The sequence below is a fragment of the Streptomyces sp. SYSU D01066-1 genome (genome assembly GCF_054956795.1).
In genome coordinates, this window is sequence record NZ_JBUDHV010000021.1 from 56,879 (window position 1) to 112,341 (window position 55,463).

Below are 55,463 nucleotides of genomic sequence, written 5' to 3' on the forward strand. Positions count from 1 at the left end.
CGCGCCGGGGTGCCGCGCCGGGTGGGTTTCAGGCAGGGGCGACACGCGGGGGATTCGGCACAACATATCCGATATGTGATGACTTGATCTACTGATGCCCTGACGACCGGCTACCGCTCAGCCGCCTGAAGGGCCACCGCTCCATGCCGTTTCGCCCCCGCACCCGTACCGGACGCCCGCCGGCCGTTCTCGCCTCCCTGCTCGCGCTGTCCTTCGCCCTGCCCTCCACGGCGCACGCGAAGGCCCCCGAATTCACCCAGCAGGTGCTCTTCCGCGCCGGTCAGGAGACCGGGTACGCCTGCTTCCGCATCCCGGCGCTCGTACGGACCACGGACAACACGCTGCTCGCCTTCGCGGAGGGCCGGGTCCGCAACTGCGGGGACGCGGCCGACATCGACATCGTGCTCAAGCGCTCCACGGACGGCGGCCGCACCTGGGGCCCGCTGCGGGTCGTCAACGACGGCGGCGGCGACACCCACGGCAACCCGGCGCCGGTCGTGGACCGCGCCACCGGCCGCGTCCTGCTGGCCGAGACGTACAACACCGGCCGGGCGGACGACGCCGGCTGCGCGATCCCCTGCGACCGCGCGCCCCACCTCCAGTACAGCGACGACGACGGGCTCACCTGGTCCGAGCCGCGCGACCTGAGCGCCGAGATCCGCCCGGCCGGCTGGAACTCCTGGTACGCGACCGGCCCCGTGCACGGCGTGCAGCTGACCGCCGGCGCCCACGCCGGGCGGCTGGTCCTCGGGGTCAACGCCGAGAGCTGGGACGGCGGCCGGGTGACGGCCAACCACGCGGCGCTGGTGGTCAGCGACGACGGCGGCGGCCACTGGCGGACCGGCGCCACCGACACCTGGCCGGTGGCCGACGACGGCACCTTCCGGCAGAAGCCGTCCGAGGTGACCCTGGCCGAACTCGCCGACGGCACACTGCTGGTCAGCGGACGCGAGGAGGACGGCACCGACCTCGGCCACCGCACCCAGACCCTCAGCCGGGACGGCGGCGACAGCTTCACCGCCCCCTTCGCGGCCGTCCCGGACCTGTACACCCCGCAGGTGCAGGGCGCGCTGCTGCGCCTGGGCGACCGGGTGCTGCTGTCCGCCCCGGCCGACCCCGACCGCCGCCGGACCATGGCGATCCGTTCCTCCTGGGACGCCGGCGCCACCTGGGACAGCGTGGACCGGGCCACGGTCGTCACCCGCGACTGGTCCGGCTACTCCGACATGGCGGCCCTCGACGGCACGACGGTGGGGCTGCTGTACGAGGGGGGTGCCGCCGACGCCCGCGACGAGATCCGCTTCGCCCGGTTCGGCACCGACTGGCTCCGGGCCCGGCGCGGCGCCGACCCCACCACCCCCGACCTCGCGCCGGGCGCCCGGCCCGCCGCCGTACTGGGCGGGGCCGGTACGGCGGCGGACGGCGCGGTCGGCGGCGCGGTCGCCTTCGACGGCGCCGACGACGAGGTGCGGCTGCCGTACCGGGAGGGGCTGCGGCTCGGGGACGGCGACTTCACCGTGTCGCTCTGGTTCCGGTACACGGCGAAGACCGGTGAGCAGCCGCTGCTGTGGATGGGCGGGACCGGCACCGAGCGGCCCCAGGTGTGGCTGCGCGCCGAGCCCGCGCAGGACAGGGTGAGCGGGCTGATGACCGCGCGGGAGGGCGCGGCGGCGCCCCGGTCGGCGTACGTACGCGCCACCGGCGCGCACAACGACGGCCGCTGGCACCGGCTGGTGCTGCGCCGGGGCGGCGGGCACCTGACCCTGTTCCTCGACGGGAAGAAGACCGAGGCGCCCCACGTGCCGGGCTCGGTCAGCCGCGACTCGGCCTTCGGCGTGCACGTGGGCGCCCGGATGGACGGGCGGGCGCGGCTCACCGGTGCGCTGGACGACGTACGGGTGTGGCGGCGGGCGCTGAGCGACGGCGAGGCCGGCGCTGTCCAGCCACCCACCGGGGACAGCGTGTTGCGGCTGCCGCTGGATTGGGTGGACGCCCCCTAACGGATGCCGGCGCCGGTGGGTATCGGCGGGTCAGCGGTGTCGTCCTCGGGCAGCGGGTCGTGCGAGCGGCGCTTGGCGATGACCGCGCAGACCATCAGCTGCATCTGGTGGAAGAGCATCAGCGGCAGCACGGCCAGCGAGGCGTGCGCGCCGAAGAGCACGCTGGCCATCGGCAGCCCGGAGGCCAGGGACTTCTTCGAACCGGCGAACTGGATCGCGATCCGGTCCCCCCGCCCGAACCGCAGCGCCTTGGCGCCGTACCAGGTCAGCGCCAGCATCACGGCGAGCAGCACCGCCTCCACCGCCAGCAGCCCGGCCAGCCGGACGGGGCTGACCTGGTGCCAGACGCCCCGCACCATGCCCTCGCTGAACGCCGTGTAGACGACGAGCAGGATCGAACCGCGGTCGACGAACCCGAGCGCCTTCCTGTGCCGGGTGACGAAACCTCCGATCCAGCGCCGCAGCAGCTGCCCCGCGACGAACGGCACCAGCAGCTGGAGCACGATCTTCACCACCGAGCCGGCGGAGAACCCGCCGCCCGTACTGCCCAGCAGACCGGCGGCGAGCAGCGGCGTGGCGACGATGCCGACGAGGGAGGAGAAGGAGCCCGCACAGATCGCGGCGGGCACGTTGCCGCGGGCGATGGAGGTGAAGGCGATCGACGACTGGATGGTGGAGGGGACCAGGGTGCAAAAGAGCAGGCCCTGGTACAGCGGCTCGGTCAGGAAGACGGGGACGAGTCCGCGGGCCGCCAGCCCGAGCAGGGGGAAGACGGCGAAGGTGCAGGCCAGGACGGTGACGTGGAGCCGCCAGTGCTTGAGTCCGTCCATCGCCTCACGGGTGGAGAGCCGGGCGCCGTAGAGGAAGAAGAGGAACGCGATCGCGGCCGTGGCGGCGCCGTCGGCGACGTCGGCCGACGTCCCGCGGGCCGGCAGCAGCGCCGCGAGGCCCACCGTGCCCAGCAGCAGGAGGACGTACGGGTCGATCGGCATCCAGCGCGGCCGACGCAGGCGTTTCACGGTGCTCCACTTGCTCATGTCGCTTCTTCGGTCCCCGGGCACGGGGACACGGGTCCCCGCTCCATCCTGCTCCCTCACCCGGCGATCGGGAATCCGGTACACCGCACTGACTGTCATCGCGTTCCGCAATAACGTGGGGGCCATGTACGACCCTTCCCAGCTGCGGACCTTCCTCTCGGTCGCCCAGACGCTCAGCTTCACGCAGGCCGCGCGGCGGCTCGGGCTGCGCCAGTCGACGGTGAGCCAGCACGTGCGGCGCCTGGAGGACGCGACCGGGCGGCCGCTGTTCACCCGGGACACGCACTCGGTGGAGCTGACCGAGGACGGCGAGGCGATGCTCGGCTTCGCGCGCCGCATCCTGGAGGTGCACGAGCAGGCGACGGCGTTCTTCACCGGCACCCGGCTGCGCGGGCGGCTGCGGTTCGGCGCGTCGGAGGACTTCGTGCTCACCCGGCTCCCGGAGATCCTGGAGGGCTTCCGGCACGACCACCCCGAGGTCGACCTGGAGCTGACGGTGGAGCTGTCCGGCACGCTGCACGCACAGCTGGCCGCCGGGAGGCTGGACCTGGTGCTGGCCAAGCGGCGGCCCGAGGACCGGCGGGGCGAGCTGGTCTGGCACGACCGGCTGGTGTGGATCGGCGCCGAGCGGCTGCGCCTGGACCCCGGCCGCCCGGTGCCGCTGATCGTCTACCCGCCGCCCGGCATCACCCGCGCCCTCGCGATGGAGGCGCTCCAGCGCCAGGGCCGCGCATGGCGGGTGGCGTGCACCAGCGGCAGCCTCAACGGCCTGATCGCGGCGGCCCGCGCGGGCCTCGGCGTGATGGCGCACTCCCGGGGTCTGATCCCGCCCGGCCTGGTACGGGTGCCGGACCGGGCGGGACTGCCGGAGCTGGGCCGTGTCGACTTCGTCCTGGTTGCCGGAGAGCGACGCACCTCCGCCCAGGACGCGGCGGACGCGCTGGCCGCGGCGATCCTGGCGAGCGGCGACCGGCTGCACACCGTCAGGACGCGGGGCGCGGGTGGATGAGCTGCTTGACCCGGCGCGGGAACGGTGACGCCTCCACGTGCCGCACCCCCTCCAGGTGGCCGAGCGGGCCGCTCGGGTAGGCGTAGAGGCCGGCGGTGCCACGGGTGACGGCGGTGGCGACCCGGACCAGGCGCTGCGCGCCGCCTTCGCCTCCGGCCTGAACGCCGCGGCGGCGATGCCCGGGGCGGTGGCCGCGGTCGCCGGGGTCCTGGTCCTGGCCCTCGCCGGGAACCGCCGTTCCGCGTCCGGGGGCGGCGCCCCCGCGCCCCTGCGGACGCGGGCCGGCGCGGGGCGGTGAGGTCCGGGGCGGGCGGTGTGCGGGCGGCCGCGGGCACGTCGTGGTCGCCCGCGCCCCTCGGGGGCGCGGGGAAGCGCGCGACCAGCCACCGTCCCCGCCCGCAGCCGCCCGCCCGCCGCTCCGTACAGATTCGGTGGAGATTACGGCCGCCACGCTTACTCAACCGTCAGGAACGCGCCCGGCCCTTCCCCCTCTGCGGGGGATTCTCCCCGCCGCACCCCGCCGCATCCCCCTCCCAGGCCCTCCCAGGTCCTCCCGGCCCCTCCCGGGGTGGGGTAGCTTTCACCGCGCTGCGCGGGGCGTCACGAGGAACGGGAGCGGGGTTTGCGCGAGTTCACGAGCCCTCCGGCGGCACTGCCGCCGCCGGTGGGCGGGCTGGCCGACGCGGTCTTCCGCAATGCCCGGGAGGACCCGGGGCACATCGCGCTGGGCCGCAAGGACGCGGCGGGCCGGTGGCGGGACGTGACCTCCGCCGAGTTCCGCGACGAGGTGCTGGCGCTCGCCAAGGGGCTGCTCGCCCGGGGCGTCCGGTTCGGCGACCGGGTCGCCGTCATGTCCCGCACCCGCTACGAGTGGACGCTGTTCGACTTCGCCCTGTGGACGATCGGCGCGCAGGTCGTGCCGGTCTACCCCACCTCCTCGGCCGAGCAGTGCCTCTGGATGCTCCGCGACGCCGAGGTCAGCGCCGCCGTCGTGGAGCACGAGGACCACGCGATGACCCTCGCCACCGTCATCGACCGGCTGCCTGACCTGCGCCGGCTGTGGCAGCTCGACGCCGGCGTGGTGCGGGAGCTGTACGAGGCCGGCGCCCACCTCGACGACGAGGTGGTGCACCGGCACCGCCAGGCGGTCACCCCGGAGACGGTGGCCACCGTCATCTACACCTCCGGCACCACCGGCCGCCCCAAGGGCTGCGTGCTCAGCCACGGCAACTTCATGTACGAGGCGGACACCGTCATCGGCCGCTGGGAGCCGGTGTTCCGCTCCCGCGAGGGCGACGAGGCCGCCACCCTGCTCTTCCTGCCCCTCGCCCACGTCTTCGGCCGGATGGTGGAGGTCGCCGCGGTCCGCGGCCGGGTCCGCTTCGGCCACCAGCCGCAGCTCAACGCGGCGGCCCTGCTGCCGGACCTGGCCGCCTTCCGGCCGACGTTCGTCCTGGCCGTGCCGTACATCTTCGAGAAGGTGTTCGACGCCGCCCGGCGCAAGGCCGAGCGGGAGGGCCGGGCGGGCGCGTTCGAGAAGGCCGTCGACGTGGCGGTGAGGTACGCGGAGGCCCTGGAGGCGAAGGCGTGGGGCCAGGGCCCCGGACCGTCGGCGGCGCTGCGCGTGCGCCACCAGCTCTTCGACAGGCTCGTCTACGCCCAGGTGCGGGCCGCGCTGGGCGGGCGCCTGCGCAACGCCGTGTCCGGCGGCAGCGCGATGGACCGGCGGCTCGGCCTGTTCTTCGCGGGCGCCGGAGTGCGCATCCACGAGGGGTACGGCCTGACCGAGTCGACGGCGGCGGCCACCGCCAACCCGCCCGAGCGCACCCGCTACGGCACGGTCGGCCAGCCGGTCCCCGGCGTCACCGTGCGCGTCGCGGACGACGGCGAGATCTGGCTGCGCGGCGACAACGTCTTCCAGGGCTACCTCAACGACCCCGAGGCCACCGACGAGGCACTGCGCGACGGCTGGCTGGCCACCGGCGACCTGGGCCTGCTCGACGAGGACGGCTGCCTCACCATCACCGGCCGCAAGAAGGAGATCCTGGTGACCTCCAGCGGCAAGAGCGTGTCCCCCGGGGTGCTGGAGGAGCGGGTCCGCGACCATCCGCTGGTCTGCCAGTGCGTCGTGGTCGGCAACGACCGTCCCTACGTCGCCGCCCTGGTCACCCTCGACCAGGAGGCCGTCGAACACTGGCTGGCGATGCGCGACAAGCCCCGGACGGCCCTGGCCGACCTGGTGCGCGACCCCGACCTGGAGGCCGAGGTGCGACGCGCGGTGGTCGCCGCCAACACGCTCGTCTCCCAGGCCGAGTCCGTGCGCGCCTTCCGCATCCTGGCCCGGCCGTTCACCGAGGAGCAGGGTCTGCTCACCCCGTCGCTCAAGCTGAAGCGCAAGGCCATCGAACAGGCGTACCAGGCCGAGGTGGACGCCCTGTACCGGGTGTGAAGCAAGGTCCCGCCCGTTTTTCCCGCATCAGGAATGCGCGCGGCCTCGTGATCGTTGACCATGGGAGCACCACGTCACCACAAACGAAGGATCAACAGCCCGTGAGCAGCCAGGTCCCCCCGATCACCCTGAACAACGGCGTCGAGATGCCCCAGCTGGGCTTCGGTGTCTGGCAGGTACCGGACGACGAGGCCGAGACCGCCGTGGCGACGGCCCTGCAGGCCGGGTACCGCAGCATCGACACGGCGGCGATCTACGGCAACGAGAGGGGCACCGGCAAGGCCATCGCGGCCTCCGGCCTCCCGCGTGAGGACCTCTTCGTCACCACCAAGCTCTGGAACAGCGAGCAGGGGTACGACTCCACCCTGCGCGCCTTCGACACCTCCCTGTCCAAGCTCGGCCTGGAGTACGTCGACCTGTACCTGATCCACTGGCCCATGCCGGAGCGGGGCACCTACGTCGACACCTACAAGGCGTTCGAGAAGATCCTGGCCGACGGCCGGGCGCGGGCCATCGGCGTCTCCAACTTCCAGCCGGAGCACCTGGAGCGGCTGATCGGCGAGACGTCGGTCATCCCGGCGGTCAACCAGATCGAGCTGCACCCGCACCTCCAGCAGCACGCCCTGCGCGAGTACCACGCGGAGCAGGGCATCGCCACGGAGGCGTGGTCGCCGCTCGGCTCCGGCAAGGGCCTCCTGGAGGTCCCGGCCATCGTCGCCATCGGCCAGAAGCACGGCCGCAGCCCGGCCCAGATCGTCCTGCGCTGGCACCTGCAGACCGGCAACATCGTGATCCCGAAGTCCGTGACGCCGTCCCGGATCAAGGAGAACATCGAGGTCTTCGACTTCAGCCTGGACGACGAGGACCTCGCGGCGATCAGCGCCCTCAACGAGGACCGGCGGGTGGGCCCCGACCCGGCGACGGTCAACGACTGACGCGCCGGCCGCTCTCCTCGCCGTTCTCGCGAGAAGGCCGCGGGGGGGGCGGCCGCCCGCGGGGCCGGCCCGCCCCCCCCGGGGCGGGGGGGGGGCCGGGGCGACGGCCCCCGCGGGGGGCCCGGGCCGGGCGGGGGGGGGGGGGGGGGGGGGGGGGGGGGGCGGCCGGGCCGCCCCCCCCCCCCCCCCCCCCCGGGGAGGGGGGAGGGAAGGGGATCAGGACAGCGGCGGGTACGCGTTCTGCATCAGCTGCTGGAACTGCGCGGAGAACCAGTGCCCGGAGAGCGGGGCGTTCGGCAGGGCGCCGGACATGTTGTTGTTGTTCCGCGGGTTGCCGGTGTACGTCGGGTCGCACATCCGGTCGAAGCCCTTGCCCTCGTCGTTCTCGATCTCCTCGCTGGCGCCGTCGGACTCGCCCGGGGGCTTCATCCAGACGTAGGCGTCGATCCCGGCGGCGGGGTTGGCCTGCGGACGCTCGCCGAGGCCGGCCCCGGACTGGTTGCACCAGTTGCCGAGGTGGATGCGGCGGTCGTAGCGGCCGCCGTCGACGTAGGTGTTGACGTCGGTCGTGGCACCGGGGCCGGTGGGCCGGGCCGAGCCGCCCCAGCCGTTGCGGGAGGTGTCGATCAGCATGCCGAGGTTGGAGTCGAAGCCGATCGAGACCAGCTTCTGCCGCATCGCCTGGGCGTAGGACAGCTCGTCGGTGTACCGGTTCCAGTCGATCCACTTGGACTGGCGCACGGAGGTGCCGTTCACGGTGTCGTCGATCGTGAAGTTCTCCTCCTTCAGCGCGCTGTAGTTGGCGGTGTTGACGATGAAGCCGTGCACGTCGTTCACGGTCGCGCCCTCGGTGGTCGCGGCGACCTTGAACAGGTCGGCGGAGGCGCCGAAGTTGTCGTCCCAGCCGAGCCAGCCGTGGTGTCCGGCGTCGATGTAGTTGTAGACGTTGGGGACGTCGCCCAGCTTGTTCAGGGCGTAGCCGACGCCCTTCTGGTAGTTGCCGTTGGCCTTCATCACGTCGCAGTTGGGCGTGGCGGTGGCCCGCGGCGTGGTGTTGGTGACCAGGTTGGGCAGCGAGTCGATCTCGACGGTGGTGACGATCCGCAGGGACGCGTACTTGGAGTCGGCGAGGATCGCGGCGATCGGGTCGATGTACTCGGTCTTGTACCGGTCGATCTCGGTCGGACCCAGCTCTCCGTTGGAGGCGAGGGCGGCGCAGTCGCGGCCGGGCAGGTTGTAGACGACGAGCTGGACGACCAGCTCGCCCGAGCCCTTCTGCGCCAGCGCCGCGTCCAGGTGGTCGCGCAGGCCCATCCCGCCGTTCACGCCCTCGATGGCGGCGATGCGGTCCAGCCACACGCCGGTCGGCTGGTTCGCGATGCGGCTGCCGCCCGGTTCGGCGGCGGCCTTGGCGGACCACTCCGGGTTCACGTACACCTTGGCGCCGTCGTACGGGTTGTTCACCCGGGCGGAGGGGCCCTCCGGGTCCGGGGGATCGGTCGGGGTCGTGCTGCCGTCGTCCACGTTGCAGGTCACCCCGTCCAGGGTGAAGGCGGCCGGGACGGCGTTGCTGCCGCTGTAGGAGGCCTGGAAGCCGAAGCTCACCGAACCGCCGGTGGACAGCGCGGCGTTGTAGGACTCGTTGGCCGCGGTGACGGCCGTACCGCTCTGGCTGATCTTCGCGTTCCAGCCGCTGGTCACCTTCTGGTTGCCGGCGTAGGACCACTTCAGGGACCAGCCGGACTTGGCGGCGCTGTTGTTGGTGACGGTGACCGCGGCGGTGAAGCCGGTGTCCCACTGGTTCTGCACCTTGTAGTCCACGGTGCACGGGACGGCCGCCGCGCCGACGTCCGGGGGTACGACGGCGTACGCCGCGCCGGAGGCCCCGGCGACGAGCGCGAGCGCGGCCAGTAACGCTGTTCTGCTACGGCTCATGGGTGCGGATGTCCTCTTCATCGAGTACCGACTGACGGAACCGCTCCCACTGGTGCCGAAGAAGTTAGCGCCAAGTGCCGGTAAAGAACAGAGGAGTCACCGACATTCCCTCAACTCGGCCCGTCGAACATTTTCGACTCTCCCCACACCTTGACCGCACTCACCCCTCTCCTCAACATGGGAGCGCTCCCACTGGTTCACAGCTTGTCGCTCCTCCCCCCTCGCCCCGAGCCGCAAGGAGGAACCAGCACCATGCACCGAGGACGAAGACGCCGCACCGCGCGGCGGTTGTGGACGGCCGCGCTGGCGGCCCTCTCCCTGCCGCTCGCCCTGGTGGGCACCGGCACGACCACCGCGCACGCCGCGGCGGTCCAGTGCAGCGTGGACTACAAGACGAACGACTGGGGGTCCGGTTTCACCGCCGAACTGACCCTCACCAACCGGGGCACCGAGGCCCTGGACGGCTGGACCCTGACGTACGGCTACACCGGCAACCAGAAGCTGACCAACGGCTGGAACGGCACCTGGTCGCAGTCCGGGTCGACGGTGACGGTGACCAACGCCGCGTACAACGCTCGCATAGGCGCCGGCGCCGCCGTCACCACCGGCGCCCAGTTCACCTACAGCGGCACCAACACCGCGCCCACCTCGTTCTCGGTCAACGGCACCCCGTGCGCCGGCGCCCACCAGCCGCCGATCACCGTGCTGACCAGCCCGGCGCCGGGTGCCGTGTACAGCCAGGGCACGGCGGTGCCGCTGGCGGCCACCGCCGCCGCGGCCGACGACGCCACCGTCACCAAGGTGGAGTTCTACGACGACACCACCCTGCTGGGCACCGACACCACCGCGCCCTACACCCACTCCGCCACCGGTTTGACCGTGGGCAGTCATTCGCTGGTGGCGAAGGCGTACGACAGCCTGGGCGCGTCGGGCGCCTCCACCCCGGTCGGCATCACCGTCGCGGCCGGCCCCACCGTCGTCGCCACCCCCGCCCAACTAGGAGTCCAGCAGGGCGAGTCGGGAACGTACGACGTGAAGCTGTCCACGCAGCCGGCGGCGAACGTGACGGTGACGACCACCCGGGCCAGTGGCAACACGGGCCTGTCGGTGACCGGCGGGGCGACCCTCACCTTCACCCCGTCGAACTGGAACACCGCGCAGCGGGTGACCATCGGCGCGGACGCCTCCGGCACCGGCTCGGCGGTCTTCGAGTCGACGGCCCCCGGTCACGGCAAGGCGACGGTCACCGTCACCCAGCTCGCGGCCGCCACGGAGTACGACGCGCGCTTCCTGGAGCTGTACGGGAAGATCACCGACCCGGCGAACGGCTACTTCTCCCCCGAGGGGATCCCGTACCACTCGGTGGAGACGCTGATCGTCGAGGCGCCCGACCACGGCCACGAGACCACCTCGGAGGCGTACAGCTACCTGCTGTGGCTCCAGGCCATGTACGGCAAGGTGACCGGTGACTGGACCCGGTTCAACGGCGCCTGGGAGATCATGGAGAAGTACATGATCCCCACCCACGCCGACCAGCCGACCAACTCCTCGTACAACGCGTCCAAGCCGGCCACCTACGCGCCCGAGCTGGACACGCCGCAGGAGTACCCGGCGAAGCTGGACTCCGGTGTCTCCGTCGGCCCGGACCCGATCGCCGGTGAGCTGAAATCGGCGTACGGCACGGACGACGTGTACGGCATGCACTGGCTCCAGGACGTCGACAACACCTACGGCTACGGCAACTCGCCCGGCACCTGCGAGGCGGGCCCGTCGGACACCGGGCCGTCGTACATCAACACCTTCCAGCGCGGCGCGCAGGAGTCGGTGTGGGAGACGGTGCCGCAGCCCACCTGCGACGCCTTCAAGTACGGCGGGAAGAACGGGTACCTGGACCTGTTCACCGGTGACGCCTCCTACGCCAAGCAGTGGAAGTTCACCAACGCCCCGGACGCCGACGCGCGCGCCGTGCAGGCCGCGTACTGGGCGAACGTCTGGGCCGGGCAGCAGGGCAAGAAGTCGGAGATCTCCGGGACCGTCTCGAAGGCCGCCAAGATGGGCGACTACCTGCGGTACGCGATGTTCGACAAGTACTTCAAGAAGGTCGGCAACTGCGTGGGACCGACCAGCTGCCCGGCGGGCACCGGCAAGGACTCCTCGCACTACCTGCTGTCCTGGTACTACGCCTGGGGCGGCGCGGTGGACACCTCGGCGGGCTGGGCCTGGCGCATCGGCTCCAGCCACACCCACGGCGGCTACCAGAACCCCCTGGCCGCCTACGCCCTCAGCTCCTACGCCGACCTGAAGCCGAAGTCGGCGACGGGTGCGGCGGACTGGGCCAAGTCCCTCGACCGGCAGCTGGAGTTCTACCGCTGGCTGCAGTCGGACGAGGGTGCCATCGCGGGCGGCGCGACCAACAGCTGGCAGGGCCGGTACGCGACCCCGCCGGCCGGGACGCCGACGTTCTACGGCATGTACTACGACGAACAGCCGGTGTACCACGACCCGCCGTCCAACCAGTGGTTCGGCTTCCAGGCGTGGTCCATGGAGCGGGTCGCCGAGTACTACCAGCAGAGCGGTGACGCCGAGGCCAAGGCGGTCCTGGACAAGTGGGTCGACTGGGCGCTGTCGGAGACCACGGTCAACCCGGACGGCAGCTTCCGCATCCCCTCCACGCTCCAGTGGTCGGGTGCGCCCGACACCTGGAACGCCTCCTCCCCCGGTGCCAACAGCGGCCTGCACGTCACGGTCGCCGACTACACCGACGACGTCGGGGTGGCCGCCGCGTACGCCAAGACCCTGACGTACTACGCCGACCGCTCCGGTGACGCGGAGGCCGCCTCGACGGCGAAGGCGCTGCTGGACGGCATGTGGGAGAACGACCAGGACGCGCTCGGCATCGCCGTCCCGGAGACCCGCGCCGACTACAACCGCTTCGACGACGCCGTGTACGTCCCGAGCGGCTGGACCGGCACCATGCCCAACGGCGACACGATCGACTCGTCGTCCACCTTCGAGTCGATCCGCTCCTTCTACGAGGACGACCCGAACTGGTCGAAGGTCGAGAGCTACCTGGCGGGCGGTGCCGCGCCCACGTTCACGTACCACCGGTTCTGGGCCCAGGCGGACATCGCCCTCGCCATGGGCTCGTACGCGGAGCTCCTCGAATAAGTCCCCGCTGAAAGTTCCGCGTACCGCGCCGGGCGGCTCCCCTCCGCATCGGGGGCCGCCCGGTCGTCGTCTCCCCCTGATGAAAGGGACGGTCCCCCACCGTGCGCAGAACCCGCATCCTCACCGCCGCGCTGGCGCTCGCGGCCGGGCTGCTGACCGGCGGTCCGCCCGCCGCGCTGGCCGCCCAGACGCCGCGGGCGGCCGTCGCCGCCGACACCTACACCTGGAAGAACGCCCGGATCGACGGCGGCGGCTTCGTCCCCGGCATCGTCTTCAACCGCACCGAGCAGGACCTCGCCTACGCCCGCACCGACATCGGCGGCGCCTACCGCTGGCAGGAGGCGACCCGTACCTGGACGCCGCTGCTCGACCACGTCGGCTGGGACGACTGGGGACACACCGGTGTCGTCAGCATCGCCTCCGACTCCGTCGACCCCGACCGGGTGTACGCGGCGGTCGGCACGTACACCAACAGCTGGGACCCGGGCAACGGCGCGGTCCTGCGCTCCGCCGACCGGGGCGCGAGCTGGCACAGGACGGACCTGCCGTTCAAGCTGGGCGGCAACATGCCGGGCCGGGGCATGGGCGAACGCCTGGCCGTCGACCCGCACGACAACGACGTGCTGTACCTGGGCGCGCCCAGCGGCAAGGGCCTGTGGCGGTCGACCGACGCCGGCGTCACCTGGTCCCAGGTGACCGCGTTCCCCAACCCCGGGAACTACGCCCAGGACCCGAGCGACACCAGCGGCTACGCCTCCGACAACCAGGGCATCACCTGGGTCACCTTCGACGAGTCGACGGGCACGGCCGGTTCGCCGACGAAGACGGTCTACGTCGGCGTCGCCGACAAGGAGAACGCCGTCTACCGTTCGACGGACGCGGGCGCGACCTGGCAGCGGATCGCCGGCCAGCCGACCGGGTACCTCGCCCACAAGGGCGTCCTGGACGCCGAGAACGGCTACCTCTACCTGGCCTACAGCGACACGGGCGGCCCCTACGACGGCGGCAAGGGCCGGCTGTACCGGTACGCGACGGCGACCGGCGCCTGGAGCGACATCAGCCCGGTCGCGGAGGCCGACACCTACTACGGGTTCAGCGGCCTGACCGTCGACCGTCAGCACCCCGGCACGGTGATGGCGACGGCGTACAGCTCCTGGTGGCCGGACACCCAGATCTTCCGCTCGACGGACAGCGGCGGCACGTGGACGCAGGCGTGGAGCTACACCTCGTACCCGAACCGCGAGAACCGCTACACGATGGACGTCTCGTCCTCGCCGTGGCTGACCTGGGGAGCGAATCCGACGCCGCCCGAACAGTCGCCGAAGCTGGGGTGGATGACGGAGTCGCTGGAGATCGACCCGTTCGACAGCGACCGGATGATGTACGGGACGGGCGCGACGGTCTACGGCACGGAGAACCTCACCGACTGGGACTCCGGGGGCGAGTTCACCATCACGCCGATGGTGCGGGGGCTGGAGGAGACGGCCGTCAACGACCTCGCCGCTCCCCCGTCGGGCGCCCCGCTGCTCAGCGCCCTCGGTGACATCGGCGGCTTCCGGCACACCAGTCTGACCGAGGTCCCGTCGATGATGTTCACCTCGCCCACCTTCACCTCCTCCACCAGCCTGGACTACGCGGAGTCCAACCCGGGCACCGTGGTGCGCGTCGGCAACCTGGACTCCGGTCCGCACATCGCCTTCTCCACGGACAACGGCGCCAACTGGTTCGGCGGCACCGACCCGTCGGGGGTGAGCGGCGGCGGCACGGTCGCGGCGGCGGCCGACGGGAGCCGGTTCGTGTGGAGCCCGGCCGGCACCGGTGTGCACCACACGACGGGCTTCGGCACGTCCTGGCAGGCGTCGAGCGGCATCCCGGCCGGCGCGGTCGTCGAGTCCGACCGGGTGGACCCGGACACCTTCTACGGTTTCAAGTCCGGGAAGTTCTACGTCAGCACGGACGGCGGCGCCACCTTCTCGGCGTCGGCGGCGACCGGCCTGCCGGGCGGGGACAGCGTGCGGTTCAAGGCGCTGCCCGGTGTGCGGGGGGACGTGTGGCTGGCGGGCGGCGCCGCGGACGGGGCGTACGGCCTGTGGCACTCCACCGACGGCGGCGCGAGCTTCACCAAGCTGTCGAACGTGGAGCAGGCCGACACCGTCGGCTTCGGCAAGGCGGCGCCGGGCGCCTCGTACCAGACGCTGTACACCAGCGCGAGGATCGGCGGGGTGCGCGGCGTCTTCCGCTCCACCGACCAGGGCGCCTCCTGGACCCGGATCAACGACGACGCCCACCAGTGGGGCTGGACGGGGGCGGCCATCACCGGCGACCCCCGGGTGTACGGGCGGGTGTACGTGGCGACCAACGGGCGGGGGATCGTCTACGGCGACACGTCCGCCACGGACCCCGGAACGGAGCCGGAGCCGGCGGGTGCCTGCGCGGTGACGTACACGGTCACCAACCAGTGGCCGGGCGGCTTCCAGGCGGACGTGAAGCTCACCAACACGGGGACGGCGGCCTGGAACGGCTGGGCGCTGAGCTGGTCCTTCCCGGGCGGGCAGAAGGTGAGCCGGATGTGGAACGCCGAGCACTCCGTGTCGGGGACCACGGTCACGGCGAGCAACGTCGGCTGGAACGGTGCCGTGGCGGCCGGTTCGTCGGTGGGGTTCGGCTTCACGGGTGAGGGGTCGGGCACCGACGCCGAACCGGCGTCCTTCTCCCTGGGCGGCGAGAGCTGCGCGGTCGGCTGAGCCGCGCGGGTGACGGGCGGGGCGTGCCCTCCGGCGGGAGCACGCCCCGCTCCCGGTCGCTCACCGCACGACGACCTCCTCGGCGAGCCACCGGGCGACGCCCTCGGGGTAGGGCGCCGGCAGCATCAGGACGAGGTGCCGGAAGCCGGCCTCCCTCGCCCGGCCGATCGTCTCCCGGGTGGGCGCGGGGTCGTCGTAGGAGACCGGCAGGGCGAGGGAGCGCGTGATCGTCGCCGGATCGCGGCCCAGGTCGGCGCAGTGGCGGTCCAGGATCGCGCCGCGCGCCACGGCGTCCTCGACGTCGTCGCCGGGGTAGTTCCAGATGTCGGCGTGCTCGGCGGCCACCCGCAGGGTGGCCGAGGCGCGTCCGCCGACGAGGACCGGCGGGTGCGGGCGCTGCACGGGCTTGGGGTTGCCGTACGCGCCGCTGAGCTTGACGTGGGCGCCGTCGAAGTCGAACGGCTCCGGCTCGGTCCACAGCCGCCGGATCACCGTGCACGCCTCGGCGAGGGCGCGCACGGCGTGCGCCCCGTCGTGATAGGGCAGGCCGTGCGCCTCGTACTCGCGCCGGGCCATCGGGATGTCGGGCCGGGAGCCGGCGCCGATGCCGAAGTCCAGGCGGCCCTGCGAGACGACGTCGACGGTCGCGGCGATCTTGGCCAGCACGGCGGGCGGACGGAACCGGTTGCTGGTCACCATCACCCCCAGCCGCAGCCGCCGGGTCTGCGCGGCGAGCGCCGCGAGCAGGGTCCAGCCCTCGTACGTCACTCCCTTCGGGTCGCCGTGGATCGGCAGCAGGTGGTCGAAGAGCCAGGCGTGTTCGATCTCGGGGACGGTGTCGGCCTCGCGCCAGACCCGCAGGATGTCCGCGTAGTCGACCTGCGAGGGGGCGGTCATGATGCCGAAGCGGGTGTCGTCGGTCGGTGCCGCCATGGCTACTTGCTCTCCAGGCGGCCCAGCGGCCGCGGGTCGGCCGCCAGTCCGGCGCGGGCCGCGTGCCAGGCGGTGTCGTCGAGGTCGAGGGCACCGCGCAGGTAGGCCAGGGTGAGGTGCTGGAGCAGGGCGACCCGCTCGGGGCTCTCGTCGGTGGTCTCGGTGTGCTCGTGCCCGACTATGCCGCCCAGCGAGTGCTCGGCGCCGAACAGGGTCAGCAGGGTCTTGTCTTTCGGGCTCAGCGCGTAGGCGTCGGTGAACCAGTCCGGGCCCCGCACGGAGAGCGCGGAGTCGTCGTGGTCGCCGGCGACCAGGAGGGCCGGGGTGGTCATCTCGTCGAAGGAGGGGTTCATGAAGGCGAAGTGCTCGGCCGCGAACGGGGTCAGGTCGGCGCCGCCGCGCCCGGGCAGGGCGAACAGGACGCCCGCCGTGACCCGCGGGTCGGACAGGTCCTCCCCGGGGACGCCGTCGGCGTCGAGGACCCTGGCCCCCAGCAGCATGCTCGCCGACTGGGCGCCCCAGGAGTGCCCGGCCACGGCGATCCGGCCGCGGTCGACCCGCCCGGCCAGGCCCGGGACGGCGGCCTCCAGGTCGGGGAGGTGGTCGATGACCCGCGTGAGGTCCTCGACGCGGGTGCGCCAGATCAGCGGGGTGCGGGGGTCGTCGGCGGGCAGCGCGAGGCGGCGGGAGTCGAGGTGGGTGGGGCGCAGGACGACGAAGCCGTGGGCGGCCCAGTGGTCGGCCAGCGGGGCGTAGCCGTCCAGCGAGCTGCCGTAGCCGTGCGAGAGGACCACGACCGGCAGGTCACGGCCGGTGACGGGGGCGGAGACCTGGACCTGGAGGTCGTCGCCGCGGCCGGGGGCGGGGAGTACGACGGGCTTCACGGAGACGACCGGGGAGGGGACGGTGGTCGGCTGGTACGCGGACATGGAGGTGCCTTTCGTGTACGTGAGGGGAGCGGACGCGGAGGCACGGCTTGGCGGCCGAGGCGTCCGTCCGGCATGATGGAACAAGCGGAACCTCGTTCCGTTAAAACGATACGGAACACTGTTCCGCTTTGCAAGGGGCGGTGGAGGGAGCGACGCGGTGAACGACGGCGAGCAGGGTGCGCAGCGCGCGACCCGGCCCAGGCGGGCGGACGCCCGGCGCAATCAGCGGACGCTGCTGGAGGCGGCCGCCGCGGTCTTCGTCAGGTCGGGCGTGGACGCGCCGGTCCGGGACATCGCGGCCGAGGCCGGCGTCGGCACGGGCACGGTCTACCGGCACTTCCCGACCCGCGCCGACCTCGTCGTCGCCGTCTACCGGCACCAGATCGAGGCGTGCGCCGAGGCCGGCCCGGCCCTGCTGGCAAGCTGCCCGACGCCGTACGAGGCCCTGGGGCGGTGGGTGGACCTCTTCGCCGACTTCCTGGTCACCAAGCACGGCCTCGCCGCCGTGCTGAACTCCGACGACCCCGCGTTCCAGGCGCTGCACGCCTCCTTCCTCGACCGGCTCGCCCCCGTGTGCGCCCGGCTGCTGTCGGCGGCCGAGGAGGCGGGCGAGATCGGCCCCGGCCTTGAGGCGTACACGCTGATGCGCGGCGTGGGGAACCTCTGCGTCGGCGCGGAGAGCGACGACCGCTACGACGCGCGCCGGATGGTCCGGCTGCTCGTCGCGGGGCTGCGGCAGCCCCACTGACCGCACCGGCCCCGCCCGTTTCGCCCTCGCGCAGCCCCCGGCCGCGCGGGCTCTCGCACACCTCCCCCGCGCTCTTGCAGCCGGTCTCACCCGCACTCGACCGTGGTGGTACAGGCAGGTTCGGGCCGACGAAGGGGCCTCATGCGGCGGCGGTGGGACGACGCGCTGGGCAGGCTGCTGGTGGCGCTGGCCGTACTGGCGGAGAGAGCGGCGGCGGGGCGGCGGGCGGGCCACCGCTGGAGACGGCTCCGGGACGACGCCGTGCGGGCGGCGCACGGCCGGGGCGTCGGCGTGGAGGCGCTCGCCGCCCGCCTCGGACCCGTCCGGAGCACGGTCGGCAAAGTGCTCAGGAAACCGCGGAACGGTCAGGACAGCGCGGAGGTCACCCCGTAGCGGCCGGACGGCAGCCGGTGGGAGGCGGCGCCGTCCGCGAAGCCCTGGTACTGGTACTCCACCCGGTCGACGCGGTCCGGCGGGGCGTGCCCGGCCCCGGCGCCCGCGGGACCGGGTCCGGGGCCGGGGCCGGCAGCCGCAGGGCCGCCGTGGTGGTCACCGACCGCCGGTCCCGTCGCGGACCGGCGGTCGGGCTCGGCTACGGCGTGTAGACCGTCGGCCGCGGCGCGGTCGCCATCCCGTCGCCGAGGAAGAAGCTCGGGTGCGGGGGCTGGTTGTAGGCGGTGTTCTGCCAGGCCAGACCGGTGCGGTACATCGTGTCGTGCAGCAGGGTCGTGATCTTCGTACTGGTCTCCACCGGCGTCGAGTAGATCCTCAGCGCCGTGTTGGAGCTGGTGCGCCAGACGACCTCCTCGCGCCAGTCGCCGAGGATGTCGCCGGAGAGCACCGGGGTCGCCTTGGTGCCGTTGTTGGAGGCGACGTCGGAGCCGGTGAGCAGGCGGGTGTCGGAGGAGGTGCCGTACTTGTCGATGTGGGTGCCGTCCAGGAGTTCGCGGACGGGGTCGCCGTCCCACCAGGACAGGAAGTTGACGGAGGACGGCTCGCGGCCCTTGGTGGCGCCGGCCTCGTCGCGGATGTAGGTGTCGGAGGCGGACCAGACCTCGGCGCCGTCGTTGCCGGCGTAGATGTCGCCGGCGACACCGCGGCCGTTGTCGCAGCAGGCGTCGAGCTTCCAGCGGACCGCGCCGCTCGCCGGGTCGAGGTAGACCTCGGCGGGCTGGGAGGTGGACTCGGAGACCTTGAAGTACTCCAGGCCCGAGGTGGAGGGGTCGAGGTCGCCCAGGTGCTGGGCGTCGCCGTGCCCGGTCTTCGCCGTCCACAGCCCGTTGCCGTTGTCGTCCACGGCCATCGAGCCGTACACGATCTCGTCCTTGCCGTCGTTGTCGACGTCCCCGACGGAGAGGCTGTGCGAGCCCTGGCCGTCGTAGCCCTTGCCGCTGTTGGTGGAGGAGCTGGTGTCGAAGGTCCAGCGGCGGGTGAAGGCGCCGCCCCGCCAGTCCCAGGCGGCGATCACGCTGCGGGTGTAGTAGCCGCGGGCCATGATGAGGGAGGGGCGGGCGCCGTCCAGGTAGGCCGTGCCGGCCAGGAAGCGGTCGACGCGGTTGCCGTAGGAGTCGCCCCAGGAGGAGACGGTGCCGCGGGCCGGGACGTAGTCGACGGTGCCCATCGCCTTGCCGGTCTGGCCGTTGAACATGGTCAGGTACTCGGGGCCGGACAGGACGTACCCGGAGGAGTTGCGGTAGTCGGCCGAGGAGCTGCCGATCACCGCGCCGGTGCCGTCGGTCGTGCCGTCGGCGGTCTTCATGGCGACCTCGGCCTTGCCGTCGCCGTCGTAGTCGTACACCTGGAACTGGGTGTAGTGGGCGCCGGAGCGGATGTTCTTGCCGAGGTCGATCCGCCACAGCCGGGTGCCGTCGAGCTTGATCCCGTCGACGACCGTGTTGCCGGTGTACCCGGACTGGGAGTTGTCCTTGGCGTTGGTGGGCTGCCACTTCAGGACGATGTCCAGGGCGCCGTCGCCGTCGAGGTCGCCGACGGAGGCGTCGTTGGCCTCGTAGGTGTAGGCGACGCCGTCGGGGGTGGTGCCGCCGGACGGCGGGGAGATCGGGACGTCCTTGTAGCCGGCGCGGAACTGGACCGCGTGCACCGAGTCGGCCTGTTCGACGCCGTTCACGACGGCGCGGACGGTGTAGTCGGCCTGCTCCGGGGCGCCGGAGTGGAAGTAGTTCGTCGAGCCGGTGACCGGGCTGGAGTTGACCTTCGTACCGGCCCGGTAGACGTTGAAGGACACGTCGTTCGGGTCGGTGCCGAGCCAGCGCCAGCTGACCAGGTTGCCGGCCGAGGTGTGGACGCTGACCACGCCCCGGTCCAGCGCCTCGACCTGCCGGGCGGTCGCGGCGTCGGCGGTGTCGGCGGTGAGCGTGGTCAGCCCGGCGCCGGCCAGGGCCAGGGCCGCGGCGAGGGCGGGGACGAGGACGCGGGCGCGGTGTCTGCCGCGCCGGTGCGGGTGCGGGTGCTTCATGGGGACTGCCTCCTGAGGGGGCCGGGAGGGGGTGCTCCCGGTGTTTGCCTCTCAGTCGCCGCCGGTGGTACGGAAGTTGCCGAGTCGTTTCCGGCGGCGACGGCGCGCCGTCGCCGACCGGGGCGGCGCCCCGCCGGTCAGGGCTTCCTGAACGCCAGCAGCGTGAACACCGGGTCGGGCCGGGGCCGGTCCTGGTCGGGCAGGGCGGCGAGGCGGTCGGCGAAACGGTCGGCGAGCGGACCGTCCGGCGGGAGCGTCATGAACCAGCCGCGCCGCAGGTCCGCGATGGTGCCGCGGGGGCTGCGGCCCTGGCCCAGGCCGGTGAAGCGGGCCCGCCCGGCCGGGAGCAGCCCGTGCTCGCGGGCGTACGCCCCGACCACCCCGGCGGCGTCCCGGACGGGGCTGGGCGGGCGGGCGGCGAGGACGGCGTCGATGTCACTGCCCACGTTGTGCGAGGGACCCTTGTCGACCGTGGTCACGTACACGCCGCCGGGCCGCAGCACCCGGGCGCACTCCCCGACGATGGTCCGCGCATCACCGTCGGTGCCGGCCAGGTGGAGCAGCCACACGCTGCTCACCGCGTCGAACGACCCGGCGGCGAACGGCAGCCGGCGGCCGTCGGCGCGCACCACCGCGCCCGGCAGCCGGGCCGCGGCCCGCCGGAGCATGGCGGGGGCGAGGTCCACGCCGGTCACCCGCAGGCCCGCGCGGGCCCGCGCCAGGCGCCGGGTGACGATCCCGGTGCCGCAGGCCGCGTCGAGCAGGCTGCGCGCACCGGCCGGGACCAGGCTCAGCAACGCCTCGGCAGCGGCGGCGGCCCTGGGCTCGCCGCCGCGCGCGGCGTCGTACCGCTCCGCTTCCTTGTCGTAGTCCAGCACGTACGTCAGTGTGCCCCGTGGGCCCCGGCCAGATCCTCCACCCGGCGGGCCAGCTCGAAGTCCTTCTCCGTCACCGCGCCGCCCGCGCTGTGCGTGTGCACGCTGAGCGACACCGTGTCGTAGCCCAGGGTCAGGTCGGAGTGGTGGTCGAGTTCCTCCTGGACCCGGGCGATGTGCACGACCATCGCGGTGGCCGCGGTGTGCGAGGCGAGCCGGTAGGAGCGGACGATGCGGTCGCCGTCGAGCGACCACCCCGGCAGTCCGGTCAGCCGGTCCTCGATGTCCTGGTGCGACAGCGGCTCGACGGACATGGGCCGCGCTCCTTCCTGGGGCCGGACGGGTCTCCCGCCCAGCCTGCCACAGCCCCCGCCGCCGGACCTCCCTTGTGGGACGGGCCGGGGGACGTGAAAGAATGGTGAAGTACTTCGGCGCGTTGGAGGGGCGTGGCGTGAGTGACCGTAGGCCCGCGCCCACCGTGGGTCAGGTGGTGCTGGGGAAGCGGCTCCAGGAGCTGCGGGAGAGGTCCGGGCTGAGCCGCGAGGCCGCCGCGAAGGTCCTGCGGGTGGCTCCGGCCACCGTACGGCGGATGGAGACGGCCGAGGTCGCGCTGAAGATCCCGTACGTCCAGATCCTGCTGAACGCGTACGGGGTGCCCGACGGCGAGGTGTCGTCCTTCGTCGACCTCGCGGAGGACGCGAACCGGCCCGGCTGGTGGCAGCGGTACCACGACGTGCTGCCCGAGTGGTTCAGCCTGTACGTGAGCCTGGAGGGCTCCGCCCGCATCATCCGGTCCTACGAGCCGCACTTCGTGCCGGGACTGCTGCAGACCGAGGCGTACGCGCGGGCCGTGCTGGAGAGCGGGACCGTCGGCAACAGCTCCGCCGAGGGGGCCGTCGAGCGGCACGTGGCGCTGCGCATGGAGCGGCAGGCGCTGCTGGAGCGAGAGCAGCCGCCGCACCTGTGGGTGGTCATGGACGAGACGGTGCTGCGCCGCCCGGTCAGCGTCGACGGCCACGTCATGCGCGAACAGCTCGACAAGCTGCTGGACTTCGCCGGCCGGGAGCGGGTGACCCTCCAGGTCGCCGAGTTCGCCACCGGCCCGCACCCGGGGACGTACGCGCCGTTCACGCTGTTCCGGTTCGCGGAGCCGGAGCTGCCCGACATGGTCTTCACCGAGTACCTGACCGGCGCCCTGTACCTGGACTCCCGGGACGAGGTCTCCACCCACCTGGAGGTGCTGGACCACATGACGGCGCTGGCCGCCTCGGCCCAGCGCACCCAGAAGATCCTGCGCGAGTACCGCGAGCGCTACTGACCGGACCGCCACGCCCGCGGGCCGGGCCCCGAGCCCCCACCCACCGTCGCTTCCCGAGGAGACCGCCGCGCATGACCCGACCCGACGCCGCGCCCGCCATCGACACCAGCCGGCCGCACCCCGCCCGCGTGTACGACTGGTGGCTGGGCGGCAAGGACAACTACCCGGTGGACGAGGAACTGGCCCGCAGGATCCTCGCCGCCGACGAGACGGCGGTGCGCGGCGCCCGCGCCAACCGCCGGTTCATGCACCGCGCGGTCCGCACGGCCGCCCGGGCCGGCATCCGGCAGTTCCTCGACATCGGCACCGGCATCCCGACCCAGCCGAACCTGCACCAGGTGGCGCAGGACGTCGCGCCCGAGTGCCGGGTGGTCTACGCGGACAACGACCCGATCGTGCTGCGGCACGCCGAGGCGCTGCTGCACGGCTGTGCCGAGGGCTCCACCGACTACGTCCACGCCGACGTCCGTGACCCGGAGACGGTCCTGGGGGCGGCGGGCGAGTCCCTGGACCTCGGCCGGCCCGTCGCCCTGTCGCTGGTGGCGCTGACCCACTACCTCGGTGACGCGGCCGACGGCGACGACGCGCACGGCCTGCTGAAGCGGTACGTCGACGCCCTCGCGCCGGGCAGCTTCCTGATCCTGTCGCAGGTCACCGCGGACCTGAACCCGGAGGCCGTCGGCAAGGCCGCCGCCCTGTTCGCCCGCAGCGGCACGCCCTTCTACCCGCGTCCGCTGACCGAGTTCGCGCGGTTCTTCGAGGGGCTGGAGCTGCTGGGTCCCGGCGTGATTCCGGTGACCGGCTGGCGCCCGGAGCCGGAGGACGTGGCGGCGCAGGAGGAGGGCATCGTGCCGGTGTACGCGGGGGTGGCCCGCAAGCCCTGACGCCGTCGGAGCCGCCCCGCCGGGGGCACCCGCACGGGCGCCGTGGACGGGCGCGCTCCCCCGCCCGGGTCCGTGTGCCGGGGCCGGGGCCGGGCGGGGATGCGCGTCGCCCGGTCCGGCGGTGCCGTACCAGGCGACGGCGCCCTGTCCGACGTACCCGGACGGCGGCCCGCGGGCCCGGCCGCCGCTGCCGCGGGAAGCCGCGCCGCGACCGCGGGGGTCCACCGGCCACGCGGCGGTGACGGCCGCACCGGCCCTCCGGGCCCGCTGCGCCCGGGTGTCCGGCCTCGGCACGCCGTACGCGTGCGTCCTGGCCGCGGTGTGCGCCACCCGGCCGTCCGCCACCGCCCGAGCCCGCCACCGCCCGAGCCCGCCACCGGCCTCCGCGCTCGGGGCCGCGCCGCACACTCCGGGCGACGGCGACGGCGACGGCGACAACGGGGACGGCAACGGCGGCGGGGACGACGGCGGCGGCGGAACGCGGGCGCCGTCGCCCGCTATCTGCCGACGGCGTACCCCTGCATCATGCGCGGGTTCGCCGCCGCCGACAGCACGCCCGTCTCCGGGTCGCGGGCGACCGCGCACAGCCGCCCCTCCGACCAGGGGCCACCGACCGTGACACGGTGCCCGCGGCGGCGCAGGCCGGCGATCACGCCGTCGTCGAAGCGGGACTCCACGGTGACCGAGCCCGGGTCCATGAGACGCGGGTAGAACGACGACGGGAAGCCCTCGGTGTGCCAGTTCGGGGCGTCTGTCGCGCCCTGCAGGTCGTAGCCGCCGCGGAACTTCTCGCGCAGGGCCACGGCGAGCAGGAAGTGCAGGCTCCACTGGTCCTGCTGGTCGCCGCCGGGGGTGCCGAAGGCGAGCACCGGCACCCCGTCGCGCAGGGCCAGGGAGGGGGTGAGGGTGGTGCGGGGGCGGCGGCCGGGGGTCAGGGAGTTCGGCAGTCCGGGCTCCAGCCAGGTCATCTGGAGCCGGGTGCCCAGCGGGAAGCCGAGGGCGGGGACGACGGGGTTGGACTGCAGCCAGCCGCCGCTGGGCGTCGCGGAGACCATGTTGCCGTGCCGGTCGACGATGTCGAGGTGGCAGGTGTCGCCGCGGGTGGCGCCGTCCCGGGCGACGGTCGGCTCCCCCGCGCCCGGCGCCACGGCCACGCTCGGGTCCGCGTCCGGCGAGGCGGCCGCCGGCAACCGGGGCGTACGCCCGTCGGGGCTGCCGGGCCGCAGCTCGTACGAGGCGTGCCGGGCGTCGACCAGCGCCCGCCGCCCCGCGCTGTACTCGGGCGACAGCAGCGTGCGCAGGGGTACGTCGGCGCCCTCGGCGTCGCCGTACCAGGCCTCCCGGTCGGCCATCGCCAGCTTGGTGCCCTCGACCAGGGTGTGCACGTACGCGGCGCTCCCGTACGCCGCCCCGCTGCCCGGTGTACCGAAGTCGTCGTCCAGCAGGGCGAGTTGCTGGAGCAGGACCGGCCCCTGGCTCCAGGGGCCGGCCTTGGCGACGGTCCAGCCGTTCCAGGTGTGGGTGACCGGTTCCTCGTAGTGCGCGGCGTATCCGGCGAGGTCGTCGCCGGTGAGAGTGCCCGCGTGCCGCCGGCCGGAGGTGTCCATGACGGGCCGGGCGGCGAAGCCGGCGAGCTCCTCGGCGACGAAGCCCTCCCGCCAGGTGCGGCGGGCCGCCTCGATCTCCGCTTCCCGGCGTTCGGGGCCGACGGCGCCCGCGGCGGTGGCCCGCGCCTCGGTGAGCAGCCGCCGCCAGGTCGCCGCCAGCGCGGGGTTCCTCAGCAGGGCGCCCGGCGCCGGGGGCCGGCCGCCGGGCAGGTAGACCTCGGCGGAGGTGGTCCACTCCGTCTCGAACAGCTCCCGCACCGTCTCGACCGTCGCGCCGACCCGCTCGACCGCCGGGTGCCCGTGCTCGGCGTACCCGATGGCGTACTTCAGCACGCCGGCGAGGGACTTGGTGCCGTGGTCGCGCAGGAGCAGCAGCCACGCGTCGAACGCGCCGGGGACGGCGGCGGCCAGCGGACCCGTGCCGGGGACCAGGTCCAGGCCGAGGGAGGTGTAGTGCGCGATGCTCGCTCCGGCCGGCGCGGGCCCCTGGCCGCACAGCACCCGGGGCGCGGACCCGGCGGGGGCGAGAACGACCGGCACCTCGCCCGCCGGGCCGTTCAGATGCGGCTCGACGACGTGCAGCGTGAACGCCGCGGCGACCGCCGCGTCGAAGGCGTTGCCGTCGTCCTCCAGTACGGCCATGGCGGCGGCGGAGGCCAGCCAGTGGGTGGAGGACACCATGCCGAAGGTGCCCTGGAGGGTGGGGCGGGTGGTGAACACGGGGTCTGTCACCTCGCTGCTTTCCGTCTGCCGGTCCGGGTGATGGGCGCTCAGCATGATCCCTGAGGAGGACGCGGGGCAACCGCCCCCGGAAGACCGCCGGCCGGGACAGGTACCCACCCGCACGCCGGCCGCCCCGTCGGCCGGGACGGGCGCCCGCCCGCACGCCGCCTCCCGGCTCCCCCGCCAACTCCCCAGCCGGCCAACGGAGATACATTCGCCCTTGCCGGTATCCACTTCTCGAAGCGACGAGGCCGTCATGACCGACGACACCCCTGGGCCAGGACTCAGCATCGACACGTCCAGGCCGCACCCGGCCCGGATGTACGACTACTACCTGGGCGGCAAGGACAACTACCCGGTCGACGCGGAGGCCGCCGAACGCGTCCTGCAAGGGCTGCCGCACGGCCGCGGTCCCGCCCTCGCCAACCGGGCGTTCATGCACCGCGCCGTCCGCTTCCTGGCCGCGGAGGCCGGTGTGCGACAGTTCCTCGACATCGGCACCGGCATCCCGACCAGCCCGAACCTGCACGAGGTCGCGCAGGGCACCGACCCCGCGGCCCGCGTGGTCTACGTCGACAACGACCCGATCGTCCTCGCCCACGCCCAGGCCCTGCTCCGCAGCGCCCCCGGGGGCTCCACCGACTACGTCCAGGCCGACGCCCGCGACCCCGGGACCATCATCGAGGCGGCGGCCCGCACCCTGGACCTGTCCCGGCCCGTGGGACTGTCCCTGATCGCCCTGCTGCACTTCCTGCCCGACGACCACGCCTACGAGACGGTCGACCGGCTCCTGGCGGCCCTCGCTCCCGGCAGCTACCTGGTGCTGTCCCACACCACCGCCGACTTCGACCCGGACAGCACCGCCCGCGCCCTCCAGGTCTACCGCGACCGCGGTGTCTTCCTCACCGTCCGCAGCCACGCCGAGATCAGCCGGTTCTTCACCGGGCTGGAGCTGGTCGACCCGGGGCTGGTCCCCGGCGTCCAGTGGCGGCCCGACCCTTCCCCGGTCCCTTCGAGCACGGGCCCCACGGACCTGTTCTACGCCGGCGTCGCCCGCAAGCCCTGAGGGCGGCGGGCGCGGCGGCTCGGGGCGCTTCAGCCCCGTCCGCCCTCGCCGCCGCCCTCGCCGCCGTCCCCGCCGCGGCTCTCGCCGCCGTCGGCGGTCTCCGCGTCCACCACCACGTCCGACCGGGCACGCTGGTCACGAGGGCCGGACCGGGTGGCACGGGTGCCGTGCGGGCCGGGTGGCACGGGTGCGGCGCCCGCTCAGGCGAGCTTCGCCGACAGGGTGATGGTCGTGCCGGTCAGGGCCTGGCTGACCGGGCAGTTCTTCTTGGCGTCCTCGGCGGCGGCGACGAAGGCGTCGTTGTCGAGGCCCTCGACGGTGCCCTCCACGGTGAGGTGGATGCCGGTGATGCCCTCACCGGGCTGGAAGGTGACGTCGGCCGAGGTGACCAGCTTGGTGGGCGGGGTGCCGGCGCCGGTCAGGCCGTTGGACAGCGCCATGGAGAAGCAGGACGAGTGGGCGGCGGCGATCAGCTCCTCGGGGCTGGTCTTCCCGTTCGCCTGCTCGGCGCGGGACGGCCAGGACACCGGCTGCTCGCCGATGCCGGACGAGTCGAAGGTGACAACGCCGTTGCCCTCGAACAGGTTGCCTTCCCAGACGGTGTGTGCGGAACGCGTGGTGGCCACGACAAGTCCTTTCGCGGTTCGGATGGGTCCGCCCCCTATCCGATCACATCCGGGTTCAGCTCACGTGGAAGAGGGGGCCCTTGGGCGCGAACGGCAGCCGTGCGCCCCGGGGGATCAGGTAGGCGTGCTCCCGGCGCACCCGCAGGGCGTCGCACCAGCCGTCGGTGATGATCAGCACCGGCGCGGTGGGCGGGAAGTCGTCGGCGCGGTGCAGCAGGTCGACACCGGGCTGGAGCACGGTGCCGCCCCGGCCGCGCACCCTCACCCGGCCGGCGATCTCGGTGACGGCCAGGTACCCGGCGTCGTGCGGCGCGGCGTCGCAGAACACGACCCGGGCGGCGGGGACGTCCCGGGCCTCGGCGTAGGAGGCGATGGCGCCGAGCGCCTTGCCGAGCAGGACGCGGTTCATGGAGCCGGAGGTGTCCAGGACGACGCCGAAGGTGCAGCGGGTGACCTCCTCGGGCGGGAAGTGCCGTCCGGCGCGCGGGATGCCGGGGGTCGCCGCCTGCCGCCGCGAGGGGCGCGCGTACGACCTGAGCGGCTCGGGGCTCGGCACGAACTCGTCGAACCAGCGGGCCAGCCGGGCGTCCCAGGGCAGTGGCGGGTGGCTGAGCGCGCGGATCTCCTCGACGAGTCCGCCGGGCAGGAAGCCGCGCTCCTGCCCCTGGTGCAGGTCCAGGCCCTGGGTGAGGCCGCGCCGGTAGAACTCGTCGAGGTCGACGTGGTCGCGGGGCGGGCCGAGCGGGGCGCCGAGCACGTCGCGGGCGCCCTTGCCGCGCAAGGTGGCCAGGCGGCGGGCGCGGCGCGGGTCGCCGGCGAGGCGGTCGTAGACCTCCTCGGCGGACAGGCCGGCCAGCGACGGGTCGTGCAGCAGCCCGTCGGGCATGGCGCCGACCCGCATCTCCTCCAGCCAGCCGTTGACGACGTAGTCGCAGGCGACGTTGAAGAGGAAGGGGTCGCGGGCGCCGACGCGGTCGCCGTGGCGCAGGGCGGCGTGCAGCATCTCGTGGGCGAGGACGAACCGCCACTGCTCGTCGTCGAGCTGCCGCAGCGGGTTGACGTAGATCTCACCGGCCTCGGTGTCGACGGCGGCGACCGCGATGCCGTGGGCGCGGGCGAGTTCGGCGTCGGCGATCAGCTTGACACCCGCCGCGATGCCGCCGAGCAGGGGGTAGGAGGAGACGAACCAGCTCAGCGCCCTCTCCCAGGGACTGCGGGCGGGCGCCTCGCCGTCCAGGGCGGCACGCCGGCCGCCCGCCACGTCCATCGCGGCGGAGACGGTCCGGGCCAGCTCGGTGGCGAAGGCGAGCTGCCGGTCGGGGGGCGGTCCGAACCAGCCGTCCCACCGCAGGAGCAGCAGGTCCGCCTCGGTGCCCGCGGTGCCGCAGCGCTCGTAGGCCGCGGGCAGCCCGTCGCGCCGCCAGAGCGTGGCGAGCCGCTCCTCGTCGCCGTCCGGGTAGCTCAGGGGCAGTTCCTGCGGGGCCCGGCCCACGGGGAAGGTCTGGAGGAACCGGTTGACGACGACGCAGCGCGCCGCGAGGTCGTACCGGTCGGGCTGGACGCGGGCGCCCTCGGCCGCGGGCACGTGGCCGAAGCCGAGGTGGAGGGCGGCGTGCGCGATGGCCCACGCCCAGTCGGCGGGGTCGGCCATGCGGTCGGGGTGGGCGTGCAGGCCGCCGTCGGAGTCGACGCGGACCAGCCCGTCGCGGGGCGCGAGGCCGCAGTCCGCTCGGCGGCAGACGGTGAACTCGACGGCGGCCAGCGCCGGGTTGGCCCGCACCAGACCGAGCCCCTCGGCGAACGCCTCCCCCGCGAGGTCCCGTTTCTTCTTCGCGGGCGGCCGGCTCACCGGCGGGCCTCCACCAGGCGCGGCATGTCGCGGGCCGCCTCCACCAGGAACCAGGACGGCAGGACGGGGTTGCCGTCGGCGTCGGAGGCGATGACGCTCTGGGCGACCTCGACCGATATCTCGGCGAGCTGCACCAGCAGCGACTTGGCGCGGTACGCGGTCTGCCGGCCGTCGGCCGACATGTGCTCCTTGTCGGCGGGGAGTTCCTTGACGAGCCGGCCGCGGAAGGAGTCGGCGAGGTAGTAGAGCAGGTCACGGTCCTGGAGGCGGTGCGGCCAGCGGGCCTCGCCCTTGATGATCGCCTCGATGCCGAACCGGCTGCGGACGATCTTGACGTAGCCGCAGAAGGCGGTGGCGTGGGCGGGGGTGAGGGTGCCGTGGGCGAGGACCTCGAGGGTCTTCTCGTCCAGGTCCCGGCCGAAGGAGTGCAGGGCGTCGGAGAGCATGTGCCAGGAGCGCGGGGTGGAGAACGGCTCCTCGGTCTTGGGCGGCTTGGACCACAGGTGGTCGGGGCGGTCGGTGAGGTGGTCGGTGATCCAGGGGTGGATGCCGTGCTCGGCCGCCCAGACCAGCCAGTCCTTCGGGGAGGCCGCCAGGTGGACGTGGGTGAGCCGGTTGACCAGCGCGGAGGCGATCGGACGGGCCAGGGCGTTGTCGGTGGCGCGGTTGCCGGCGCCGATGACGATCGAGCCCGGCGGCAGCTCGTAGTTCCCGATCCGGCGGTCCAGGATCAGGGAGTAGAACGCCTTCTGCACGTCCGGGGTGGCCGCGTTCAGCTCGTCCAGGAAGAGGCAGTACGGCTCGTCGCGGGCGATCACCTCGGGCGGGCAGAACACCGACCGGCCGTCGCGGATCTGCGGTACGCCGATCAGGTCCTCCGGGGCGAGCTGGGTGCCGAGCAGGCTCACGCACTCCAGGCCCAGCGACTCGGCGAAGCCCCGCACCAGGGAGGACTTGCCGATGCCGGGGGCGCCCCACAGGAACACCGGCCGCACCGTGGCGAGGCCCAGCAGCAGTTCCGGCAGACGGGCGGGGGTGACGGTGACGGCGGCCTGCACGCGGGGGGCTCCTGGGGAGGGTCGGGGGAAGGTCCGCCCCCAGTGTGGGCGCCCGGGGAGCCGGGCGCAGCCGAATTACCGGAGCGCGGGTCACCCGGCGGCGGCCTCGCGGCGGCCCGCCATCACCGCGTACACCAGCACGCCCGCGAAGAGGAACAGCACTCCCTGGTAGACGGCCGCGTACCCGGCGCCGGCCACCAGCCAGAGGGAGAAGGCCGCCGCCACCGCCGCGACGACCGCGTCCCGCAGCAGCCGGGCCCCGTTCACCCGGTCGCGGCGGCCGGAGAGCAGGTGGCAGAGCTGGGCGGCGGTGGCCAGCAGGTAGGGGACGGTCGCGGTGAAGGTGGTGACCAGGACCAGGACCTCGAAGACCTGGCCGGAGCCGGAGGCGTAGTTGTAGACGGTGAGCAGGGAGGCGAGGACGACGGTGACGCCGACGCCGACCGTGGGCACGCCGCGCCGCTTGCGGCCGAAGACCGACGGGAACAGGCCGTCCTGGGCGGCGGCGTAGGGGGTCTGGGCGCTGAGCAGTGTCCAGCCGTTGAGGCAGCCGGTCATGGAGACCAGCGCGGCCAGCGCGACGGCCCAGCCGCCCCAGGCGCCGCCGAACATGGCGTTCACGGCGTCGGAGAACGGCGCGGTGGAGCCGACGAGCCGGTCGTGGGCGACGGTGCCGAAGACGGACAGGGTGCCCAGCAGATAGACCACGGCGGCGCCCGCGGTGCCGATCACGGTGGCGCGGCCGACGGTGCGCCGGGGGTCCTTGACCTCGCCGGCGCTGACGGCGGCGGACTCCACGCCCAGGTAGGAGAAGAGCAGGATCGCGGCGGAGGCGGAGACCGCGCCGACGGCGCCGCCGCCGCTCGCGTTGAACGGGCCGAGGTTGTCCGCGTCGAAGAAGAACAGCCCGCCGACGGCGACGACGAGCAGCGGTACGAACTTCAGCACCGTGGCGACCAGCTGCACGGCGCCCACGTACCGGGTGCCGGCGAAGTTGGCGAGCGCGGGCAGCCACTGCAGGACGAGCGCGGCCAGGCAGGCGGTCCAGCGGTGGTCGTTCACCGGCACCAGGACGTCGAGGTAGCCGACGGCGGCGACGGCCAGGGCGGCGTTGGAGACCCAGGTGGTGATCCAGTACGCCCAGGCGGCGAGGAACCCGGCGAAGTCGCCGAACGCCTCGCGGGCGTAGACGTAGGGGCCTCCCGTGCGCGGGTCGCGGGCGGCGAGCCTGCCGAAGACCAGGGCGAGGGCGATCGCGCCGACGGTCAGGACGCCGAAGGCGAGCAGACTGACCGTGCCGTAGGGGGCGACGGAGGCCGGGAGCAGGAAGATGCCACCGCCGATGATGTTGCCCATGACCAGGGCGGTGGCGACGGGGAGACCGAAGCGGCGGGTGTGCCGGTCGGGGGTCCGCCGCGGGGCCGGCTGGGGAACGGTCCCGGTGACGTGCATGGGGTGGTGCGCCTCTCTGGGGAATGCCGCCCGGGATCGCCGGGCCGCTGCCCATGGTCGGTCACACCCGGGCGGCCTTCCAAATCAGGCGCTTTTGTCCTGTACGACCCCGTCCGGCACCGCAAAAGGTGGGTCTTCGCGCGCCACGGACGATGAATCGTCCAGCCGCGCCTCGGACGGCGTGTCGTCCAGCCATGTCCCGGGCGGCGTGCCGTGCGGCCGTGCCCCGGACGGCGTGTCGTCCAGCGGGATCTGGGGGCCGTCGGACTCGCGCAGCCACCGGCGCAGTACGCGGTGGACCTGCTCGGCGCCGACCAGTTCCGTCCCCTCGGCCACCGGCGGGGTCAGGGCGGTCGGGGAGAGCAGGAACGCCTGGGACTGGGCGCCACCGAGCCCGCCGTGCGAGCCGATCTGCTCCTCGAAGGCGAGCACCTCGCCGTCGGCCGGGTCGAGGGAGGAGTTGACCATGATGTCGGCGGTGTGCGGGAAGGAGTGGGTGCGGCGCACGGCGTCGGCGGCGCCGGGCCCGAAGGGGGCGAGCGGTCCGGGGTCCTCGTCGAGCCGGTCCAGGGGTGTCTCCACGCCGCGGGCGCCGAGCACCAGCCCGTCGTGCTCGTCGTCCGCGTGGGCCTCGCTGCGGACCAGCAGGAAGCCGACGCCGGGGTGGTTGGCGAGGGTGGCCAGCAGCGCGGGGTGGCGGGCGTCGATCTCCTCCCGGCTCATGCGGTGGTCGACGTCCGGGAAGGAGACCAGGCCCAGGTTGCCGGAGGCGAGGACGAGGGGTTCGGAGCGGCGGCGCGAGGGACGGTGCTGCTCGCCGCCCTCCTCGACCGGCCGGCCCATCGCCGCGCGGACGGCGCTGCGGGCCTCGGCGCCGCTGCGCGTGCGCTGCGCCCGGCGCGGCACGGGCAGCCCGCAGCCGGCCCGGACCAGGTCGGCGAGGGTGAGGCCGTAACGGGCCTGGAAGGTCTCGCCGGGACTCTGGCCGTGGTCGGACAGGACGACGATCCGGTACGGGCGCGGGGCGTGCTCGGCGGCCTTCTCGATCAGCGCGAGGGAGCGGTCGAGGCGGGTGAGGACCTTCTCGGCGTCCCGGCTGTGCGGTCCGGAGTGGTGCGCGACCTCGTCGTAGGCGACCAGGTCGGCGTAGACGGCGGTGCGGCCGGCGAGCATGTCGCCGATGACCGCGGCGACCACGACGTCCCGTTCGACGACGGTCGCGAAGGCGCGGACGAACGGGTAGAGGCCGCCGCGGGAGACACGGGGGCGGACCTTGTGGACGCGGGCGCGCAGCGACTGGCCTATCTCGCGGGCCACCTCGGCGCCGAACGACAGGGCGGTGCGGACCGCGTTGGCAGGGTCGGAGAAGTAGGCGAAGTACCCGGCGCGGGAGCGGGTCTCCCGGCTGCGGCGGCGCACCGCGATGGACAGGACGAGGGCCTGTTCGTCGGCGCCGCCGCTGAAGAGGTTGCCGCGGCTGGCCCCGTCGAAGGTGAGCAGCCCGCCGTCGCCGGTGCGCTCGACGGCGCGGCGCTGGAGTTCGGCGGCGCTGGAGGGACGGTTGCAGACCATCACCTCGCGGGTGTCCTTCTCGTACCAGCGGAAGGCCGGGATGTCGTGGTTGCTGCCGTGCAGGATGCCGAGCTGGCTGGCGCCGGTCTGGCTGGACCAGTCGGTGCGCCAGGGGGTGAGCCGGTGGGTGCCGGGGGCGGTGCCGTCGCCGAGCCAGCGGGCGACGGTGGGCATGGCGCCCCTGTCGGCGGCGGCCTTCAGCACGTCGTGGCCGACGCCGTCCAGTTGCAGGAAGACGGTGCCGTGGCCGGTGGGGCAGGGCGGAGCGGTCCCGCGGCGGCGGTCGGCGAGGCGGTAGAGGCGGCTCCGGTAGGCGTCGTCGTCGCGGACGGCGAGGGCACCGCCGGTGGCGGAGGCGACGGCCGACATCACGGCGGCGACGACGACCGCGGTCTCGGGACCGGCGGCGCCGTGCGCGGCGGGGTTGACGCGGAGCGCGACCAGCAGCAGCCCGCCGTTGAGGAAGAAGACCAGCAGGCCGAGGACCAGGGCCGGCACCAGCAGCAGCAGCCGGACCAGCAGCGGCCACACCAGCGCCGACAGCAGACCGAAGACGCCGGCGCCGAACGCGGCGGTCACCGCGATCTGGGTCGCGCTGTCCCCGTCGGGGGACTGGAGCTCGAAGTCCGGCAGCAGTCCGGCGAGCACCAGCATGGTCACCGTGGAGACGGCCCACACCGTCACGCTCCGGCCGATCTGACTGGCGATCCGCCGCCAGCGCCCTCCGTTCACGGGTTCACGCTCCGCACACCTCACGTCCCGGTCCGCCGTCGGGCGCGGACCGCTCTCCAGCGTGTCACAACGCCCGTGGACGGAGTGATCCGCCCAGGGGCGGAGGGTCCAGGGGCCGGGGCCGGGGCTCAGAGGTTGGAGGCCCGGGGCCGGAGAACCGGGAACCGGAAGCTGAGAACCGAGGACCGGAAGCTGAGAACCGAGGACCGGAAGCTGAGGACCGGAAGCCGGAGACCGGAGAACCGGAGACCGGAAGCTGAGGACCGGAAGCCGGAGACCGGAGAACCGAGGACCGAAGAACCGGGGACCGGAGGCCGAGGACCGGGCCGTTGCTCAGCGGCCGTCGTAACCGGCCGTCGGCATGGACAGTCTGCGGTGCACGCACGCCTTCATCTCGGCGTCGTACGACGGCTCCGCGCGCCCGACGGTCTCCACCCGCACCCCGCGCCGCGCGCACTGGACGGTGAACTCCTCGACCGAGGCGAGCGCGCTCTCCAGCACCCGGCGGCTGGGCGCGACGAACAGGTCCTGTCCGGGCCGGACGCCGTCCCAGAGGACGTCGTGGTCCGGCCGCAGGCGGCTGACGAGCAGTTCCCGGGCGACGACGTACCCGTGTTCGGCGGCCCAGTGGGCGCACATGGCGTGCTGGCTGCGGGAGTCCACCAGGAACGGGTCGGCGTCCAATTCCTCCAGCGGTGTCAGACTCGCGATCGCCGTGACTCTCACCGGTCCCATGGCGCCCCCCTCACCTCCGGTTTCGCGGCCGACACTACTCCTGGACGTAGGCTTCGGGGAGTCGCACGAAGGAGGCAAAGAGGTGCCGGTGGAGGTCACCTGGTGGGGTCATGCCACCTGTACGGTCCAGGACTCGGGCGTACGCGTGCTCACCGATCCCCTGTTCGCCCGTCGACTCGCCCACCTGCGCCGGCGCCGGGGCGCGCTCCCCCCGCCCGAGGCCTGGCGGGCGGATGTGACGCTCGTCTCCCATCTGCACGCCGATCACCTTCATGTGCCGTCGCTCGCGCGGCTCGCGCCGGGCATGCGCCTGCTCGTCCCCCGGGGCGCTCCCCGGGCCGTGCCGGGGCTGCGCCGGCTCTCCCACCTGTCGGTCACCGAAGTCGTGCCCGGCGATGAGACCACCGTCGGTGACCTGCGAATACGAGCGGTGCCCGCCTGGCACGACGGGCGGCGGCTGCCGCTGGGGCCGCGCCGCTCCCCCGCCCTCGGCTATGTCGTCGAGGGTGAGGGACGCACCTACTTCGCCGGGGACACCGGGCTGTTCGACGGCATGGCCGAGGCGGTCGGGCCGGTCGACGCGGCGCTGTTGCCGGTGGGTGGCTGGGGGCCGCACCTGGGCGAGGAGCACCTCGACGCGGGGCGGGCCGTCCAGGCGCTGGCCCGGCTGGCGCCGCGCAGCGCGGTGCCGGTGCACTACGGCACGTACTGGCCGATCGGGATGGACGCCGTGCGCCCCCATGAATTCCATGCGCCGGGGGACGAGTTCGTGCGCCTGGCCGCGCTGCACGCGCCGGGCGTCACGGTGCACCGGCTCGGGCACGGCGAGAGCGCGCTTCTGGAGGCCGCCCTGTGACGTGGCTCGGATCGGCCGCGACGGTCGTCCCGACGGTGACCACCCAGCAGGCGCTCGGTTACCCGTCGCTGTTCCTGCTGGTGCTGATCGGGGCACTGGTCCCGGTGGTGCCGACGGGGGTGCTGGTCAGTTCGGCGGCGGTGGTCGCCTTCCATCAGACGGCGATATCCCTGGGGCTGGTGTTCCTGACGGCGTCGCTGGCCGCGTTCCTCGGGGACGTGGCGCTGTATTGGCTGGGGCGGCGCGGCATGAAGTCGAAGAACGGGTCGCGCTGGCTGGAGGCGATCCGCTCCCGCGCTCCCGAGGACCGGCTCGCGCAGGCGCAGGAGAAGCTCGCCGGGCACGGGGTCGCGGTACTGGTGCTGTCCCGGCTGGTGCCCGCAGGCCGGATACCGGTGATGCTGGCCTGTCTGATGGCCAAGTGGCCCACCCGCCGCTTCGTCCGCGGCAATCTGCCGGCCTGCCTGGCCTGGTCGGCGACGTACCAGTTGATCGGCATCCTGGGCGGCTCCCTCTTCAAGGAGCCGTGGGAGGGCCTGGTCGCGGCGGTGGTGCTGACGGTGGTGATCAGCGCGGCGCCCAGCGTCTGGAAGCGGCTGCGGGGGCCGGCCAAGGCGTAGCGGGCCGGGGTCGTCCTCATCGGCGCGGACCGGCCGCGGTGACCACGGCCACGGTCGGATCGGACCGGCCGCGGTGACCACGGCCGCGGACCGGACCGGCCCCGGTCACCGCGCCGCCCGGCCCGCTCGCCCGCTCCTGCCCCACCGGGCCGGGCGGCGGCTCCCCCTCCCCCTCTCCCCCCGGTTCTCCCGGTTCTCCCGGTTCTCCCGGTTCTCCCGGTTCTCCCGCTCCTCCCGGCGTTCGCGGCGCACCACCGGCCCCGGCGCCGTGCCGGGCGCGGCGCCGTGCCGAGCGCGGCGCCGTGCCGGGCGCGGCGGTCCGCCGGGAACGGCTACGCGGTCAGCACCCGGGACGCACCCACCGGCAGGTCCCACAGGTCCTCTCGGGGCAGGCCGGCGCTCTCCCAGGCGGCACGGACCCGGGTGAGGGGTTCGAGGACGGGCTCGGCGGACAGCACGAACGTGCCCCAGTGCATGGGGGCCATCCGGCGGGCGCCGAGGTCCTGGGCCGCCTGGACGGCCTCCTCCGGATCGCAGTGGACGTCACTGAGCCACCAGCGGGGGTCGTAGGCGCCGATGGGGAGCAGGGCGAGGTCGATGCCGGGGTAACGGCGGCCGATACGGGAGAACCAGTGGCCGTAACCGGTGTCGCCGGCGAAGTACACCCGCCGCCCGTCGGGCGCGGTGAGCACCCAGCCGCCCCACAGGCTGCGGCAGGTGTCGGTGAGGGTGCGCTTGGACCAGTGGTGGGCCGGGACGAAGTCGATGCGGACGCCGCGCAGTTCGACCGCCTCCCACCAGTCCAGCTCGGTGACGACGGTGAACTTGCGGCGGCGGAACCAGCGGCCGAGCCCGGCGGGCACGAACACCGGGGTGTCGCGCGGCAGCCGGCGCAGGGTCGGCGCGTCCAGGTGGTCGTAGTGGTTGTGGCTGATGACGACGGCGTCGACCGGCGGCAGCGCGTCCCAGGGGACGCCGACGGGGGTGATCCGGGCGGGCGTGCCGAGGATGCGGCGGGACCACACCGGGTCGGTCAGGACGGTGAGCCCGCCGACGCGCACGATCCAGCTCGCGTGCCCGGCCCAGGTGACGGCGAGGTCGCCGGCGCCGACGCGGGGCAGCGGGCCGGGCTCGACCGGCAGCAGGGGGATGTCGGCGAGCCCCGCGGGACCGGGTCTGACCGCGCCCTCCCGGGCGAACCGGGCGGTCGCCCTGAGGCCGGGCAGCGGGGTGGTCAGCCGGTCGTGGAAGGTACGCGGCCACACCCGGTGCTCGGCCAGCGGGCGGGGGGCGGCGAGCGGCGGGGAGGGGCGGCCGGGCGTCGTGACCGCCGGGGCGGCGGGCTCCCGGGTGGGCGTGCTCGTGGCCGGCTCGGACTGCTGGGTCATCGAGGGTGCTCCCATCGCCGATCGTCGTGGAGATCGTCGAATACCGACTTCAGATCGTTCAACGCGCGTCGCACGTGTGGCAGTTCCAGCGGATCGGGGGTGGCGGGGCACTCGGCGCGTCGCTCGTCCGCGGCGTCCGGCAGGGGGCCGGTGGACAGCCGCACCCGCAGGGCGGCCAGGTCGTCGCCGAAACGGTGGCCGCCGGGGACGGCCCGGCCGAGCCGGTTGGTGAGGTGGTCCTCCAGTTCCTGGGCGTCGCCGACGCCGCGCTCGGCCAGGGCGAGGCGCAGCGGGCCGAGGTCGGCGTACAGGTGCCGTCCGGCGCGCGGGGGCAGGGACAGGGCGCCCGCGCCGGTCACGACGGCGTGCGCGGCGGCGGCCACGCGCGCGTGCAGGCGGACGGCGGCCGACCGGTGGGCGACGACGGGGGCGGGCTCGGTGAGGGCGTACGCGGCGGGGACCGTGACCGGGGCGGCGACGCGGGCACCCAGCGCGGTGAGCACGTCGAGCACACGCGCGCGCAGACGGCATCCGGCGGCGGAGGCGGGGAGGCGGGCGACGGCGGCGGGCCAGCCGGGCGGCAGCAGCGCGCCGGCCAGGTCGGTGACGACGGTGACGTGGTCGGGGACCATCTCGGCGGGGCTGATCAGCACGGTGTCGCACGGGTCGTGCAGGGTGTCACGCCAGGTCTCGTCGCTGACCAGGTGCAGGCCCTCGCCTACGGCGGCCTCGACGGTCTCGTGCAGCACCTCGGGCGGGGCGACGGTGCCGGTGGGGTCGTCGGCGACGGACAGCACCAGCAGCCGCGGATCGCCGCCCTCGGCGCGGACCCGGCGCACGGTCTCCAGGAGGGCGTACGGGTCCGGTACGCCGCCGCACTCGGCCGGGGTGGCGACGTGGAAGACGGGTCTGCCCAGCAGCCGTGCGTACGGTGCCCACCAGGCGGCGCACGGCCGCGGCACCAGGACGTCGCCGCCGAGCGCGGCGGTCAGCGCCAGCAGCAGGGGCGGGGCTCCGGGGGCGGCGACCACGTCGTCCGGGCGGGTGGGCAGGCCGCGCCGTTCCCAGTGCCCGGCGGCCGCGTCCAGCAGGGCGGGGGCGCCGCCGACCGGTTCCTGGCCGGTACGGTCCGCGGCGGCGGCGAGGACGGCGGAGAGTTCGGCCGGCACGGGCAGGCCGTCGTCGGGCAGCGGCGGCCCGAACCGGACGGGGCCGTGGCCTTCCGGTGCCGTCCGCCGCATCGGTACCTCCGCCAGTCAGTTCCAGCGCTGCCCCGTCGCCGGGGCGGCATGACCCGCTGGTGCCGGCCGGCAACCGCGGTGACACCGGTCGTGTCGTGCTCTGAGTACCCAGCGCACCGGTCGGCCATGGCCCCGGGGGCGGGTTACGCGGATCACAGCACGGGCCGGTGACGGGACGGGACGGGAGTACGGCGCGGGGGTGAGACGGGCGGGACGGGAGGGAGCGGGATGGGAAGGGGCGGGGCGGGAGGGGGCGGGGCGCGGCGGGACGGAGCGGGAGGGAAAGGGGGGAGGCGGGGCGGAGGGGGACGGGAAGGGGCGCGGCGGGACGGAGCGGTGCGGCAGGCGGCCGGCCCGGACGTCCGGCCCGGTCCGCACGGTCAGCCGCCCCCGGTGGTCGGCCGCCGGCGGGGACGCAGCCGGTGGACGGCCGCGCCGCAGGCGCCCGCGATCAGGACGCCGCCGAGGACCAGGGCGGGCACGGAGTCGGTGAAGGCGCCGCCCTCCCCCGCGTGCACGCCGTTCGGGACCGGTGTGTCGCCGCACGACCCGCCGGGCGGTACTGGCTCCGGGCACGGCGGTCTGGTCACGCAGGGCCCGCCGGGCCGTTCGGGTTCGTGGCAGGGCTCGCCGCCGCCCGTCCGGGAGACGGTGAGCTTCGCACTCCACGGGCGGCCCTCGCCGTCGTGCGCCGCCGGGCAGGTGCCGTCGACGGTGTACGTCGAGTCGTGGCCGGCCGTGCCGGGGTTCCCGGCGGGGACGATCCGGGCCGTGCCCCGGTAGGCGGGTCCGGTCTTCCCGTCCTCGCGGCCGGGGACCTTGGGGAGTTTGACGGTGTGCTTCTCGAACGCCTTCGAGGTGGCCTCCAGGAAGGCCGGCGCGGGGCCGCCGGCGGGGCAGGTGACGGAGACGGTGACGTGGGCTCCCGGCCGGACCGTGGCCGGGCTGACCTGGGCGGTCGGCTTCCCGGCCGGGCCCCGTCCCCCGGCGCCGGCCTCCTTTGCGGTGCCGTCCCCTTCCTCGGCCCCGCCCTGCCTGCCGGAGCCGGCCGTCTCCTCGTCCCCGAGGACGTCCCCTTCGTCGAGGAGGGTGTCCGGGGCGTCTCCTTCTTCCTCCGCGGAGAACTCGGCGCCGCCCTCCCCGCCCCCGATCCCCGCGGCACCCTCCCCGCCGGTCTCCGCGGCGCCGGTCTCCGCGGCGCCGGTCTCCGCGGTGTCCTCCTCGTCCGGGATCCCGGGCACGTCCTCCCCGTCGGGGATCTCCGGAACGTGTTCGGGCAAGCCCGGGTCCTCCTCGCCGGGGATCTCCAGGACGGCGCCCTCCGCGGAGGCGGCCGGCTGGGCTGCCGTGCCCGTACCCGGTACCGCGGGGCCGGGCGCGGCGCCGAGGCCCAGGGCGGCAACGGCCAGGGCTGCGGTCGTCAGGACGCGGGCGGCGCGGCGGTGGGCGGCGCGGCCCTTGGTGCGGCCGGTGGGCATGGGGTGGGCTCCTTCGAGCGGCGACTGCGGGGCACGGCACTCGCGCCCCTTTGCCATCACAGCCCGCCCGGCACCGGCCCGCGCGCGGCCCTGCTCCGTTCGCGGGACCGGGGCGCCCGGGCGGGTGACGCAGGGACTGCCGGTGCGGGACGCCCGGGCGGGTGACGCAGAGGCTGCCGGTGCGGGACGCCCCGACGCCCCGGCATCCGGGTGCCGGTGCCGCCAGGGGCCCAGCGCCCGCCCGGGCCGGGCGGCCCGCCGCCGGGTGAGGCCCTCGCAGCGGACGCCGGCGTCGAGACCGCAACCGTGGCAGGGCGCCGGGCCGCGGCCCTGGACGACGTGCGGGGCGGTCGCGCGGCACCGTGCCTCCTCGCGCCCGAGGGCGATCAGCGTGCCGTCGGACCCACCGGTGTCCAGGCTCAGTGCGGCCGGCCCGAGCGCGGTGGTCTCGGAGGGCGGGCCGTCCGGGTCCGGGAGGTGTCCGTCTGCGGCCTCCTCCCCGGCGCGGACGACGGCCACGGGTGGTGTCGTGGTCCGGCGATCACGGTCTGACCGGCGGAGCCGACCAGGAAGCCCTTGAGCCCGCGCGGCGGCGCGGCGGGTTCCGGGCCGCCGTGTCCGCCGGCTCGTCCCCGGCTCCCGTGCCGGCCCGTCGTCCGGCGCTCGCCTCGACGCCGGGACGGCTCGGACGCGGCCCCTCGGCGGCCTCGCGCACGGCTCTCCGGCCGGACCACCATCGGCACCGGCACCGGTCCCCTACGCGCGCCAGGCGCACCGGCAGGGCGCGCGGAACGACCTCGCACGCCGCCCACGCCGCGACCGCCCGGCTCTCCGCCGAACCGTCCGGTCCGATGACGGTGCGGGCCCGGTGCCCGGCTCCCGTCGCCGTCAGGCCGCGAAGGGGAGTTCCTCGTCCGGACCGGGGATCCGTGGCGCGGACTGCTTCCCCGCCTCCGGTACGGCCGGGACCGCTCCGGGGCCCTGGGGTGCCGGGTCGGCGGCCGGCAGCAGCAGTTCCTCGTAGCGGCCCAGCGCCAGTATCACGCCGAGCATGAGGGGCGGGACGAGCACAGTGAACAGCACCGCCATGGTCCTGTCCGTCCTTCCCGGGGAGGGTGGGCGCGCGGGGGCTGTGAGCCGGGTTCCCGCTGCCGGCCCCGCAAACCCGCCCCGGTCCCCCGGTCCCCCAAGCCCCCCGGCCCCGGTCCCCGGCCCCCAGCTCCCGGCCCCCGGTCCCCGCCTCACAGCGCCCGTCGGGGCACGATTCGGTCGGGTTCCTCCGGGCTGAGTCCGTGTCGCCCCGCGCCTGCCGGGTACGCGGTGCCCACCCCGAGGACCTGGAGGGAGACATGCAGCGAGGCAGCGACCGGCTGAGCGCCCACCGTGACGACGAGATGAAGCACGAACTGCAGGGACTACTGCGGTCCGGGCACCCCACCCGCAGCGAGGAGTGGCACGACCCCGAGCCCACCGCCGAGGACGACCCGGAGGTGGCGTACGGCCCGGTGACGCCGAGCCGCGCACCGTCCCCGCTGGAGTCGCTCCGGCTGGAACTGGCCCGGAACCTGACCCGCGGGGCGTTTCCGGCGAGCGCGCGGGAACTGGCCCGGGGGCTGCGGCACGGCAACGCGCCCGAGTCCCTGGTCGAGCGGGTCGAGGCACTGCCGCACAAGGCGAGCTACGCCACCGTCCAGGAGCTGGCCGAGGCCCTCACCGGGCCGTCCGGCTCCCGGGAGACGTGACCGGCGTGCCGTGACCGGGTACGCGGGCGAGTACGTCAAGGACGTGATGACCCCGGGTGTGGTGGCCGTACGCCCCCAGGCCTCGCTCGTCGAGGCGGCCCGGCTCATGCGCGACCACGGCATCGGCGATGTCGTGGTCGCCGACGGACAGCGGGTCGTCGGGATGCTCACCGCCCGGGACATCGCGGTCCGGGCCCTGGCCGAGGGCGTCGACCCGCTCGCGGTGGGCGTCGGCGCCGTCTGCACCCGCGATCCGCTGGTGGTCGCCCCGGGGCTGCCGGCCCGGGACGCGCTGACGCTGATGCGCGAGCGGGCGGTGAGCCGGCTCCCGGTCGTGGAGAACGGGCTGCCGGTCGGCCTGGTGAGCCTCGGCGACCTCGGCCGGCAAGGGTGTGCCGGCGACCGGACCGGCGGACCTGAGCGTGATGACACACATGGATGACAGAGATGAGAGAAAGGACAGGAACCCGTATGCGCATCGCATTTCTGACCGCCCCCGAGGGTGTGGAGCAGGTCGAGCTGACCGAGCCGTGGCAGGCGGCGAAGGACGCCGGGCACGAGCCCGTCCTGGTGTCGACGGGGTCCGGTGAGATCCAGGCGTTCAACCACCTCGACAAGGCGGACACCTTCCCCGTCGACGAGGTGACCGGTCAGGCGTCGGCGGACTCCTTCGGCGGGCTGGTACTGCCGGGTGGCGTGGCCAATCCGGACTTCCTGCGCATGGACGAGCAGGCCGTGGCCTTCGTGAAGGACTTCTTCACCCTCGGCCGGCCGGTGGCGGCGATCTGCCACGCCCCCTGGACGCTGGTCGAGGCGGACGTCGTGCGCGACCGGGTGCTGACCTCCTGGCCGAGCCTGCGCACCGACATCCGCAACGCCGGCGGCACCTGGGTCGACGAGCAGGTCAAGGTGTGCGACCACGGCCCCAACACCCTGGTGACGAGCCGTAAGCCGGACGACCTGAAGGCGTTCTGCGAGACGTACCTCGCGGAGTTCGCCAAGGCCGGCGGCTGACCCCCGGCCCGGTCAGGTGCGGGGCGCGTGCCCCGGTCAGGTGCTGGGCGTCGCCGACTCCCCGGACTCGCGCTCCCGCGCCCCCTCCCGGGTGCGCCCCGCGGCGACCGGGCGCCGCGGATTGCGGCGCAGCCACTCGCCCTCCAGCTGCGCCATCCGCTCGTTGTGGGCCCGCAGCGCGTCGTTCGAGCCGTACAGCAGCGTGTCGTGACGCGTGCGGTGGATGGTCTCCAGCTCCTTCATGAGCTGCTGGTCGTCCAGTCGGCCCGGGTCCACTCCGGTCATGGCACCGTCCCGCGTGTCGTGTTCGTTCATGCGGGTCGGGTACCCGCCCGGTGACACACCACCCCCGAGCGGTATCCGGGAGGGACCCATGGATCTCGCCTTTCTGCATCCCCTCTACGAACACCCCGGCCCCTGGGCCTCCGTGTACGTCGATCTGTCCCGCAACGCGGAGGACACCGCGCACGCCCGTGACCTCATGGCCGCGTCCGTGATCCGGGAGCTGGCGGAGCAGGGCGCCGACGAGGCGACCTGCCGGGCCGTGCGAGAGGCCGTGGAGAGCCTGCGGCACGCCACCGATCCGCACGGCCGGGCGCTGTTCGTCCACGGCGGCCAGGTGGTCCTCGACACCCCGCTGGCCCGTCCGCCGCAGGGCGGCACCACCGTCCACTGGGCGCCGCTGCCGCGTGTCTCGCCGCTGCTGGAGCTGGCGGGCGAGGACGCGGTGTGCGTGGTGGCGTACATCGACCGCAAGGGCGCCGACTTCGAGCTGCGCTCCGCGCTGGGCGCCCAGGACGCGGGCGGGGTGACCGGCCGGCAGTGGCCGGTGCACCGCACCAGCTCCGTGGACTGGTCGGAGCGGCACTTCCAGCTCCGGGTGGAGAACACCTGGGAGCACAACGCGGCGGAGATCGCCGACGCGCTCGCCGTGTGCCAGGAGGAGACCGGTGCCGATCTGCTGATCCTGGTCGGTGACGTCCGGGAGTGCCGGGCCGTGCACGAACGGCTGCCGAAGCGGCTCCAGGGCCATGTGGTGGAGGCCGCGCACGGCATCGGCAGCCGGCTGCTCGATGAGGAGGTGCAGCGGCTGCGCGAGGAGCACGTCACCGCGCGGGCCCAGGCGGACCTGGACCGGTTCCTGGCCGCCCGTACACCGGACGGCGAGGGCCGGGCCGCCGCCGTCGAGGGGGTGCCCGCGCTGGTCGAGGCGGCGCGGGAACACCGCATCGACGAGCTGCTGGTCATCCCGGACGGGCCGGACACCCACCGCGAGGTGTGGATCGGCGAGGACGCCGACCAGCTCGCAGTGCGGCGCACCGAGCTGAAGACGCTCGGCGAGCAGAACTCCTGGGCGGCACGGGCGGACGACGCGCTGCTGCGCTCGGCCGTGATGACCGGTGCCCCGGCGATCTCGGTCCTGCCGGCCCTGCCGGAGGCGGAGGACCGGCAGGACACGCCGGTGGGCGGGCTGGGGGCGCTGCTGCGCTGGAGGTGAGTCAGCGGGCCCGCTCCACCCGCCGCTCGTCCCACACCGGCTCCGGCGTCTCGCGGACCCGGCCGTCGCTGCCGAAGACCAGGTAGCGGTCGAAGGCGCGGGCGAACCAGCGGTCGTGGGTGACCGCGAGGACCGTGCCCTCGAATGCCTCCAGGCCCTCCTGGAGCGCCTCGGCGGACTCCAGGTCGAGGTTGTCGGTGGGCTCGTCCAGGAGCAGGGCGGTGACGCCCCGCAGCTCCAGCAGGAGGATCTGGAAACGGGCCTGCTGGCCGCCGGAGAGCCTCTCGAAGGTCTGCTCGGCCTGGCCGGTCAGCTCGTAGCGGCGCAGCCGGGACATGGCGGCGCCCCGGTCCTGGGCGTGCTCCGTCCACAGGATGTCGAGGAGGGTGCGGCCGAGCAGCTCGGGGTGGGCGTGGGTCTGGGCGAAGTGGCCGGGGACGACGCGCGCGCCGAGTCTCCACCGCCCGGTGTGCGCCACGTCGTCGCCCGCCAGCAGCCGCAGGAAGTGGGACTTGCCGGAGCCGTTGGAGCCGAGGACCGCGACCCGCTCGCCGTAGAAGACCTCCAGGTCGAACGGTTTCATCAGCCCGGTCAGTTCGAGGTGCTCGCAGGTGATGGCGCGTACGCCGGTGCGGCCGCCCTTGAGGCGCATCCGGATGTCCTGCTCGCGCGGCGGCTCGGGCGGCGGACCGGCCTCCTCGAACTTGCGCAGCCGGGTCTGCGCGGCGTGGTAGCGGGAGGCCATCTCATGGCTGACCGAGGCGGCCTGCCGCAGGTTCAGCACCAGCTTCTTCAGCTGGGCGTGCTTCTCGTCCCAGCGGCGGCGCAGCTCCTCGAAGCGGGCGAAGCGCTCGCGGCGGGCCTCGTGGTACGTGGCGAAGGAGCCGCCGTGCACCCAGGCGTCGGCGCCGGCCGGGCCCGGTTCGAGAGAGACGACGCGCTCGGCGGCGCGGGCGAGCAGTTCGCGGTCGTGGGAGACGAACAGGACCGTCTTGCGGGTCTCGGCGAGCCGCTCCTCCAGCCAGCGCTTGCCGGGGACGTCGAGGTAGTTGTCCGGCTCGTCCAGGAGCAGCACCTGGTCGGTGCCGCGCAGCAGCGCCTCCAGGACCAGGCGTTTCTGCTCACCGCCGGAGAGCGTGCGCACCTGGCGCCACTGCGCCTTCTCGTACGGCACCCCCAGCGCGGCGGTGGTGCACACGTCCCACAGCGTCTCCGCCTCGTAGCCGCGGGCCTCGGCCCAGTCGGACAGCGCCTGCGCGTACCGCATCTGGGCGGCCTCGTCGTCGACCGTCATGACGGCGTGCTCGGCGGCGTCCACGGCGCGGGCGGCGTCGCGGACACGGGGCGGGGCGACGGAGACCAGCAGGTCGCGTACGGTCGTCTCGTCCCGTACGGAGCCGATGAACTGGCGCATCACGCCGAGGCCCCCGCTGACGGTGACGGTGCCCCCGTGCGGCTTCAGCTCACCGGAGAGCAGGCGCAGCAGGGTGGTCTTGCCCGCCCCGTTGGGGCCGACCAGGGCCACGACGGCGCCCTCCCCCACGCGGAAGGAGACGTCGCCGAGGAGCGTCCTCCCGTCGGGCAGGTGGTACTCCAGGTGCGCTGCTTCGAGATGGCCCATGGGGTGATTGTCGCCGGTGCGGCCCCCCGCCGTGCAACCGCATTTCCGCACGGCCCGCGGCCCGCAGACCACCGACCGCGGGCCACGGCCCGCGGCCCGCGGCCCGCTGGAAAGGCCGCCCGGCGGGTAGGCGGGAGGCATGAGCCCCGACGTAGACCTCACCGTCCCGCTGCCCGGCCCGCACCCCGTCCGGCAGGGCTTCCTCGACCTGGACCACCGCCTGTTCGAGGCGGTGGCCGCCCGGCACTGGCCCGGCGGTGACCGGGTGCTGCCCCGGCTGAGCCGCAGCGCCAACCACGGTGTGCTGTGGTTCGCCGCCGCCGCGGCGGTGGCCGCGTCCCGGACCCCGCGGGCCCGCCGGGCCGCCGTGCGCGGCCTCGCCTCGCTGGGCCTGGCCTCGCTGACCATCAACACCCTCGGCAAGCGCTCGGTCCGCCGCCCGAGACCGGCCCTCGACCCGGTGCCGCTGGTGCGGCAGCTGAAGCGGCAGCCGATCACCACCTCGTTCCCGTCCGGCCACGCCGCCTCGGCCGCCGCGTTCGCCACCGGGGTGGCGCTGGAGTCCCCGGCGTGGGGCGCGGCCGTGGCGCCGGTGGCGGCGGCGGTCGCCGCTTCCCGGGTCTACACCGGCGTCCACTTCCCCAGTGACGTGCTGGTGGGGGCGGCGCTCGGGGTGGGGGCCGCCTTCGCGGTGCGGGGGCTGGTCCCCACCCGGGCCCAGCTGGTGCCGCCGGCCCGGCCGCTCGCCCAGGTGCCGGCGCTGTCCGGCGGCGAGGGCCTGGTGATGGTGGCCAACCTCGGCTCGGGCACCTCGGAGCGGGTGCGGGCGCTGTGCGACGCGCTGCCGCTGGCCGAGGTCGTGGAAGCCGAACCCGCCGAGGTCGTCGACGCGTTGGAGAAGGCCGCGGGCCGGGCCCGGGTGCTCGGCGTGTGCGGCGGCGACGGCACGGTGAACGCGGCGGCCTCGGTCGCCCTGCGGCACGGGCTGCCGCTGGCGGTGCTGCCCGGCGGCACGCTGAACCACTTCGCCTACGACCTGGGCGTGGAGGACGTCCGGGCGCTGTGCCGGGCGCTGGAGCGGGGCGAGGGGGTGCGGGTGGACGTGGGCCGGTTCACCTCCGGGCGGGTCGACGGGATCTTCCTGAACACCTTCAGCCTCGGGGTGTATCCGGAGCTGGTGCGCGAGCGGGAGCGCTTCTCGCACCGGATCGGCGGCTGGCCGGCCGGGCTGCTGGCGGCCGTACGGGTGCTGCGTGCCGACCGGCACCCGCTGTGCGCCGAGGTCGGGGGCCGCACCCGGCCGCTGTGGCTGCTGTTCGCGGGCAACGGCACGTACCACCGCATGGGTCTGGCACCGGGCCGCCGCCTCGACCTGGCGGACGGCCGGCTCGACGTACGGGTGGTGCACGGCGGCAGCCGGCCCGCGCTGCGGCTGCTGTCCGCCGCCTTCGCCGGTCCGCTGACCCGCTCCCCCGCCCACGCGGCGGTACGGGTGGGGCGGCTGCGGCTGGCCGGGGTGGCACCGGGCACGCTGCTGGCGTACGACGGCGAGGTCACCGAGACCGAGGGCGACGTGACGGTGGAGAAGCTGCCCGAGGCGCTCACGGTGTACCGGCCGCTGACATAGGCCCGACAGACCGTCATCTCACATGGCGAAACAAAGGGTCTCATCATGTGATCTGCGGGCGTACGGTGGTCCCAGCCGCCTGAGAGGGGATCAGCCATGCCGAAGCCGCGGGAGACCGCCGTCTACACGCACGGGCACCACGAGTCCGTGCTCCGCTCGCACACCTGGCGCACCGCCGCCAACTCCGCCGGGTACCTGCTCGGCTCCCTGAAGCCGCACATGAGGATCCTGGACGTCGGGTGCGGTCCGGGCACCATCACCGCGGACCTCGCGGCGCTGGTCCCGGACGGCCACGTCACCGGCGTCGACCGGGCCCCGGAGATCCTGGACCGGGCCCGCGCGACGGCCGCCGGCCGGGGCCTGACGAACATCGACTTCGCGGCGGCGGACGTGCACGCCCTGGAGTACCCCGACGACACCTTCTGCGTGGTCCACGCCCACCAGGTGCTCCAGCACGTGGGCGACCCGGTGCGGGCGCTGCGCGAGATGCGGCGGGTGACGAGACCGGGCGGTTTCGTCGCCGTCCGCGACGTGGACTACGGCGCCATGACCTGGTACCCGGCGTCGGCGGGGATGGACGACTGGCTCGACCTGTACCGGCGGGTGGCCCGGGCCAACGGCGGCGAGCCGGACGCCGGGCGGCGGCTGAAGGCGTGGGCGCTGGCGGCGGGGTTCACCGACACCACCGCCACCTGCGGCACCTGGACCTTCAGCACGCCCGAGGAGCGGGCCTGGTGGAGCGGCCTGTGGGCGGACCGCACCGAGCAGTCGGCGTACGCCGAGCGGGCCACCGGGGGCGGCCACGCCACGGCGGAGGAACTGCGGGCCGTTTCTGCGGCCTGGCGCGATTGGGGAGAAAAGGGAGACGGCTGGTTCGGGGTTCTGCACGGAGAAATTCTCTGCCGGAAAGAAGCCTGATCGACGATTTCCGGGACATCAGTACGGCAGGAGGTAATAATCATGGTTCCACTTCTGCTCGTACTGTTGCTCGCGCTCATCCTTTTCGGCGCCGGATTCGCTCTGAAGGTGCTCTGGTGGGTCGCCCTGGTCGTCCTCGTACTGTGGCTGCTGGGCTTCCTGGTCCGCGGCACCAACGCCGGGGGCGGCCGGAGTCGCTGGTACCGATGGTGACCAGGTACAGACCCCGAAGACGAGGGTGAGGCCGCTGCCCCGGGAGGTTCACTCCCGGGGCAGCAGCGGTCCCAGCGGCCCGAGGTCCAGATTCAGGTCCTCGGGCCGCAGTCCGTACCGCTCCCGCAGCTCGGTCATGCGGTCGTCGAGCAGCATCAGGGTGAGCCCGATGCGCTCCTCCTGGTCCTCGGTGAGATCGCCCTGGTCGAAGCGGCGCAGCGCCTGGCGCTCCATGAGCTGGCGCAGCAGTTCGACCACGGTCAGCACCAGTTTGATCAGGTCGCGTTCGACGGTGTCGGGCTGGAACTCGATCCGGCCCCCGCGCTCACTCATGCCGGTCCTCCCAGGGCGAGGGGACGTTGGCGTTGACGGAGCTGATCAGCGCGTTCAGGTCGATGCGGACCAGGTCCACGTCGGCGATGCGCAGCGTGAGGTCCCCGGTGATCACGACCCCGCCGGCCAGCAGCCGGTCGAGCAGGTCGACCAGGGCTATCTCCCGGCGTTCCACGACGGTCATGAAGCCTCCCCGGCGTTTTCCCCGGCGAACGAATAGGCGGCCCACGGACCGGTGAGTTCCACCCGAATTCCCGGAGTCTCGTCCTTTGTCCGGTCGACCAGCTCCACGAATTCCTCGGAGAGATCGCGCCGCACCAGATAAGCGGCGTTGAGCACGTTCCGTCCGGCGGCACCGGAAAGCTGGGGATTCTGCGGCGCGTGCAGCCGGGTGTCGTCGGCCCGGTCGGACAGCGTCCCGTGCAGCCGGCCGGCGAACTCCTCCGCCCGCTGCCACAGGTCCTCACTGGCCCGGGTCCGCATGCGCCGTCGCATCAGGTAGTCCCGGCCCGAGACGGGCTTGCCGGGCGGTTCCTGGGCGGCGCCCTGCCCGCCTCCTTCGATGTACACCTTGACCCCCCACTCGACCCGGCCGTCCAGCCGTTCGAGGGTGCGCAGGAAGTCCCGCTCGCGCTCCTCCATCATCACGCGGACGCCGCTGTCGTCCCGGAAGACCGTGGCCAGCCGGAGCGGCAGCGGCGTGGTGACGACGGTGAGCGCGTCGATCACCTGCTGATGGGCGCGGGCGGTCGCCGCCAGCCAGTCCAGGTCCTCCAGGTGGGCCTTGAGCGACTCCTCGGTGAAGTCGGCCTCGGGGACATGGCTGACGACGGCGACCAGACCGTGGTGGCGCAGCGTTCTGGGCGGATCGCCCGCCACCCCGGTCAGCTGCGACTGGAGGGCCGCGTCGAAGGGACGGCAGACGGCGTAGACGTACCGCAGTCCGCTCATGGGGCTTCCTCCTCCTCACGGGCGCGGCCCTGCTCGCCCCGCTCCAGCGCGGTGCGGCCCGACTCCAGCTCGGCGAGCCGCTCGCGCAGTTCCTGGTTCTCCCGGACGAGTTCCTTGTGCTTGGCGTTCGAGGAGAGCGCCGGGTCGCTCTCCCACCAGTCGATGCCCATTTCCTTGGCCTTGTCGACGGAGGCGACGATGAGCCGCAGCTTGATGGTGAGCAGCTCGATGTCGAGCAGGTTGATGCGGATGTCGCCCGCGATGACGACACCCTTGTCCAGCACCCGCTCCAGGATGTCCGCGAGATTGGCGCTCTGCCCCTGGCCGAAGGGTTCGGGCATACGGCTGGGTGTCGTCATCTACGGCTCCCGTGCTCGGCGTACTCGTCTTCCTCCGAGTACGCGTCGTCCTGGTCGCCCCTGTCCCCGGCCTCGTCCTCGTACTCGTCCTCGGCGTCCTCGGCGTCTTCGGGGTACTCGTCCTCGGTTCCGGATTCGGGCTCTTCCTCGTACTCGTCGTACTCGTCGTACTGGTCGCCCTCCTCTTCGTCGTCCTCGTCGTACCGGGCCGCTTCCCCGGGTTCCCCGCCTTCCCCTCGGCTCTCCCCCTCCTGCCGGTCCTCCTCCTGCTGCTCCTCCTGCTCCTGCTCCCGTTCCTCCTCGGCGACCGCGTCCTCGTGGCTGCGGACGACCTCGCCGTCGCGGATCTCCCCGCGCCAGCCCTCCTCCGCCTCGCCCTTGAGCGTGATGAAGCGGACGTAGTTCTTCAGGTCGAGCCTCAGGCGGCGGCCCTGGGCCCGCCAGATGTTGCCGGTCTTCTCGAACAGGCCCTTGGGGTAGTACTCGACGACCACCAGGACCCGGGTGAGGTTCTCGGCGAGGCGGTGGAAGGAGACGACGCCCTTCGTGGTGCCCTTGGCGCCCTCGGAGGTCCAGGAGATCCGGTCGTCCGGCACCTGTTCGGTGGTCTTCGCCTTCCAGCCGCGGTTGGACCAGAAGACCTTCAGCTGCCAGTCGCTGGTGGTGTCGTCGGCGCGGTCCGCGCTCTTGACGCCCTTGGCGAAGGTGCTGAAGTCCTGGTACCGGGTCCACTGGTCGTAGGCGGTGCGCAGCGGCACGCCGACGTCGACGTACTCGATGATGACCGTCGGCTTCTGGCCTGCGCCGCCCTTGCGCTTGCCCTTGCCGCCGCCGAGGTTCTTGACCGCGCCGACCACGTTGTCCTTCAGCCGGCCGGCGCCGACCTCCATCGCGGCGCGCATCGGGCTCTTGCCCTGGGCGAGCTTGCGACCGCCGTCGAGGGCGAGCTTGGCGAAGCCGGGGCTGTTGCCGTCGGCGATGTCGTTCAGCTTGACGGTGGTCTCACCGAGCTTGCGGCCGACGCCGACCAGCATGCGGGTGGCCTGGGCGGCGAGGTACTGCTGCACCTCCTCCTTGAGCCGGTCGGCGGCCTCGCTGCGGGCCAGGTCGGTCAGCGGGTTGTTCTTCGCCGCGCCGCCCGCCTTGGAAGCCGCGGATCCCAGGGGCCCGGTCATCGCTCACCGCCTCCCTTCGGCAGCCGGGCCCGGGTGCCTCGGGCGGCGCCCCGGGCCGACTTCGTCGCCGACTGCGTCCGCTTCGCCGCGCTCTTCCCGGCCGCGGTCTTCTTCGCCGTGGCCTTCTTGGCGGCGGTCTTCTTCGCGGCGGCCCTCTTCGCCGGCGCGGGCGCCTTCTTCGCGGCCTTCGGCGCCGCCTCGCCGGCGTCGCCGCGCGCCTCGCGGCCGTCGTCGTCGTACGCGTCGTCACCGTCGTACGAGCCGTCACCGTCGTACTCGTCGTCACGGTCGTACTCGTCGTCACGGTCGTCGTCGGTGTCCGCGCCGGGCACGCGGGAGGTGACGCCCGACAGCTGGTCGCGCACCTGGGAGGTACGGCCGTGCAGCCGGTCGGCGAGCCCGTTGATCTGCCGCTCGACCAGCGCGCCCGTGGCCGCCTTGCCGACACCCCGCAGGTCCTGCCGCAGCTGGTCGCCGATCTCCTTGAACTGCGGGTTGTTCTGGAGCTGGGTGGAGACCAGGTCCGCGATGCCGCGCGGGGTGAGGTTGAGCCGCTTGCCCGCCACCGCCGTGCCCACAGCGATCGCGACCTTCAGTTTCTTCGTGCGTCCCAGCAGATAACCGGCCCCTACCGCGAGGCCGAGTCCCACTCGATTCATGGTGTCGTCCCGTTGCCCGTTCCCGCGCTGTGGCGCGAAGCGATCTCCAGCCGGTCCAGGAGTTCGTCCTCCTGCCGGTCGAACTCCTCCTCCGTGATCTCACCGGCCTCCAGCCGCTCCTCCAGGCGGGCCAGTTCGGCCCGCACGGTGGCCGGGTCGTAGTAGATCCGTTCGGCTTCCTTGAGCACCTGTCTGATGGCCCAGGCGCTGCCGCGCGCCGGAGCGAACGGCAGCAGCAGCACCTCCGAGATCAGGCCCATGGCCGTCACCCCGCTCCGGTGTCGGCCCCGCCGCCCGCCGCGGTGCCCGCCGGCTCGGCGGGGCCGGGCTCCACGAAGCTGTACGGCGGCAGCGGCCCGTTGATCCGCACCTCCAGGTGCGGCAGTTCCTGGCGGGCGCGCTCCACGGCCGCCAGGAAGGCCTCGGCCCGCTCCTGGTCCACCAGGAACGACACGTTGGCCAGCCAGCCCGTGGACTCGGGTCCGACGCTGACCGCGTCGGCCTCGGGCTCCAGGAGGCGCTGGAGCGCGGCGGCGTCCTCGGCCTCCCGGGCCTGGACGGCCGCGGCGACCATCTCGCCGAGCTGGATCTTGCTCTCGTAACTCCCGCCGCCGGCCTTCCGGTTGGCCTCGGCCAGCGCGCGGATCTCGGGGCTGGTGGCCATCACGTGGTGCAGTACGGCCTCTTCCACGTGGTTGGCCTTGATGTTGTACTCGACCCGGTTGTCCAGGGCGCGCAGCCGTTCCTTGTAGTGCTCGGCGCGTTCGGCGAGCACGCCGGTGACCGTCTTGTCGTCGGGGGCGACGCTGCCGAACCGCATGGGCAGCACGCAGCCGGCCGCGCCCGCCTCGGCGAGCACGTTCTGGTGGGCGAGCAGGTCCTTGCGCTTGGGCCGCAGCCCCTCGGGGGCGTCGCTGACGACGGCCGCCAGGTCGCCCTCGGTCAGCACCCGCACCGTGCGCGGCGGGTCCCCGACGCCGGCCAGGTCCTCCGGGAGCGAGGGGTGCCCGCTCGCGGTGATGCCGTAGACGTACGTGCTCACTCCTGCTCCTCCTTACGGCGCGATGACGTCGACCTGCGGGCGCGCGGACGGGACTCGGCCTCGTTCTCTCCCCGGGCCTGCTTGAACGCCTCCGAGATGGTCTCGGCGGCGCCGGACAGCGCCCCCTTGGACTTGCCGCGCGCACCGGACTCGGTCATGGTCCCGACCAGGTCGGGCAGGCCCGGGTTCTTGCGCGGACCGGCCTCCAGGTCGAGGCGGTTGCACGCCTCGGCGAAGCGCAGGTAGGTGTCGACGCTGGCGACGACGACCCTGACGTCGATCTTGAGGATCTCGATGCCGACCAGGGACACGCGCACGAACGCGTCGATGACGAGTCCCCTGTCCAGAACGAGTTCGAGTACGTCGTAGAGGCCGCTGCTGCCGCCTCCGCCGCCGGTCTGCTGTGCCGGTACGACTGTCATGCCCGCTGATCCCTCCTCGGGTCCGTGGGTGTGGTGTTGTGTGGTGTGGTGGTCCCGGCGCGGGTCCGGCCTAGTGGCCGCCGGACCTGCGTGCGTCGGACCGTCCGCGCTCATAGCGGCGGACCCGGCGGTAGCCGGTGAGCTGCCCGTCGGCGTCCAGTTCCACCTGGTAGCTCGCCATCAGGCTCATCGTGTCGGGGACGCGCTCCAGTTCGAGCACCTCGACCTCCAGGGCCCAGCCCTCCTCCGTCTGTTCGAAGGACGACACGGACTCGGCGGTCATGCCGGTCAGCTCCGCGAGCTGTGCGCGGGCCTCGCGCAGCACCTCCATCGGGCGGGGCCGACGTGACGCGCCGGAACTCTGTGTCTCCCGGGACTTCTGTGCACCCTGTGAATCCTGTGAACTCTGTTGTGTGGATTGCGAATCGGACGTGTTCTTTGTGTTCGACATGGCCACCTCCCCCTCCGTGTGGCCGCAAGAGTGTTCGCCAAACCTTTACGAGCACACCGGTCTGCCGCGCGCAACCGGAAGCGGGCCGAACGGGTCAGCCGCGCAGGGCCGCCAGCCGCCGCCGGGCCGGCCCCAGGGCCCGGGCGCGGCTCATGAGGTCGCCCCACGGCTCGGTCCGGGCCTGCTCGACCGCGTCCGCGACGGTCCAGCGGCGGGCGTACAGCGCGGGGTCGTCCAACTGGTCCCGGCTGAGGGGGGTGGCCACGGGGGCGCCCGGCCTGGCCCGCACGGTGTAGGGGGCGACGGCGGTCTGCGCGTAGGCGTTGCGCTGGACGTCGAGGTAGAGCCGGTCGCCGCGGTCCTTCTTGCGGGCGGCGGTGGTGAGCCGGGCGGGGTGGGCGGCGGCGAGGGTCTCGGCGACGTCGCGGGCGAACTCCCGCACCTCGTCGAAGTCCGGCCGCCCGCGCAGCGGCACGACCACGTGCAGGCCCCGGGAGCCGGTGGTCATCAGCGCCGACGGCAGGCGCAGCGCGTCGAGCAGCTCGCCCAGCAGCACGGCCGCCTCCCGGACGGTCTCGAAGTCGTCGACGCCCGGGTCGAGGTCGAAGACCATGCGGTCGGGGTGGTGCGGGCGGTCGGCGCGGGACAGCCAGCGGTGCAGGGTGAGGGCCGCCTGGTCGGCCAGGTAGAGGAGGGTGGCGGTGTCGTCGCAGACGGTGTGGCAGACCGTGCCGCCCTCCTTGGGCAGCTCCACGCGGGTGATCCGGTCCGGGTAGTGCGCCGGGGTGTTCTTCTGCATGAACACCGGGCCGTCGATGCCGTCCGGGTGCCGCTCCAGCATCAGCGGGCGGCCCCGCAGGTGCGGCAGCAGATACGGGGCGACGGCCCGGTAGTAGTCGACCAGGTCGCCCTTGGTGACCTGGTCGACGGCCTTCTCCGCCGGGAAGAGGACCTTGTCCGGCCGGTGCACCTCGACGGTGCCGCGGCCGGCCCGC

The 55,463-nt window shown here is 73.9% G+C and carries 51 protein-coding genes and 1 pseudogene (1 of these 52 cut by a window edge); 20 read left to right on the plus strand and 32 right to left on the minus strand.

Annotation, left to right across the window (positions count from 1 at the left end; all coding sequences use genetic code 11):
• Positions 1-143: 143 nt before the first annotated feature.
• Positions 144-2,000: an exo-alpha-sialidase gene (locus tag ACY1JF_RS20005; protein WP_462706518.1), complete on the plus strand. Its 1,857-nt coding sequence runs from the start codon at positions 144-146 to the stop codon at positions 1,998-2,000.
• Here the strand turns inward: ACY1JF_RS20005 and ACY1JF_RS20010 are convergent.
• On the minus strand, positions 1,997-3,037 hold the full coding sequence (locus ACY1JF_RS20010; protein ID WP_462706519.1) for a bile acid:sodium symporter family protein: 1,041 nt from the start codon (positions 3,035-3,037) through the stop codon (positions 1,997-1,999). The two genes, ACY1JF_RS20005 and ACY1JF_RS20010, sit on opposite strands and share 4 nt — an antisense overlap.
• A gap of 124 nt (positions 3,038-3,161) precedes the next feature.
• On the opposite strand from ACY1JF_RS20010, the gene ACY1JF_RS20015 reads away from it, so the two are divergent.
• Positions 3,162-4,046, plus strand: coding sequence for a LysR substrate-binding domain-containing protein (locus ACY1JF_RS20015; protein WP_462706520.1), 885 nt, complete (start codon positions 3,162-3,164; stop codon positions 4,044-4,046).
• Here ACY1JF_RS20015 and ACY1JF_RS20020 read toward each other — a convergent pair.
• Positions 4,021-4,167, minus strand: a pseudogene (locus ACY1JF_RS20020) (AsnC family protein); the annotation flags it as partial. The gene ACY1JF_RS20015 and the pseudogene ACY1JF_RS20020 overlap by 26 nt on opposite strands.
• A 501-nt stretch (positions 4,168-4,668) precedes the next feature.
• Between ACY1JF_RS20020 and ACY1JF_RS20025 the strand changes: the two are divergent.
• Positions 4,669-6,495, plus strand: coding sequence for an AMP-dependent synthetase/ligase (locus ACY1JF_RS20025; protein ID WP_462706521.1), 1,827 nt, complete (start codon positions 4,669-4,671; stop codon positions 6,493-6,495).
• Positions 6,496-6,596: 101 nt separating this feature from the next.
• Positions 6,597-7,430, plus strand: a complete 834-nt coding sequence (locus ACY1JF_RS20030; protein WP_462706522.1) for an aldo/keto reductase — start codon at positions 6,597-6,599, stop codon at positions 7,428-7,430.
• Positions 7,431-7,646: 216 nt separating this feature from the next.
• Here the strand turns inward: ACY1JF_RS20030 and ACY1JF_RS20035 are convergent, their stop codons facing one another.
• Complete coding sequence (locus ACY1JF_RS20035; RefSeq protein WP_462706523.1) at positions 7,647-9,365, minus strand: glycoside hydrolase family 6 protein; 1,719 nt, start codon at positions 9,363-9,365, stop codon at positions 7,647-7,649.
• Between the two features lie 252 nt (positions 9,366-9,617).
• Here ACY1JF_RS20035 and ACY1JF_RS20040 point away from each other — a divergent pair, with 252 nt between their 5' ends.
• Positions 9,618-12,533 (plus strand): glycoside hydrolase family 48 protein, encoded by a 2,916-nt coding sequence (locus ACY1JF_RS20040; RefSeq protein WP_462706524.1) that lies wholly within the window; start codon positions 9,618-9,620, stop codon positions 12,531-12,533.
• A 101-nt stretch (positions 12,534-12,634) separates the two neighbouring features.
• A complete protein-coding gene (locus ACY1JF_RS20045; protein WP_462706525.1) occupies positions 12,635-15,277 on the plus strand; it encodes a cellulose binding domain-containing protein in 2,643 nt (880 codons plus the stop codon).
• Between the two features lie 60 nt (positions 15,278-15,337).
• On the opposite strand, the gene ACY1JF_RS20050 is transcribed toward ACY1JF_RS20045, so the two are convergent.
• Positions 15,338-16,210: an LLM class flavin-dependent oxidoreductase gene (locus tag ACY1JF_RS20050; RefSeq protein WP_462706526.1), complete on the minus strand. Its 873-nt coding sequence runs from the start codon at positions 16,208-16,210 to the stop codon at positions 15,338-15,340.
• A gap of 2 nt (positions 16,211-16,212) precedes the next feature.
• Positions 16,213-17,139, minus strand: coding sequence for an alpha/beta hydrolase family protein (locus tag ACY1JF_RS20055; protein ID WP_462706527.1), 927 nt, complete (start codon positions 17,137-17,139; stop codon positions 16,213-16,215).
• A gap of 157 nt (positions 17,140-17,296) precedes the next feature.
• Between ACY1JF_RS20055 and ACY1JF_RS20060 the strand changes: the two genes are divergently transcribed.
• On the plus strand, positions 17,297-17,887 hold the full coding sequence (locus ACY1JF_RS20060; RefSeq protein WP_462706528.1) for a TetR/AcrR family transcriptional regulator: 591 nt from the start codon (positions 17,297-17,299) through the stop codon (positions 17,885-17,887).
• A gap of 141 nt (positions 17,888-18,028) precedes the next feature.
• Positions 18,029-18,280 carry a hypothetical protein gene (locus ACY1JF_RS20065; RefSeq protein ID WP_462706529.1) on the plus strand — a complete coding sequence of 84 codons (252 nt, stop codon included), beginning with the start codon at positions 18,029-18,031 and terminating at the stop codon, positions 18,278-18,280.
• 199 nt (positions 18,281-18,479) lie between these two features.
• On the opposite strand, the gene ACY1JF_RS20070 is transcribed toward ACY1JF_RS20065, so the two are convergent.
• The 3 genes from ACY1JF_RS20070 to ACY1JF_RS20080 form a co-directional block, all read right to left on the minus strand.
• The gene (locus tag ACY1JF_RS20070; RefSeq protein ID WP_462706530.1) at positions 18,480-20,363 is read right to left on the minus strand and encodes a rhamnogalacturonan lyase; all 1,884 of its coding nucleotides are present in this window, start codon (positions 20,361-20,363) and stop codon (positions 18,480-18,482) included.
• A gap of 137 nt (positions 20,364-20,500) precedes the next feature.
• The gene (locus tag ACY1JF_RS20075) at positions 20,501-21,241 is read right to left on the minus strand and encodes a class I SAM-dependent methyltransferase (RefSeq protein ID WP_462706531.1); all 741 of its coding nucleotides are present in this window, start codon (positions 21,239-21,241) and stop codon (positions 20,501-20,503) included.
• Positions 21,242-21,246: 5 nt separating this feature from the next.
• Positions 21,247-21,552 carry a 4a-hydroxytetrahydrobiopterin dehydratase gene (locus ACY1JF_RS20080; protein ID WP_462706532.1) on the minus strand — a complete coding sequence of 102 codons (306 nt, stop codon included), beginning with the start codon at positions 21,550-21,552 and terminating at the stop codon, positions 21,247-21,249.
• A 137-nt stretch (positions 21,553-21,689) separates the two neighbouring features.
• Between ACY1JF_RS20080 and ACY1JF_RS20085 the strand changes: the two genes are divergently transcribed.
• Complete coding sequence (locus tag ACY1JF_RS20085) at positions 21,690-22,556, plus strand: helix-turn-helix domain-containing protein (protein ID WP_462706533.1); 867 nt, start codon at positions 21,690-21,692, stop codon at positions 22,554-22,556.
• A gap of 71 nt (positions 22,557-22,627) precedes the next feature.
• Complete coding sequence (locus ACY1JF_RS20090; protein WP_462706534.1) at positions 22,628-23,440, plus strand: SAM-dependent methyltransferase; 813 nt, start codon at positions 22,628-22,630, stop codon at positions 23,438-23,440.
• A gap of 497 nt (positions 23,441-23,937) precedes the next feature.
• Here the strand turns inward: ACY1JF_RS20090 and ACY1JF_RS20095 are convergent, their stop codons facing one another.
• Complete coding sequence (locus tag ACY1JF_RS20095; protein WP_462706571.1) at positions 23,938-25,767, minus strand: gamma-glutamyltransferase family protein; 1,830 nt, start codon at positions 25,765-25,767, stop codon at positions 23,938-23,940.
• A 259-nt stretch (positions 25,768-26,026) separates the two neighbouring features.
• Between ACY1JF_RS20095 and ACY1JF_RS20100 the strand changes: the two genes are divergently transcribed.
• Positions 26,027-26,836: an SAM-dependent methyltransferase gene (locus tag ACY1JF_RS20100; protein WP_462706535.1), complete on the plus strand. Its 810-nt coding sequence runs from the start codon at positions 26,027-26,029 to the stop codon at positions 26,834-26,836.
• 200 nt (positions 26,837-27,036) lie between these two features.
• On the opposite strand, the gene ACY1JF_RS20105 is transcribed toward ACY1JF_RS20100, so the two are convergent.
• The 6 genes from ACY1JF_RS20105 to ACY1JF_RS20130 all read right to left on the minus strand — a co-directional run bounded on the left by ACY1JF_RS20105 (position 27,037) and on the right by ACY1JF_RS20130 (position 34,860).
• Positions 27,037-27,462: an OsmC family protein gene (locus ACY1JF_RS20105; protein ID WP_403542742.1), complete on the minus strand. Its 426-nt coding sequence runs from the start codon at positions 27,460-27,462 to the stop codon at positions 27,037-27,039.
• A gap of 55 nt (positions 27,463-27,517) precedes the next feature.
• Positions 27,518-29,311 (minus strand): vWA domain-containing protein, encoded by a 1,794-nt coding sequence (locus ACY1JF_RS20110; protein ID WP_462706536.1) that lies wholly within the window; start codon positions 29,309-29,311, stop codon positions 27,518-27,520.
• Positions 29,308-30,369: an ATP-binding protein gene (locus tag ACY1JF_RS20115; RefSeq protein WP_462706537.1), complete on the minus strand. Its 1,062-nt coding sequence runs from the start codon at positions 30,367-30,369 to the stop codon at positions 29,308-29,310. Before ACY1JF_RS20115 ends, ACY1JF_RS20110 begins: the two co-directional genes overlap by 4 nt.
• 90 nt (positions 30,370-30,459) lie before the next feature.
• A complete protein-coding gene (locus tag ACY1JF_RS20120) occupies positions 30,460-31,821 on the minus strand; it encodes an amino acid permease (protein ID WP_462706538.1) in 1,362 nt (453 codons plus the stop codon).
• A gap of 84 nt (positions 31,822-31,905) precedes the next feature.
• Positions 31,906-34,071: an alkaline phosphatase family protein gene (locus ACY1JF_RS20125; protein ID WP_462706572.1), complete on the minus strand. Its 2,166-nt coding sequence runs from the start codon at positions 34,069-34,071 to the stop codon at positions 31,906-31,908.
• A gap of 387 nt (positions 34,072-34,458) precedes the next feature.
• The gene (locus ACY1JF_RS20130) at positions 34,459-34,860 is read right to left on the minus strand and encodes a hypothetical protein (protein WP_462706539.1); all 402 of its coding nucleotides are present in this window, start codon (positions 34,858-34,860) and stop codon (positions 34,459-34,461) included.
• A gap of 82 nt (positions 34,861-34,942) precedes the next feature.
• Here ACY1JF_RS20130 and ACY1JF_RS20135 point away from each other — a divergent pair, with 82 nt between their 5' ends.
• Together ACY1JF_RS20135 and ACY1JF_RS20140 are read left to right on the plus strand one after the other, a co-directional pair.
• On the plus strand, positions 34,943-35,716 hold the full coding sequence (locus tag ACY1JF_RS20135; protein WP_462706540.1) for an MBL fold metallo-hydrolase: 774 nt from the start codon (positions 34,943-34,945) through the stop codon (positions 35,714-35,716).
• Positions 35,713-36,336 (plus strand): DedA family protein, encoded by a 624-nt coding sequence (locus ACY1JF_RS20140; protein ID WP_462706541.1) that lies wholly within the window; start codon positions 35,713-35,715, stop codon positions 36,334-36,336. Before ACY1JF_RS20135 ends, ACY1JF_RS20140 begins: the two co-directional genes overlap by 4 nt.
• A gap of 332 nt (positions 36,337-36,668) precedes the next feature.
• On the opposite strand, the gene ACY1JF_RS20145 is transcribed toward ACY1JF_RS20140, so the two are convergent.
• The 4 genes from ACY1JF_RS20145 to ACY1JF_RS20160 form a co-directional block, all read right to left on the minus strand.
• The gene (locus ACY1JF_RS20145) at positions 36,669-37,724 is read right to left on the minus strand and encodes an MBL fold metallo-hydrolase (protein ID WP_462706542.1); all 1,056 of its coding nucleotides are present in this window, start codon (positions 37,722-37,724) and stop codon (positions 36,669-36,671) included.
• Positions 37,721-38,965 (minus strand): aminotransferase class I/II-fold pyridoxal phosphate-dependent enzyme, encoded by a 1,245-nt coding sequence (locus ACY1JF_RS20150; protein WP_462706543.1) that lies wholly within the window; start codon positions 38,963-38,965, stop codon positions 37,721-37,723. Before ACY1JF_RS20150 ends, ACY1JF_RS20145 begins: the two co-directional genes overlap by 4 nt.
• Positions 38,966-39,345: 380 nt before the next feature.
• On the minus strand, positions 39,346-40,443 hold the full coding sequence (locus ACY1JF_RS20155) for a hypothetical protein (RefSeq protein WP_462706544.1): 1,098 nt from the start codon (positions 40,441-40,443) through the stop codon (positions 39,346-39,348).
• 888 nt (positions 40,444-41,331) lie between these two features.
• Positions 41,332-41,532 (minus strand): hypothetical protein, encoded by a 201-nt coding sequence (locus ACY1JF_RS20160; protein WP_462706545.1) that lies wholly within the window; start codon positions 41,530-41,532, stop codon positions 41,332-41,334.
• Positions 41,533-41,792: 260 nt separating this feature from the next.
• Here ACY1JF_RS20160 and ACY1JF_RS20165 point away from each other — a divergent pair, with 260 nt between their 5' ends.
• The 3 genes from ACY1JF_RS20165 to ACY1JF_RS20175 are packed head-to-tail and all read left to right on the plus strand — an operon-like array spanning position 41,793 to position 43,199.
• The gene (locus ACY1JF_RS20165; RefSeq protein WP_462706546.1) at positions 41,793-42,185 is read left to right on the plus strand and encodes a DUF2795 domain-containing protein; all 393 of its coding nucleotides are present in this window, start codon (positions 41,793-41,795) and stop codon (positions 42,183-42,185) included.
• Between the two features lie 46 nt (positions 42,186-42,231).
• The gene (locus ACY1JF_RS20170) at positions 42,232-42,627 is read left to right on the plus strand and encodes a CBS domain-containing protein (RefSeq protein WP_462706573.1); all 396 of its coding nucleotides are present in this window, start codon (positions 42,232-42,234) and stop codon (positions 42,625-42,627) included.
• A gap of 29 nt (positions 42,628-42,656) precedes the next feature.
• Entirely contained in the window at positions 42,657-43,199 is a 543-nt protein-coding gene (locus ACY1JF_RS20175) for a type 1 glutamine amidotransferase domain-containing protein (protein WP_462706547.1), read from the plus strand.
• Between the two features lie 36 nt (positions 43,200-43,235).
• On the opposite strand, the gene ACY1JF_RS20180 is transcribed toward ACY1JF_RS20175, so the two are convergent.
• The gene (locus ACY1JF_RS20180) at positions 43,236-43,514 is read right to left on the minus strand and encodes a DUF6158 family protein (RefSeq protein ID WP_462706548.1); all 279 of its coding nucleotides are present in this window, start codon (positions 43,512-43,514) and stop codon (positions 43,236-43,238) included.
• A gap of 58 nt (positions 43,515-43,572) precedes the next feature.
• Here ACY1JF_RS20180 and ACY1JF_RS20185 point away from each other — a divergent pair, with 58 nt between their 5' ends.
• Complete coding sequence (locus ACY1JF_RS20185) at positions 43,573-44,697, plus strand: baeRF2 domain-containing protein (protein ID WP_462706549.1); 1,125 nt, start codon at positions 43,573-43,575, stop codon at positions 44,695-44,697.
• Position 44,698: 1 nt separating this feature from the next.
• On the opposite strand, the gene ACY1JF_RS20190 is transcribed toward ACY1JF_RS20185, so the two are convergent.
• Positions 44,699-46,318 carry an ABC-F family ATP-binding cassette domain-containing protein gene (locus tag ACY1JF_RS20190; protein WP_462706550.1) on the minus strand — a complete coding sequence of 540 codons (1,620 nt, stop codon included), beginning with the start codon at positions 46,316-46,318 and terminating at the stop codon, positions 44,699-44,701.
• A gap of 139 nt (positions 46,319-46,457) precedes the next feature.
• Between ACY1JF_RS20190 and ACY1JF_RS20195 the strand changes: the two genes are divergently transcribed.
• The 3 genes from ACY1JF_RS20195 to ACY1JF_RS20205 all read left to right on the plus strand — a co-directional run bounded on the left by ACY1JF_RS20195 (position 46,458) and on the right by ACY1JF_RS20205 (position 49,076).
• Positions 46,458-47,945, plus strand: a complete 1,488-nt coding sequence (locus ACY1JF_RS20195; protein ID WP_462706551.1) for a phosphatase PAP2 family protein — start codon at positions 46,458-46,460, stop codon at positions 47,943-47,945.
• Positions 47,946-48,041: 96 nt separating this feature from the next.
• Positions 48,042-48,863: a class I SAM-dependent methyltransferase gene (locus ACY1JF_RS20200; protein ID WP_462706552.1), complete on the plus strand. Its 822-nt coding sequence runs from the start codon at positions 48,042-48,044 to the stop codon at positions 48,861-48,863.
• A gap of 42 nt (positions 48,864-48,905) precedes the next feature.
• Positions 48,906-49,076 carry a hydrophobic protein gene (locus ACY1JF_RS20205; protein ID WP_462706553.1) on the plus strand — a complete coding sequence of 57 codons (171 nt, stop codon included), beginning with the start codon at positions 48,906-48,908 and terminating at the stop codon, positions 49,074-49,076.
• A gap of 48 nt (positions 49,077-49,124) precedes the next feature.
• Here ACY1JF_RS20205 and ACY1JF_RS20210 read toward each other — a convergent pair whose 3' ends face one another.
• From ACY1JF_RS20210 to ligD, 11 genes are all read right to left on the minus strand, one after another.
• A complete protein-coding gene (locus tag ACY1JF_RS20210) occupies positions 49,125-49,409 on the minus strand; it encodes a gas vesicle protein K (protein ID WP_462706554.1) in 285 nt (94 codons plus the stop codon).
• Positions 49,402-49,593 carry a gas vesicle protein gene (locus tag ACY1JF_RS20215; RefSeq protein ID WP_462706555.1) on the minus strand — a complete coding sequence of 64 codons (192 nt, stop codon included), beginning with the start codon at positions 49,591-49,593 and terminating at the stop codon, positions 49,402-49,404. Before ACY1JF_RS20215 ends, ACY1JF_RS20210 begins: the two co-directional genes overlap by 8 nt.
• Positions 49,590-50,360 (minus strand): GvpL/GvpF family gas vesicle protein, encoded by a 771-nt coding sequence (locus ACY1JF_RS20220; RefSeq protein WP_462706556.1) that lies wholly within the window; start codon positions 50,358-50,360, stop codon positions 49,590-49,592. The genes ACY1JF_RS20215 and ACY1JF_RS20220 overlap by 4 nt, the downstream gene beginning before the upstream one ends.
• Positions 50,357-50,719, minus strand: coding sequence for a gas vesicle protein (locus ACY1JF_RS20225; protein ID WP_462706557.1), 363 nt, complete (start codon positions 50,717-50,719; stop codon positions 50,357-50,359). The genes ACY1JF_RS20220 and ACY1JF_RS20225 overlap by 4 nt, the downstream gene beginning before the upstream one ends.
• A complete protein-coding gene (locus tag ACY1JF_RS20230; RefSeq protein ID WP_462706558.1) occupies positions 50,716-51,894 on the minus strand; it encodes an SRPBCC family protein in 1,179 nt (392 codons plus the stop codon). Before ACY1JF_RS20230 ends, ACY1JF_RS20225 begins: the two co-directional genes overlap by 4 nt.
• Positions 51,891-52,553, minus strand: a complete 663-nt coding sequence (locus ACY1JF_RS20235; protein ID WP_462706559.1) for a DNA primase — start codon at positions 52,551-52,553, stop codon at positions 51,891-51,893. Before ACY1JF_RS20235 ends, ACY1JF_RS20230 begins: the two co-directional genes overlap by 4 nt.
• Positions 52,550-52,813: a gas vesicle protein GvpG gene (locus tag ACY1JF_RS20240; RefSeq protein WP_462706560.1), complete on the minus strand. Its 264-nt coding sequence runs from the start codon at positions 52,811-52,813 to the stop codon at positions 52,550-52,552. The genes ACY1JF_RS20235 and ACY1JF_RS20240 overlap by 4 nt, the downstream gene beginning before the upstream one ends.
• Positions 52,814-52,818: 5 nt before the next feature.
• Positions 52,819-53,595 carry a GvpL/GvpF family gas vesicle protein gene (locus ACY1JF_RS20245; protein ID WP_462706561.1) on the minus strand — a complete coding sequence of 259 codons (777 nt, stop codon included), beginning with the start codon at positions 53,593-53,595 and terminating at the stop codon, positions 52,819-52,821.
• Positions 53,592-54,017 carry a gas vesicle structural protein GvpA gene (locus ACY1JF_RS20250; protein ID WP_462706562.1) on the minus strand — a complete coding sequence of 142 codons (426 nt, stop codon included), beginning with the start codon at positions 54,015-54,017 and terminating at the stop codon, positions 53,592-53,594. The genes ACY1JF_RS20245 and ACY1JF_RS20250 overlap by 4 nt, the downstream gene beginning before the upstream one ends.
• 70 nt (positions 54,018-54,087) lie before the next feature.
• Positions 54,088-54,468 (minus strand): gas vesicle protein GvpO, encoded by a 381-nt coding sequence (locus tag ACY1JF_RS20255; protein WP_462706563.1) that lies wholly within the window; start codon positions 54,466-54,468, stop codon positions 54,088-54,090.
• Between the two features lie 94 nt (positions 54,469-54,562).
• Positions 54,563-55,463, minus strand: partial view of a non-homologous end-joining DNA ligase gene (gene ligD / locus ACY1JF_RS20260; RefSeq protein WP_462706564.1) — the 3' portion only. Its footprint extends 26 nt past the window's final position; the window shows 901 of its 927 coding nt (coding positions 27-927); its start codon lies off the right edge, out of view; it ends in the stop codon at positions 54,563-54,565.

Excerpts from the sequence above, each read along its gene's own strand:
- ACY1JF_RS20120 (WP_462706538.1), bottom strand. The coding sequence starts at position 31,821 with ATGCACGTCACCGGGACCGTTCCCCAGCCGGCCCCGCGGCGGACCCCC.
- ACY1JF_RS20080 (WP_462706532.1), bottom strand. The coding sequence starts at position 21,552 with ATGTCCGTCGAGCCGCTGTCGCACCAGGACATCGAGGACCGGCTGACC.
- ACY1JF_RS20155 (WP_462706544.1), bottom strand. The coding sequence starts at position 40,443 with ATGCCCACCGGCCGCACCAAGGGCCGCGCCGCCCACCGCCGCGCCGCC.
- ACY1JF_RS20160 (WP_462706545.1), bottom strand. The coding sequence starts at position 41,532 with ATGGCGGTGCTGTTCACTGTGCTCGTCCCGCCCCTCATGCTCGGCGTG.
- ACY1JF_RS20190 (WP_462706550.1), bottom strand. The coding sequence starts at position 46,318 with ATGGGCCATCTCGAAGCAGCGCACCTGGAGTACCACCTGCCCGACGGG.
- ACY1JF_RS20180 (WP_462706548.1), bottom strand. The coding sequence starts at position 43,514 with ATGAACGAACACGACACGCGGGACGGTGCCATGACCGGAGTGGACCCG.
- ACY1JF_RS20210 (WP_462706554.1), bottom strand. The coding sequence starts at position 49,409 with ATGAGTGAGCGCGGGGGCCGGATCGAGTTCCAGCCCGACACCGTCGAA.
- ACY1JF_RS20185 (WP_462706549.1), top strand. The coding sequence starts at position 43,573 with ATGGATCTCGCCTTTCTGCATCCCCTCTACGAACACCCCGGCCCCTGG.
- ACY1JF_RS20200 (WP_462706552.1), top strand. The coding sequence starts at position 48,042 with ATGCCGAAGCCGCGGGAGACCGCCGTCTACACGCACGGGCACCACGAG.
- ACY1JF_RS20250 (WP_462706562.1), bottom strand. The coding sequence starts at position 54,017 with ATGACAGTCGTACCGGCACAGCAGACCGGCGGCGGAGGCGGCAGCAGC.
- ACY1JF_RS20175 (WP_462706547.1), top strand. The coding sequence starts at position 42,657 with ATGCGCATCGCATTTCTGACCGCCCCCGAGGGTGTGGAGCAGGTCGAG.
- ACY1JF_RS20240 (WP_462706560.1), bottom strand. The coding sequence starts at position 52,813 with ATGGGCCTGATCTCGGAGGTGCTGCTGCTGCCGTTCGCTCCGGCGCGC.
- ACY1JF_RS20165 (WP_462706546.1), top strand. The coding sequence starts at position 41,793 with ATGCAGCGAGGCAGCGACCGGCTGAGCGCCCACCGTGACGACGAGATG.
- ACY1JF_RS20050 (WP_462706526.1), bottom strand. The coding sequence starts at position 16,210 with ATGGCGGCACCGACCGACGACACCCGCTTCGGCATCATGACCGCCCCC.
- ACY1JF_RS20015 (WP_462706520.1), top strand. The coding sequence starts at position 3,162 with ATGTACGACCCTTCCCAGCTGCGGACCTTCCTCTCGGTCGCCCAGACG.
- ACY1JF_RS20040 (WP_462706524.1), top strand. The coding sequence starts at position 9,618 with ATGCACCGAGGACGAAGACGCCGCACCGCGCGGCGGTTGTGGACGGCC.
- ACY1JF_RS20005 (WP_462706518.1), top strand. The coding sequence starts at position 144 with ATGCCGTTTCGCCCCCGCACCCGTACCGGACGCCCGCCGGCCGTTCTC.
- ACY1JF_RS20010 (WP_462706519.1), bottom strand. The coding sequence starts at position 3,037 with ATGAGCAAGTGGAGCACCGTGAAACGCCTGCGTCGGCCGCGCTGGATG.
- ACY1JF_RS20035 (WP_462706523.1), bottom strand. The coding sequence starts at position 9,365 with ATGAGCCGTAGCAGAACAGCGTTACTGGCCGCGCTCGCGCTCGTCGCC.
- ACY1JF_RS20145 (WP_462706542.1), bottom strand. The coding sequence starts at position 37,724 with ATGACCCAGCAGTCCGAGCCGGCCACGAGCACGCCCACCCGGGAGCCC.
- ACY1JF_RS20130 (WP_462706539.1), bottom strand. The coding sequence starts at position 34,860 with ATGGGACCGGTGAGAGTCACGGCGATCGCGAGTCTGACACCGCTGGAG.
- ACY1JF_RS20170 (WP_462706573.1), top strand. The coding sequence starts at position 42,232 with ATGACCCCGGGTGTGGTGGCCGTACGCCCCCAGGCCTCGCTCGTCGAG.
- ACY1JF_RS20065 (WP_462706529.1), top strand. The coding sequence starts at position 18,029 with ATGCGGCGGCGGTGGGACGACGCGCTGGGCAGGCTGCTGGTGGCGCTG.
- ACY1JF_RS20225 (WP_462706557.1), bottom strand. The coding sequence starts at position 50,719 with ATGACGACACCCAGCCGTATGCCCGAACCCTTCGGCCAGGGGCAGAGC.
- ACY1JF_RS20100 (WP_462706535.1), top strand. The coding sequence starts at position 26,027 with ATGACCGACGACACCCCTGGGCCAGGACTCAGCATCGACACGTCCAGG.
- ACY1JF_RS20205 (WP_462706553.1), top strand. The coding sequence starts at position 48,906 with ATGGTTCCACTTCTGCTCGTACTGTTGCTCGCGCTCATCCTTTTCGGC.
- ACY1JF_RS20255 (WP_462706563.1), bottom strand. The coding sequence starts at position 54,468 with ATGTCGAACACAAAGAACACGTCCGATTCGCAATCCACACAACAGAGT.
- ACY1JF_RS20215 (WP_462706555.1), bottom strand. The coding sequence starts at position 49,593 with ATGACCGTCGTGGAACGCCGGGAGATAGCCCTGGTCGACCTGCTCGAC.
- ACY1JF_RS20055 (WP_462706527.1), bottom strand. The coding sequence starts at position 17,139 with ATGTCCGCGTACCAGCCGACCACCGTCCCCTCCCCGGTCGTCTCCGTG.
- ACY1JF_RS20195 (WP_462706551.1), top strand. The coding sequence starts at position 46,458 with ATGAGCCCCGACGTAGACCTCACCGTCCCGCTGCCCGGCCCGCACCCC.
- ACY1JF_RS20235 (WP_462706559.1), bottom strand. The coding sequence starts at position 52,553 with ATGAATCGAGTGGGACTCGGCCTCGCGGTAGGGGCCGGTTATCTGCTG.
- ACY1JF_RS20220 (WP_462706556.1), bottom strand. The coding sequence starts at position 50,360 with ATGAGCGGACTGCGGTACGTCTACGCCGTCTGCCGTCCCTTCGACGCG.
- ACY1JF_RS20090 (WP_462706534.1), top strand. The coding sequence starts at position 22,628 with ATGACCCGACCCGACGCCGCGCCCGCCATCGACACCAGCCGGCCGCAC.
- ACY1JF_RS20230 (WP_462706558.1), bottom strand. The coding sequence starts at position 51,894 with ATGACCGGGCCCCTGGGATCCGCGGCTTCCAAGGCGGGCGGCGCGGCG.
- ACY1JF_RS20150 (WP_462706543.1), bottom strand. The coding sequence starts at position 38,965 with ATGCGGCGGACGGCACCGGAAGGCCACGGCCCCGTCCGGTTCGGGCCG.
- ACY1JF_RS20070 (WP_462706530.1), bottom strand. The coding sequence starts at position 20,363 with ATGAAGCACCCGCACCCGCACCGGCGCGGCAGACACCGCGCCCGCGTC.